The 57,671-nt window shown below is 56.9% G+C and carries 40 protein-coding genes and 1 pseudogene (2 of these 41 running past the window's edge); 17 read left to right on the plus strand and 24 right to left on the minus strand.

Annotated elements, in window-relative coordinates; all coding sequences use genetic code 11:
* The 3 genes in view from ACPOL_RS18290 to ACPOL_RS18300 are tightly spaced (at most 18 nt apart) and all read left to right on the plus strand, a layout consistent with a single transcriptional unit that may run on beyond the window.
* Nucleotides 1-80: the 3' end of an SDR family NAD(P)-dependent oxidoreductase gene (locus ACPOL_RS18290; RefSeq protein ID WP_114208334.1), read on the plus strand. The gene continues 691 nt to the left of window position 1, outside the view; 80 of the gene's 771 nt are visible here — the last part of the coding sequence; its start codon lies off the left edge, out of view; its stop codon occupies nucleotides 78-80.
* An 18-nt stretch (nucleotides 81-98) separates the two neighbouring features.
* Nucleotides 99-1,124, plus strand: a complete 1,026-nt coding sequence (locus ACPOL_RS18295) for a zinc-dependent alcohol dehydrogenase (protein ID WP_114208335.1) — start codon at nucleotides 99-101, stop codon at nucleotides 1,122-1,124.
* Nucleotides 1,121-1,885 carry an SDR family oxidoreductase gene (locus ACPOL_RS18300; RefSeq protein ID WP_114208336.1) on the plus strand — a complete coding sequence of 255 codons (765 nt, stop codon included), beginning with the start codon at nucleotides 1,121-1,123 and terminating at the stop codon, nucleotides 1,883-1,885. Before ACPOL_RS18295 ends, ACPOL_RS18300 begins: the two co-directional genes overlap by 4 nt.
* 59 nt (nucleotides 1,886-1,944) lie before the next feature.
* On the opposite strand, the gene ACPOL_RS18305 is transcribed toward ACPOL_RS18300, so the two are convergent.
* Both ACPOL_RS18305 and ACPOL_RS18310 read right to left on the minus strand, forming a co-directional pair.
* The gene (locus ACPOL_RS18305; RefSeq protein WP_150133058.1) at nucleotides 1,945-2,661 is read right to left on the minus strand and encodes a GntR family transcriptional regulator; all 717 of its coding nucleotides are present in this window, start codon (nucleotides 2,659-2,661) and stop codon (nucleotides 1,945-1,947) included.
* Between the two features lie 142 nt (nucleotides 2,662-2,803).
* Entirely contained in the window at nucleotides 2,804-4,468 is a 1,665-nt protein-coding gene (locus ACPOL_RS18310) for an alpha-L-arabinofuranosidase C-terminal domain-containing protein (protein WP_114208338.1), read from the minus strand.
* 532 nt (nucleotides 4,469-5,000) lie between these two features.
* On the opposite strand from ACPOL_RS18310, the gene ACPOL_RS18315 reads away from it, so the two are divergent.
* A complete protein-coding gene (locus ACPOL_RS18315) occupies nucleotides 5,001-5,849 on the plus strand; it encodes a maleylpyruvate isomerase N-terminal domain-containing protein (RefSeq protein ID WP_114208339.1) in 849 nt (282 codons plus the stop codon).
* 28 nt (nucleotides 5,850-5,877) lie between these two features.
* Here the strand turns inward: ACPOL_RS18315 and ACPOL_RS18320 are convergent, their stop codons facing one another.
* Together ACPOL_RS18320 and ACPOL_RS18325 are read right to left on the minus strand one after the other, a co-directional pair.
* Complete coding sequence (locus tag ACPOL_RS18320; RefSeq protein WP_114208340.1) at nucleotides 5,878-7,809, minus strand: hypothetical protein; 1,932 nt, start codon at nucleotides 7,807-7,809, stop codon at nucleotides 5,878-5,880.
* Between the two features lie 299 nt (nucleotides 7,810-8,108).
* The gene (locus tag ACPOL_RS18325) at nucleotides 8,109-9,104 is read right to left on the minus strand and encodes an aldo/keto reductase (RefSeq protein ID WP_114208341.1); all 996 of its coding nucleotides are present in this window, start codon (nucleotides 9,102-9,104) and stop codon (nucleotides 8,109-8,111) included.
* Between the two features lie 113 nt (nucleotides 9,105-9,217).
* Between ACPOL_RS18325 and ACPOL_RS18330 the strand changes: the two genes are divergently transcribed.
* Nucleotides 9,218-10,102, plus strand: a complete 885-nt coding sequence (locus ACPOL_RS18330) for a LysR family transcriptional regulator (protein WP_114208342.1) — start codon at nucleotides 9,218-9,220, stop codon at nucleotides 10,100-10,102.
* A 277-nt stretch (nucleotides 10,103-10,379) separates the two neighbouring features.
* Here the strand turns inward: ACPOL_RS18330 and katG are convergent, their stop codons facing one another.
* Nucleotides 10,380-12,656 (minus strand): catalase/peroxidase HPI, encoded by a 2,277-nt coding sequence (gene katG / locus ACPOL_RS18335; RefSeq protein ID WP_114208343.1) that lies wholly within the window; start codon nucleotides 12,654-12,656, stop codon nucleotides 10,380-10,382.
* A 126-nt stretch (nucleotides 12,657-12,782) separates the two neighbouring features.
* A complete protein-coding gene (locus ACPOL_RS18340) occupies nucleotides 12,783-13,274 on the minus strand; it encodes a Fur family transcriptional regulator (RefSeq protein ID WP_236656865.1) in 492 nt (163 codons plus the stop codon).
* A gap of 675 nt (nucleotides 13,275-13,949) precedes the next feature.
* On the opposite strand from ACPOL_RS18340, the gene ACPOL_RS18345 reads away from it, so the two are divergent.
* Together ACPOL_RS18345 and ACPOL_RS18350 are read left to right on the plus strand one after the other, a co-directional pair.
* On the plus strand, nucleotides 13,950-18,149 hold the full coding sequence (locus ACPOL_RS18345; protein WP_161557430.1) for a DUF7948 domain-containing protein: 4,200 nt from the start codon (nucleotides 13,950-13,952) through the stop codon (nucleotides 18,147-18,149).
* A 650-nt stretch (nucleotides 18,150-18,799) separates the two neighbouring features.
* The gene (locus tag ACPOL_RS18350) at nucleotides 18,800-19,396 is read left to right on the plus strand and encodes a peroxiredoxin family protein (RefSeq protein ID WP_201758879.1); all 597 of its coding nucleotides are present in this window, start codon (nucleotides 18,800-18,802) and stop codon (nucleotides 19,394-19,396) included.
* 95 nt (nucleotides 19,397-19,491) lie between these two features.
* On the opposite strand, the gene ACPOL_RS18355 is transcribed toward ACPOL_RS18350, so the two are convergent.
* Nucleotides 19,492-20,061, minus strand: coding sequence for a pyridoxamine 5'-phosphate oxidase family protein (locus ACPOL_RS18355; protein ID WP_114208346.1), 570 nt, complete (start codon nucleotides 20,059-20,061; stop codon nucleotides 19,492-19,494).
* A 770-nt stretch (nucleotides 20,062-20,831) separates the two neighbouring features.
* Nucleotides 20,832-20,954, minus strand: a pseudogene (locus tag ACPOL_RS36355) (hypothetical protein); the annotation flags it as partial.
* 389 nt (nucleotides 20,955-21,343) lie between these two features.
* On the opposite strand from ACPOL_RS36355, the gene ACPOL_RS18370 reads away from it, so the two are divergent.
* Nucleotides 21,344-22,135 carry an alpha/beta fold hydrolase gene (locus ACPOL_RS18370; protein ID WP_114208348.1) on the plus strand — a complete coding sequence of 264 codons (792 nt, stop codon included), beginning with the start codon at nucleotides 21,344-21,346 and terminating at the stop codon, nucleotides 22,133-22,135.
* Nucleotides 22,136-22,504: 369 nt separating this feature from the next.
* A complete protein-coding gene (locus ACPOL_RS18375) occupies nucleotides 22,505-23,152 on the plus strand; it encodes a sensor histidine kinase (RefSeq protein ID WP_236656866.1) in 648 nt (215 codons plus the stop codon).
* Between the two features lie 392 nt (nucleotides 23,153-23,544).
* On the opposite strand, the gene ACPOL_RS18380 is transcribed toward ACPOL_RS18375, so the two are convergent.
* From ACPOL_RS18380 to ACPOL_RS18415, 8 genes are all read right to left on the minus strand, one after another.
* A complete protein-coding gene (locus ACPOL_RS18380) occupies nucleotides 23,545-24,426 on the minus strand; it encodes a sugar phosphate isomerase/epimerase family protein (RefSeq protein WP_161557431.1) in 882 nt (293 codons plus the stop codon).
* A 114-nt stretch (nucleotides 24,427-24,540) separates the two neighbouring features.
* Complete coding sequence (locus ACPOL_RS18385; RefSeq protein ID WP_114208351.1) at nucleotides 24,541-25,623, minus strand: alpha/beta hydrolase; 1,083 nt, start codon at nucleotides 25,621-25,623, stop codon at nucleotides 24,541-24,543.
* A gap of 114 nt (nucleotides 25,624-25,737) precedes the next feature.
* Nucleotides 25,738-29,337 (minus strand): TonB-dependent receptor, encoded by a 3,600-nt coding sequence (locus tag ACPOL_RS18390; protein ID WP_414633308.1) that lies wholly within the window; start codon nucleotides 29,335-29,337, stop codon nucleotides 25,738-25,740.
* 351 nt (nucleotides 29,338-29,688) lie between these two features.
* A complete protein-coding gene (locus tag ACPOL_RS18395; RefSeq protein WP_114210903.1) occupies nucleotides 29,689-30,813 on the minus strand; it encodes a GntR family transcriptional regulator in 1,125 nt (374 codons plus the stop codon).
* 282 nt (nucleotides 30,814-31,095) lie between these two features.
* Nucleotides 31,096-32,058 carry an alpha/beta fold hydrolase gene (locus tag ACPOL_RS18400; protein WP_114208353.1) on the minus strand — a complete coding sequence of 321 codons (963 nt, stop codon included), beginning with the start codon at nucleotides 32,056-32,058 and terminating at the stop codon, nucleotides 31,096-31,098.
* Nucleotides 32,059-32,322: 264 nt separating this feature from the next.
* A complete protein-coding gene (locus tag ACPOL_RS18405; RefSeq protein WP_150133059.1) occupies nucleotides 32,323-32,508 on the minus strand; it encodes a hypothetical protein in 186 nt (61 codons plus the stop codon).
* 73 nt (nucleotides 32,509-32,581) lie between these two features.
* Complete coding sequence (locus ACPOL_RS18410) at nucleotides 32,582-33,442, minus strand: slipin family protein (RefSeq protein WP_114208355.1); 861 nt, start codon at nucleotides 33,440-33,442, stop codon at nucleotides 32,582-32,584.
* Between the two features lie 2 nt (nucleotides 33,443-33,444).
* Entirely contained in the window at nucleotides 33,445-33,867 is a 423-nt protein-coding gene (locus ACPOL_RS18415) for a GntR family transcriptional regulator (protein ID WP_114210904.1), read from the minus strand.
* 29 nt (nucleotides 33,868-33,896) lie between these two features.
* Between ACPOL_RS18415 and ACPOL_RS18420 the strand changes: the two genes are divergently transcribed.
* Complete coding sequence (locus ACPOL_RS18420; protein ID WP_114208356.1) at nucleotides 33,897-34,106, plus strand: hypothetical protein; 210 nt, start codon at nucleotides 33,897-33,899, stop codon at nucleotides 34,104-34,106.
* A gap of 655 nt (nucleotides 34,107-34,761) precedes the next feature.
* Nucleotides 34,762-38,214 carry a TonB-dependent receptor gene (locus ACPOL_RS18430; protein ID WP_114208357.1) on the plus strand — a complete coding sequence of 1,151 codons (3,453 nt, stop codon included), beginning with the start codon at nucleotides 34,762-34,764 and terminating at the stop codon, nucleotides 38,212-38,214.
* A 68-nt stretch (nucleotides 38,215-38,282) separates the two neighbouring features.
* Here ACPOL_RS18430 and ACPOL_RS18435 read toward each other — a convergent pair whose 3' ends face one another.
* The 3 genes from ACPOL_RS18435 to ACPOL_RS36360 all read right to left on the minus strand — a co-directional run bounded on the left by ACPOL_RS18435 (nucleotide 38,283) and on the right by ACPOL_RS36360 (nucleotide 41,898).
* Nucleotides 38,283-40,019 carry a CRTAC1 family protein gene (locus ACPOL_RS18435; protein WP_236656868.1) on the minus strand — a complete coding sequence of 579 codons (1,737 nt, stop codon included), beginning with the start codon at nucleotides 40,017-40,019 and terminating at the stop codon, nucleotides 38,283-38,285.
* A gap of 102 nt (nucleotides 40,020-40,121) precedes the next feature.
* Nucleotides 40,122-41,261: a tetratricopeptide repeat protein gene (locus tag ACPOL_RS18440; RefSeq protein WP_236656869.1), complete on the minus strand. Its 1,140-nt coding sequence runs from the start codon at nucleotides 41,259-41,261 to the stop codon at nucleotides 40,122-40,124.
* Nucleotides 41,262-41,553: 292 nt separating this feature from the next.
* Nucleotides 41,554-41,898 carry a winged helix-turn-helix transcriptional regulator gene (locus ACPOL_RS36360; protein WP_114208358.1) on the minus strand — a complete coding sequence of 115 codons (345 nt, stop codon included), beginning with the start codon at nucleotides 41,896-41,898 and terminating at the stop codon, nucleotides 41,554-41,556.
* Nucleotides 41,899-41,990: 92 nt separating this feature from the next.
* On the opposite strand from ACPOL_RS36360, the gene ACPOL_RS18450 reads away from it, so the two are divergent.
* Nucleotides 41,991-42,422, plus strand: coding sequence for an anthrone oxygenase family protein (locus ACPOL_RS18450; RefSeq protein ID WP_161557432.1), 432 nt, complete (start codon nucleotides 41,991-41,993; stop codon nucleotides 42,420-42,422).
* A gap of 293 nt (nucleotides 42,423-42,715) precedes the next feature.
* Here ACPOL_RS18450 and ACPOL_RS34205 read toward each other — a convergent pair whose 3' ends face one another.
* Nucleotides 42,716-44,617 (minus strand): bifunctional YncE family protein/alkaline phosphatase family protein, encoded by a 1,902-nt coding sequence (locus tag ACPOL_RS34205; protein WP_414633380.1) that lies wholly within the window; start codon nucleotides 44,615-44,617, stop codon nucleotides 42,716-42,718.
* Nucleotides 44,614-45,750: a beta-propeller fold lactonase family protein gene (locus ACPOL_RS34210; RefSeq protein WP_201758883.1), complete on the minus strand. Its 1,137-nt coding sequence runs from the start codon at nucleotides 45,748-45,750 to the stop codon at nucleotides 44,614-44,616. The genes ACPOL_RS34205 and ACPOL_RS34210 overlap by 4 nt, the downstream gene beginning before the upstream one ends.
* Nucleotides 45,751-46,209: 459 nt before the next feature.
* Here ACPOL_RS34210 and ACPOL_RS18460 point away from each other — a divergent pair, with 459 nt between their 5' ends.
* Complete coding sequence (locus ACPOL_RS18460; RefSeq protein WP_114208360.1) at nucleotides 46,210-49,848, plus strand: TonB-dependent receptor; 3,639 nt, start codon at nucleotides 46,210-46,212, stop codon at nucleotides 49,846-49,848.
* Nucleotides 49,849-50,017: 169 nt separating this feature from the next.
* Here ACPOL_RS18460 and ACPOL_RS18465 read toward each other — a convergent pair whose 3' ends face one another.
* The gene (locus tag ACPOL_RS18465; protein WP_161557433.1) at nucleotides 50,018-52,195 is read right to left on the minus strand and encodes a S53 family peptidase; all 2,178 of its coding nucleotides are present in this window, start codon (nucleotides 52,193-52,195) and stop codon (nucleotides 50,018-50,020) included.
* Between the two features lie 319 nt (nucleotides 52,196-52,514).
* Here ACPOL_RS18465 and ACPOL_RS18470 point away from each other — a divergent pair, with 319 nt between their 5' ends.
* Both ACPOL_RS18470 and ACPOL_RS18475 read left to right on the plus strand, forming a co-directional pair.
* A complete protein-coding gene (locus ACPOL_RS18470) occupies nucleotides 52,515-52,796 on the plus strand; it encodes a transposase (protein ID WP_114205957.1) in 282 nt (93 codons plus the stop codon).
* Nucleotides 52,797-52,864: 68 nt separating this feature from the next.
* Nucleotides 52,865-53,446: a DDE-type integrase/transposase/recombinase gene (locus tag ACPOL_RS18475; protein ID WP_150132899.1), complete on the plus strand. Its 582-nt coding sequence runs from the start codon at nucleotides 52,865-52,867 to the stop codon at nucleotides 53,444-53,446.
* A gap of 91 nt (nucleotides 53,447-53,537) precedes the next feature.
* Here ACPOL_RS18475 and ACPOL_RS18480 read toward each other — a convergent pair whose 3' ends face one another.
* Entirely contained in the window at nucleotides 53,538-54,815 is a 1,278-nt protein-coding gene (locus tag ACPOL_RS18480) for an IS110 family RNA-guided transposase (protein WP_114205959.1), read from the minus strand.
* A gap of 63 nt (nucleotides 54,816-54,878) precedes the next feature.
* Here ACPOL_RS18480 and ACPOL_RS36365 point away from each other — a divergent pair, with 63 nt between their 5' ends.
* Complete coding sequence (locus ACPOL_RS36365; RefSeq protein WP_114208362.1) at nucleotides 54,879-55,358, plus strand: integrase core domain-containing protein; 480 nt, start codon at nucleotides 54,879-54,881, stop codon at nucleotides 55,356-55,358.
* A gap of 84 nt (nucleotides 55,359-55,442) precedes the next feature.
* Here ACPOL_RS36365 and ACPOL_RS18490 read toward each other — a convergent pair whose 3' ends face one another.
* Nucleotides 55,443-56,066, minus strand: a complete 624-nt coding sequence (locus tag ACPOL_RS18490; protein WP_236656870.1) for an alpha/beta hydrolase family protein — start codon at nucleotides 56,064-56,066, stop codon at nucleotides 55,443-55,445.
* Nucleotides 56,067-56,379: 313 nt separating this feature from the next.
* Here ACPOL_RS18490 and ACPOL_RS18495 point away from each other — a divergent pair, with 313 nt between their 5' ends.
* A protein-coding gene (locus tag ACPOL_RS18495) for a serine/threonine protein kinase (protein ID WP_114208364.1) crosses the window boundary here: on the plus strand, nucleotides 56,380-57,671 show its beginning. Its footprint extends 1,519 nt past the window's final position; only the first 1,292 of its 2,811 coding nucleotides appear in the window; it begins with the start codon at nucleotides 56,380-56,382; its stop codon lies beyond the right edge, outside the window.

The raw sequence follows: 57,671 nt of genomic DNA on the forward strand, positions 1-57,671 counted from the left end.
ACACCTACATGGCGACCGACCTGGCGAGCTTTTTCACGGGCGCGATTTTGATGATGGACGGCGGCTACACCGCGCAGTAAGTCGCAAGGAGAATCGTGATGGAAACAATGCTGGCTGCGCGCTACATGGGCCCCGATCACATTGAAGCACGTCAGGTTTCTCTTCCAAAGATCGCTCCGGGCGAGGCCCTCATTCAGGTCGAGGCCTGCGGCTTTTGCGGGTCGGACATCAACATCGTTGCGGGCACGCACCCCCGAGCGCAGTCGCCGTTGACCATTGGACACGAACTTTCCGGTCGTATCGTCGAGATTGCCGATGTTACGACCGCCCTCGCGGTCGGTGATCATGTGACTAGTTATCCATTGATATCGTGCGGCGTTTGCCACGCCTGTACGCACGGCAACCCTCACGTCTGCAGGCAACTCCGCCTGTTCGGTTTCGATGTCGATGGCGGCATGGCAGAGTTCGTGAAGCTGCCCGTAGCTTCATTGATGAAGCTGCCAGACGACATGCCTGCATCCATCGGTGCGTTGATTGAACCGCTCGCCGTCGCTGTGCATGGGGTCCATCGTGCCCGGCTCGAAGGCGTGAGTGTGGCTGCCGTCTTGGGTGCCGGCCCCATAGGCATTCTCACCGCGCTCGTCGCCAAACACATGGGGATTCGGGACGTTTTGATAAGCGATGTGCAGCCCGCGCGTCTCAAACTTGCGACCGGTCTTGGGTTAGAGGCGTTTGCCGCCGGTGCCTCGCTTCGTGCGCAGATCATGGAGCTTTCTAACCAGAACGGAGCGGATGTAATCTACGAGTGCGCCGGACACCCCTCGTCCGCCAAGGAGATGACTGCCCTCGTACGCTCGCGTGGAACAATCGTCAACCTTGGGGTGTTCAAACGGCCGGTCGAGGTTGACCTGCAGGCCATTAACTTCAAGGAAGTCGAGATCATTGGTTCTCGCGTCTATGAGCGCAAGGATTTCCGCGCCGCAATTGACATGGCGATGTCACTGCCATTAGCGCCTATTATCAGTCGCGAGTTCTCGCTGGATCATATCTCGGAAGCATTTCGTCTCTTCCGTGACGGAGAAGTCTGCAAGGTGATGATCCTGCCGCTTGCGAGGCCGCAATGAACCCGTTCCGCATCGATGGCAAACTGGCGATGGTGACCGGGGCATCTCGCGGTATCGGGCTTGGTGCAGCAGAGGCGCTGGCAAGGTCGGGCGCACGCCTCATGCTCGTAGGTCGCAATGAAGAAGAACTAGAGCGCTCGGCCGAAGCTCTGCGGGTCCACACCGAGGCTGTGCACGTATTACCGTTCGATCTCATGCAGAGCGATGCCATTCGTCCATGGATGGAGAAGAGATTTGACGAGCTAGGAACGCCTGACATCCTCGTAAACTCAGCCGGCATGCAGCGTCGCGGGCCCGCTGTGGACCTTTCACTACAAGACTTCAACGACGTGATGACGCTCAACGCCACCGCCATCTTCGAAGTAAGCCGGACATTTGCGCGGCGTCGCAAAGCCCTGGGCGGCGGCGGAAAGGTGATCAACATCGCCTCCCTCATGACCGCCGCGGCGCGTCCGGGAACTTCGCCCTATACGGCATCCAAGGGCGCTGTTGGACAACTCACGAAAGTCTTGGCGATTGAGTGGGCAAAGGACCACATCTTCGTGAACGCGATTGCTCCCGGCTACATTGATACGGACCTGAACAAAAGCCTAATCGCCGATCCCGCTTTTGATAGCTGGGTCAAGGGCCGGTGTCCTCTGGGGCGTTGGGGAACGCCGATGGATATAGCATGGCCTATCGTTTTCCTGGCGAGCTCCGCTTCCGACTTCATCACCGGCCAGGTCATCTATGTTGACGGCGGGTGGCTTGCCACGTTTTAGTTCCGCGCGTCAACCTAAGCTTCGAACGATTAACCTAACGTGGAAAACCATGGCGAGGCTCAGGCTTCTCCCAGGAGTTCTTCTGCGTTGAGGCTGAGACCGTACTGCTGGTTCCAGTACTTGACTGTGCTCTTGACGAAGACCTTTCGCGCCCTCTGGGCATCGCGCGACTTCAGACCTTCCATGATGTTCTGGTGCTGCTTGACTGCCGCAGCTCGTTCGCTGGCTGCCTTTGGCGTGTTATCCCAGCGGCCGACGATTGAGAACACGAACAGCCGGAAAGTAATGGTTTCCAACATTTCGCCAAGATAAGGGTTGCCTGCGAGTTCCCAGATCGTGCGATGGAAGAGCACGTCGCAATCGTGGAATTGCTTCACGCTGCTCTTGTTGTCCGGACTGGACATCGCCTTAATCAGATTAGCGAGTTCTTTCTCTGTTTCGGGTGTCAAGCGCGTGGCCGCGCGGCCGATCGCAATCGCTTCCAGCGGGATGCGAACTTCGAGGATTTGCTGGTAATCCTCCGGGCTGAGTTGGGTGACGTAGGTCCCGCGTTGCGGCAGCTTGCGAAGCAGTCCTTGATGCTCGAGCTCAAGCAGTGCCTCGCGCAATGTCGGCTGGCCGATGCCAAGACGGACTGACCATTTCTGCTCGAGAACTCGATCGCCCCCTTTCAGCTCTCCGGAGATGATCGCCTCACGCAGTGCCTGGGCCGCGGCCTCGGGAGCTGTCTGTAGATGTAGTATGCTATCGGATCTTCGTGAAGGTGGAATCCTCAAGGCTGGGGCGCTCCTGCTCAATAGAGTGTCTCTAATCTATACCAGCCGCAAGAGGTCATCTCGGATAGCTTACCGCCCAGGAGACATCAAGAATGCGAATTGCACCATCTACCAACTTTCGCTTAGCTATACACTTGGTCAATCAGCCAAGCGTTACTTCGAGCTTTGTCACCGAGGCTGGTAGGATATTCACATTCAGCATCCTTCCGCTACTAACATCTACCTTCAAATCCTTTGATAGAACCGCGTTTTGATTTTCAAAGGTATTGTGCGCGTGCATGTCATTTGCAGCCAAGATCCAGCCCTTCGCCGACTTCACATTCAACCCATGTATCGATATCTGGGCCTGTGTTGGGGAAGCGAGATCGGTGTTGACAAGCGTTACTGTCACCACATTGCTCTTGCGCGAAGCCGAACCGTTAAGGCCCCAGAAGCTCGCCGGTTTGCCATCGCGGGTGTAGTGCACACGCGGAGCGGAGAACTCCGCTCGCAGGGATTGCCCGCCTTGATGCGCTGCGTACATCTCGAAGACATAAAAGTTCGGAGTCACCATGAAATGTTCCTCGTGACACAGAAAGAGCGCGTTCAAGTTGTTGACTAACTGCGCACAGGTTGCTACCGAAACCTTATCTGCATGACGGTTGAAAATATCGAGCGTCATCGCTGTTGCAAGCGCATCGCGCACTGTCACCTGTTGTCCGAACAAATGGGTAGGGTCGACCTCGCTGCCCTCGTGGTACCAAGGTCCGTATTCATCAACTACCAGCTTGACCTGGTGAAGAGGGTCGAATTCACTCATGATTGCCCACTGGTCGCTCATGATGTCTTCGACGCGCGCCGTCTCACGCATCAGCTCGTACCAGTCCGTGATGTCGAAGTCTAATGCTTTGCCATGCGCCTCGTGGAAATTGTTCTTGACTCTGCCACGGCTGAGGTCGGAAGCGTAATGATGCACCGACCAGCCGGTGAACTCGGAGTTACGATACGGATGATTGCCGGTAAAGATCTCTTCGAAGAAGCCCTGCGTCCACGTGCTGTCATCGGAATTAGGCCCCGCGGCGATCAACTGGAGGTCCACACCATACTTCGGAATCCAGTTCGTGTAGCGCCGGAACTCTGAAGCATATTGCCTGGGTTCGAAGTTACCGCCGCAGCCCCAGCTCTCATTACCTACACCCCAGTACTTCACCCCGAACGGTTTTGGGAAACCACCCTCAGCGCGTGTCTGCGCCAACGTGGTCGAGCCGGGGGGTGAGTTGCAGTACTCGACCCATTGATCAAAGTTCAGCGCCGGCAAGCTGCGGAGATTTGCCGCTAAGTAAGGCTGGGCATTGGTCAGCATGCAAAAGCGCATGAATTCATTTGTGCCGAAGGTGTTGGGCTCGAAGATCTGGGCGCCTTTTTCATTGAGGCGGGCCGCCTCCGGATCTACTTCCCAGAAACTGGTGCGCACCGGCCGCTTGCCGCGACGTCCCACTCCATCTTTCCAGTCGTAGCTGTCGGCGAAGCAGCCTCCCGGCCAGCGGAGAATCGGCACGTGGATCTGGTTCATTCGATCCACGAGTGCCTTGCGGATGCCGTATTGGTTCGGAATCTTGGAGCCTTCCCCTACCCAAACGCCGTCATAGATCACTCCGCCGATGTGCTCGGTAAAGTGTCCGTAGATTTCGGGTGCGATGGTCGCAATGGCGTCCTCCGCAAAGATCTCAATGCGCGCATCCGCGGATTGCGCCCATCCGGGGTTGCAGGAGAAAGCCATCACTGCGCCAGCCATCGCTGAACTCTTGAGAAAGTCTCTGCGCTCCATCCTACATTTTCTCCATTGATCGTATGCTGCAAGTTATGAAACGATTTCGAGCTTAGCCTGGAATTCTTCCAGCGTAACCCCCCTTGGTCCCCGGGAAGAACCTCGTGACTACGAGAAACTGAAAGATCATCATGACGGCGCAGAAGATCAGTGACGCGATCTAGAACGCGCCTGCGCGATGGGGAAGAAGTTCGCCAGGCCGGCGCACACTCAACGGCTACTTGGAGACATGAGCGACGAGCATGAGGATCTTCGGTGAAGGTTCTTGACGCTTCGTTTTATAGATTATAGATATACGGGTGTCAAGTTCCGCAGATCGTGGTAGAGGACGCCTGCGCCGAAGCGGCGAGAGCATTCGACTGAACCGCGCAGGGGGCTAGCGAAATTCAAGATATCATTCCTTGCAATGACTGGGCGAGGAGTGCGCTTCCGCGAGACCATCACAAAGAGAACTATGAGTGGTCGCCGTTTTTTAGGATCTCTAAGGAAATCGCCGGGATCTTATTGAGCCGTCGCGAGGGGATGTAACGCAATGAATTTTACTCAGAGTGTATGGCCGGAACCAATCTTGTGCGCTCCTCTCATCCGAAAGGTCGACGAACGTCTGATCGACCTGCTGAAGGGCCTGTCGCCAGAAGAGTGGGAACTTCAGACGATCTCGCCGGCTTGGAAGGTGCGCGACGTAGCGGCCCATCTCCTTGACACCGCTCTGCGGAAGCTTTCGATAGCGCGTGATTGCTACATGCCGCAATCGGTCGAATTGAAGACGCCTAGAGACCTAGTCGATCTGGTCAACCGATTGAACCACGAAGGAGTACAGATCCTTCGGAGGCTCAGTTCTCCAGTACTGATTGACTTGATGGCAATAACCTGCGGACAACTCGCTGCTTTCCACGAGGCCCTCGATCCGTTCGCCTCTGCGGCATTCGGCGTGAGCTGGGCAGGAGAAACCACCTCCCTGAACTGGTTCGACACGGCTCGCGAACTCACCGAGCGTTGGCATCATCAGCAGCAGATTAGAGAGGCGACAAACCGTCCGGGGATCATGGTGCGGGAACTCTACCATCCCGTTCTCGACTGCTTCCTCCGTGGTCTGCCCCATTGCTTCAGCATGATTGCAACCGAGTTAGGAACAACCGTCGAGGTGAAGATCACCGGCGACTCGGGCGGAACTTGGCTGTTAAGGAAAAACTCGACAGCGTGGTCACTGATGCCAGGCTTACCGTCGGAGCCCTCGGCTCGTGCCATCATCCCTGAAACCCTGGCGTGGAAGCTGTTCACAAAGGGGATCAAACAAGATGATGCTTACACGTCCATACAACTTGAAGGGGATCTTGCGTTGGCGAGACAAGTCTGCGAGCTGACGTCTATCGTCGCCTGACTTCGCCAGTCGTAATCAATTCTGCTCCCTAATAGTTATCCGGGTCCGGATGCCAGTCCGACATTCCGCGAACGTATGGTCGGCCTCCGTCTACACCATATTCTTCCCAGAAATTTGTGCTCGTTTCCACTTGCTTGTTGATGTTGAAGCCATTCCTCAAGAAGAACCACGGTTTGTAAAAGCCAAGACCATTCAAGTTGGCAGGGTCCAGCGGACGAAAGAGACCAGTCGCGTCATAAAACGACGAAGACGGTAGCTGCGAGGTGTCACTGGTCGGGCAGTCGGCAGAAGCGTTCTGGTCCTGCATCATCCAAATGTCCCACCACACATCCGTGGGATAGAGGTTGCCAAAATTGACAGAGAAGGCGACGCTTGATCCAGGCCCGTCAATCGGTGCACCGGGGATGAATGCATACGAGTCCGGATTGACGCCCTGAAGATTGGAGAGACCCTGGAAAAACCCGCATTGCGGAGAGCCAGGACGAAAGAGGTCGCCTTCGAAATTTCCCGGTGTGCCGGGATCGGTATAGCGGTAATGGGTGATGCTATAGCTCACCGGCAAGAGTTGCGAATAGAAGCTTCTCCGAATTGCGCTGTCGTAGACGGTCAGAATGGCGCCCGCGGTTTCCGGCTTCCAGACGAGCTGGTTCATTTGGATCGGAATCGCGACGGCCTGGAGGCGTCCCCAGTCGGAGACGATCCGGGAGTAGTCCTTGCCCATCGTCGTGAGAGTTGCAGCGTATTGGTTGGCCTGGGTCTGCGCCAACTCGCTCACATCGATCTGATCGTGTGCCTGTTCCTGAAGCGAGCGCCCGTTCGGGTCAAAGGTACGTTTGGCTCCCTGGTCCATGATAAGGTCGGCAAGGCCAAATTCAGCATTCACGTACCCCGTTATGATCGAAGGGCCAGGCACAAAGCCGGCCGCGATGTTGAGGAGAGGACCGGCAATCTTGAAGCCATCTTCGACGTCACTGCGCCAGTTTCCGCCGGGAACCGAAGCGCTAGTCACATACTTTATGCTTCCAAGCACTTCGCTGCTTACTTGTTGAAGCAAGAGCGAGACGTTCGCCTGCTGGTTTTGAAGAGTGCCAAGGCCATTATCCTGGTATTGCCGAACCAGCCCAACGTATTGGATTTCCGTCAAAAGCTGCGTCCTGGCTGTATCAAACTCCGACTGCCCGAATCCAAGTGGACACTGGGTATTGTCCTGGTTAGCACAGTCAGCCGGAATCTGGAGGTTCGTAATCAGCGTGAGCCATTCCGATGGAGATTGATTCAGATTGGCATAGGCTGCTCTTATGTCACTGCAGCCGGACACGCAGTTCAGCAGTTGCTGGCTGATCCAGGCATAAGCCGTCTTCAAAGCGTTCGAGTCGGTTGGTCCGGTGAGCGGCCACGCGATCGGGAGCATGGTGGGGGCGGAGGTAAGGGCAAGTGTGGTGTTCGAAAGAAGCCCTCCGCTCGTGGTGCTCACGTTGGCGCGGTAGTATCCGTCGTTGCCTTCTTCGAGCGTCCCTTCCATGTTCCCGGCGGTGGGCGAAATCATCGTCTCGCGGTTGATATGCAGACTGGCCTCGACTGCAAGCGGATTGGGCACTGCACTATCATTCATCCACCATTGCCCTACCAGGTTAGAGTCGTCTTCCGGCACTACATCGGGAGTAAATTGGTCGTAGATGTTGTTGGCGTATCCTGGATAGTTGAGCGATGTGAACAGAGAGTAGGTGCCGCCTATGTCCTGGATCGATTGGGCGACGCGGTCCCACACGTCCTGCATAGTAGCCGGATGACTGCCTGGATCAAAGGGATCGGGCATGTTATGGTCGAGCGATCCGATGCTGCCGACAAAGATGATGTACCGGCGTGAATTGAACTTTTGGATGTCGGTGATCAGCTGGTGGAGGGGATAGAGCGTCGTGCCGTCCGGGCTCGTACAGCTTGGCTGAGCCTGTGATGGCAATGTGCATCAAGCCGTGTTGGTTCGTACTGAGCAGGAGTTAGAGGAATAATTGGTGGGTAAGAGAGATGCATTTACGCCCCTCTCGAGAGGAGAGGGACGAACTTCCAAAAGCAGGTATGGGAATTGCTGTTCGACATCCCGTTCGGAGAGACACCCACTGACAGCCAACTTGCGATCAGGTGGGAAGCCGAGGGCCTCGAGATAGTAACTCATCGCGGATTCTGAAATGGTGTTAGTAAGTCTCGCGCTGGTTTCCACCAATGAGACCCCACAGCGAAGAACAGTTCACTTAGTTCGCGTTAGCGATCGATAAGCTTCGCATGGACTGCGGGATAGCGTTCGCCTTCGACCTTGATTGCGGAGGAGGCTGCTTCGAGAGCCTGCACATCGTTCGTAGTGAGCTCGATGGATGCGCCGCCGAGATTCTCTTCGAGCCGGGAGAGCTTGGTTGTGCCGGGAATTGGGACTATCCACGGCTTCTTGGCAAGCAGCCATGCGAGAGCGATCTGTGCAGGTGTGGCGTTCTTCTGCTTCGCAAACCCGGTGACTACGTCGACGAGTGCCTGATTGGCCTTGCGGTTTTCCTCGCTGAAGCGCGGAACAATCGCACGAAAGTCGGTGCTGTCGAACTTGGTGGAGGCATCGATCTTGCCGGTGAGAAAGCCTTTACCCAAAGGGCTGAAGGGAACGAAGCCTATGCCGAGCTCTTCGAGCGTAGGCATGACGGACACTTCGGGTTCGCGCCAGAAAAGGGAATATTCGCTTTGTAAAGCGGTCACAGGCTGCACGGTATGCGCGCGGCGGATGGTCTTCGCGCCCGCTTCCGAAAGGCCGAAGTGTTTCACCTTGCCTGCTTCAATGAGGTCCTTGACGGCGCCGGCGGTGTCTTCAATCGGTGTGTTGGGGTCGACTCGATGCTGGTAAAGAAGGTCGATGGTGTCGGTCTGCAGGCGTTTAAGGGAGCCTTCGACGACCTGCCTGATGTGGTCGGGACGGCTGTTGGTCGCAGTCCATTTACCCTCATTCTTGGGATCAGCTTCAAAGCCAAACTTGGTGGCAATTACAACGTCTTTGCGGAAGGGGGCAAGGGCTTCGCCGACGACTTCTTCGTTGACGAACGGGCCGTAGACTTCGGCGGTGTCGAAGAAGGTGACGCCGCGCTCCAAGGCGGCGCGGATGAGCTTGATCGCTTCGGACTTTTCCGTGGCGGGGCCGAGGCCGAAGCTGAGGCCCATGCAACCGAGGCCAAGTGCTGAGACTTCAAGGCCGCTTTTTCCTAAGGTGCGCTTCTGCATTGTTTCTCCTGGTCGTGTCGTTCTCTGTTTGAACATATACAAGTTTAAAGAGATACATTCTATGAGACTAGAGGCTATCTGATTTAAAGAGCTATGAGTAAAATGCATGAATCATGAAGAATGATTTGGGAGAGCTCTCAGCGTTCGCGATCGTGGCGGAAGAACGTAACTTTACGCGCGCCGCCGCACGGTTGGGCATTTCACAATCCGCTCTTAGCCACTCCATTCGCGGCCTTGAGAAGCGGTTAGGACTTCAACTGCTGGCGCGAACAACGCGTAGTGTCGCTCCCACCGCTGCTGGCTCGACGCTACTCTTGGAATTGGCCCCTGCGTTGGAGAGGATTGAGCAAGCACTCGCGGAGACACGGAAGCAAAAAGATACCCCATCGGGTCGAATTCGGCTCATCATCCCAAGAACAGCAACCAAAGCGGTAATCGTACCCAAGCTGGCACAATTTGCTCGGAGTTACCCAGAGATCGTGCTGGAGGTTACATCTTCGAACGACCCAGTCGATCTGGTTGCAGGAGAATACGACGCAGGTGTACAGCTCGGCGAATTCATTCAAAAAGATATGATTGCGGTCCGAGTAACCAGAGAATTGCGTCTCGCCGTAGTCGGATCTCCCGAATATTTCAAACTGAACAGCATCCCGAAACATCCACAAGACTTAAAAGATCATTCGTGCATTGGATTTCGCTTCAGCAAGGGCCTGTACCGATGGGAGTTCGAAAAGGGGCGCAAGTCATTAACCGTAAGTCCGCAGGGGCCCGCATCGTTTGATGATCCAGACCTTGTTATCCAGGCAGTATTAGAGGGCGTAGGAATCGGAACAGCCATGGAAGACAGTCTCAAGGGTCTGATGGCAGAAGGACGCTTGGTTCAAGTCCTGAAAGATTGGTGCCCATCTTTCCCGGGCTATTTTCTCTACTATCCCAGCCGGCGAAATCAGCCTGCCGCGCTAGGTGCGCTTATTGACTCACTTAGACTCGATTCGTAGCAGGAATCATTGATTCTCGCCGCTGGGCCGGAAGTCGATGATAACGACACGTGAATTGGTTCATGCGTCGCCTATCATAATTTTGGTCGGCTGTAGATCGATCAACAGCAATAGGGGTGATCAACCTGGCCAACCTCACCTCAGTCGACCAATTGCTAAGCTGCGACAGGAAGATATGTTCCCGCTTTGCTCCTGCAAGTTTGGTGGTACGGTTACAGCCCCGGCCTAGTCCAGAGAGCTTAGGCTAGGCCGGGCTGCGGTTTTGAAAAACGTGGAGTTACACCACGGACGGCAAGCGATCATATCGATCCAGGTTCATCACCTTGTTCCAGGCGGCAACGAAATCCTTGACGAACTTCTCGTGTGAATCGGCACAGGCGTAGACCTCCGCCGTACCGCGTAGTTGGGAGTTGGCGCCGAAGATGAGGTCGGCGCGGGTGGCCTTCCACTTTACCTCGCCGGTCTTACGATCGCGGCCCTCGAAGGTGTCCTTTGAATCGGTGGTCGGCTTCCACGCGTATCTCATGTCCAGCAGGTTCACGAAGAAGTCGTTGGTCAGTGTCTCTGGACGTTCGGTGAAAACGCCAAAGTCCGTACCCCCGACGTTGGTCTTGAGCATGCGAAGACCGCCGATCAGTACGGTCAGCTCTGGCGCGGTCAAGCGCAGCAACTGAGCCTTGTCGAGGAGGGCGACCTCGGCGGGTTCCGGGCTCTTGTAGCCGTAGGAGCGGAAGCCGTCGATCTTGGGCTCGAGCGGCTGGAAGGACTCAACGTCCGTTTGTTCCTGCGAGGCGTCGGTGCGGCCGGCGAGGAAGGGAACTGTGATTTCGATGCCACCATCCTTGGCCGCCTTCTCGACACCCGCAGCACCCGCGAGGACGATCAGGTCGGCGAGCGAGATTTTCTTTCCGCCGGTGGCCGACGAGTTGAACTCGCTCTGAATAGTCTCGAGCGTCTTCAGCACACGAGCCAGTTGGGCCGGCTGGTTGGCCTCCCAATCTTTTTGCGGGGCTAGGCGAATGCGGGCGCCGTTTGCGCCGCCACGTTTGTCGGAGGCGCGGAACGAGGCGGCCGAGGCCCACGCGGTCGAGACGAGCTCGGAGACCGAAAGGCCAGAGGCGAGTACCTTTGCCTTGAGTGCGGCGACATCCTGATCATCGACCAGCGGGTGGTCGACCTTGGGAACAGGGTCCTGCCAGATAAGCTCCTCGGCCGGAACCTCGGGTCCAAGATAACGGTCGCGCGGACCCATGTCGCGGTGGGTCAGTTTGAACCACGCGCGGGCAAAGGCGTCGGCGAACTTCTCTGGATGCTCGTAGAAGTCACGCGAAATCTTTGCGTAGGCAGGATCCGCGAGCAACGCTACGTCGCTGGTCAGCATGGCCGGCTGCTTCTTCTTGTTAGGGTCGTGGGCATCGGGGATGGTGTTCGCGCCCGCGTCCCCCTTGGGTTTCCACTGATTCGCGCCGCCGGGGCTCTGGGTAAGTTCCCACTCAAATTTGAAGAGGTGGTCGAAGTATTCATTCGACCATTGCGTAGGCTTGGTGGTCCAGGTGACTTCGAGGCCGCTGGTGATCGCGTCCCCGGCGATGCCGGTCTTGTAGGCGCTGGTCCAGCCTAGACCCTGGTTTTCAATCGGAGCTCCTTCGGGCTCGTGCGCCAGGTGAGTACCCGGGCCGGCGCCGTGGGTCTTGCCGAAGGTGTGGCCGCCCGCGATCAGCGCGACGGTCTCTTCGTCGTTCATGGCCATGCGCCCGAAGGTGACACGAATGTCTTTGGCCGACCCTGCGGGATCCGGCTTGCCCTCGGGGCCTTCAGGGTTCACATAGATGAGTCCCATGGTGGTTGCGGCGAGCGGGTTGGCGAGCTCGCGTTCGCCGGAGTACCGCTTGTCGGTGCCCATCCAGGTAGCTTCGGCGCCGAAGTCGACATCGTGATCGGGCTCCCACGTGTCTGGGCGGCCGCCAGCGAAGCCGAAGGTCTTAAAGCCCATCGTCTCGAGCGCGACGTTGCCGGCCAGGATCATCAGGTCGGCCCAGGAAATTTTCTTGCCGTACTTCTGCTTCACGGGCCAGAGCAGCCTGCGGGCGCGGTCGAGATTGACATTGTCAGGCCAACTGTTGAGAGGAGCGAAGCGCTGCTGACCGCGTCCGCCGCCGCCACGGCCATCATAAGTACGGTAGGTGCCGGCAGAGTGCCAGGCCATCCGTATAAACAACGGACCGTAGTGGCCGAAGTCGGCGGGCCACCAATCCTGCGAGTCGGTCATGACGAAGGCCAGATCTTTCTTGAGCCCTTCGTAGTCGAGCGTCTTAAACTCCGTGGCATAGTCGAACTCTGCGCCCATGGGGTCGGAGAGTTCGGAGTGCGCATGGAGCAACTCCAACCGGAGGTGATTTGGCCACCAGTCACGATTGGTGCGCGGTCCGCTTGGCTTGCTTACCGGGCTGGCTGCGATCGCTCCGTGGTCGACCGGGCATTTTGCTTCGGATGCTACTTGCGCGTTCACTTCGGATTTCGCTTGGGACGTAAATTCGGTTCCTGTGCTCGCCATCGAGTCTCTCCTTACGGTGTTGGGTGTTCAATGTTTGGATCTTTACGGCAGGCTGTTCACACTTGCCTGCCCACGGTGTGGTCGTAGGATTGAACTGCTCTTGCAGAAACTGCGATCGCCGGTTGCTCATCGAGCGAGCGCCGCCGCCCGCGCTCGCTGAGGCGCACGGTGCTTCGCCGCGCATTTTATGCAAAGTCCGCGTAAAATCACTTCGCAATCGCGAACTATCCGCTTACCAAGCGAGCCCGCGGCCGGCCGGGGTACGTCGTACCACTCAATGTCCTCAACATTTCCGCAGCCATCGCAGATGAAGTGATGATGCAGCAGGCCCTTGGCATCGAACCGCGCGGCGCGGCCCTCAACCGCCACTTCACGCACCAAGCCCGCCTGCACCAAGTCACGCAAGTTGTTATATGTAGTGGCCTTTGAAGAGCGGGGGTCGGTCCTATTCACGGCTTTGAAGATCTCGACGGCGGTGGGGTGCCTGTTCTGTTCCATCAAGAAGGCCATCACGGCATAGCGCTGCGGAGTGCAGCGCAGCCCACTGCTTTCCAGTGACCGTTTGATCGTCTCGGCATCCACTGCGCTTAGACTAACTCTAACTTGATACTCTGGCAAGACTGGGGATCTCGGGCCACTCTTGAAAGGCGAGATGCGAGATCATCTCCCAAAAGTAACGCTTTCATCGAGGCTATTACGGGCCAACCATTGCTTGATGAATACGCCGGAAGATCACCGCAATTAATGCGGACGAGCCAGACGCTTGGCACAATGCACGTTGCAGTCCCCGTCGCAGACTCCTGCCAGCGGTAGCAAGTCACAGCAACTTCAGAGCCGCTAGGAGGTCAGGATACAAACTGCCGGCTCGGGAATCACCGCGGCCGCCAAGTGCCACCAACAGACCGTCCAAACTGCTTTGTTTCCGTGACAAGTGATTTCATGTGCGACGGCCCTGAGGTTGGGCATCGCTGCAGACACCGATAATATCCTGCGCGCCTCTTTCGGCGCTCCACCGTCAAGCATCCGGTGTATCGGGCCTGATCAGAACTCGGGAAAGCCATTAAGACCATTTTCCTAGGCCGTCACCTGAATTCGATGGAGACTGACCCGGCGCTCTGGAACATGAGTGTGCTTCTCAAACTTAGGTTGACTTTGGCGCCGAACCGCTGCATCTTTAGTGTGCTTCGTCCACGGCGTTCGCGAGCGGTTCCACTGGAACGAGACGTTCAGCCCCCAACCAGGAAGGCAAGCTCCTATCTGGAGCTGCCTGCTTCCTACCCCCAGGAGCATTCCATGAGGAGCATCCCCTTTAAAGCTTTGATTCTCATTGCAGTCGACGTGCTGGCATTCGGCCAGGTTGCCGCTTCTGCCCAGACTGCCTCTTCTTCCGCCCTAAACTCTCAACCCACAACCAATTCCAAGTTGGCCGCCGTCAATCCGGCGGTGAAGGCGAACTTCGCCAAGCTGCCGCTCAGTTTCGAGGCCAATCAGGGCCAGACCGACGGACAGGTCAAATTCCTTTCCCGCGGACAAGGCTATTCACTCTTCCTTACCGACCGCGAAGCCGTTCTTGCGTTGCACAAAAATGAGGCGCAACCGGTTCATGGGCGCGGCGGCAAACCAGCATTTCCAGCGCAGGCCGGCAAGATCGATGTCGTCCGGATGGAGCTTGACGGCGCTTCGCAAGGAGTGCGCGTCGCTGGCGAAGAGCCGCTGCCCGGCAAGTCGAACTATTTCATCGGCAGCGACCCGTCGAAGTGGCACACCAATGTCCCAACCTACTCCAAAGTCAAGTACAACAACGTGTATCCCGGGATCGACCTGGTTTACTACGGCAGCCAGCAGCAGTTGGAGTATGACTTCGTCGTCGCGCGCAATGCTGATCCGAAGCAGGCGCGGCTGCGCTTCACTGGCGCCAGCAAGCTGAAGCTGAACCACGACGGCGACCTCGAGATCGTCGCCAGGGACGGCGAGATCGCCTTCCACAAGCCGGTCGCTTATCAGATGAAGGACGGCCAGCGCCAGCCGGTTGAAGGCCGCTTCCAACTGTTGACGAAGAATACGGTCGGCTTCGCCGTCAAAGATTACGATCATAGTCGCGAGCTGGTAATTGACCCGGTCTTGGGGTATTCGACCTACTTGAGCGGGAGCGGCTCGACGGGATATACCGAAGGGTTGGCCATCGCCGTTGATAACTCGGGGCAGGCGGTGGTGACCGGATTTACGAACTCAACCACTTTCCCAGTCACCAGCGGCGCCTACCAGCCGACGTTGGAGGAATTCGCCCAAGATGCCTTCGTGACCAAACTGAATTCGACCGGAACGGCGTTGATCTACTCCACCTTTCTCGGCGGCAGCAGTGGCGCCACAGGGAGCGCGATTGCATTGGACAGTGCTGGAGACGCTTACGTGGGGGGAAGCGCCTTTTCCGGCTACCCGACCACCCCCGGCGCGTTTCAGACCACCTACCACTGCGTTCCCAGCGCTTATTGCTCAATCGGCTTCGTTACCGAACTGAACCCGCAGGGCTCAGCCCTCGTGTTTTCGACGTACTTAGGTGGAAGCGGGCGCAACGGGGGATACGGCGACGCCGTTTTAGGTCTTGCACTCGACGTCAACAAGAACATTTATGCGACGGGATATACTGCCTCGCTCGATTTTCCGGTCACCTCTGGCGCCTTCCAGACGACCAACAAGGCCCCGACTGATCATCCCTACAATGCATTCCTGAGCAAGCTGAACGCGGGTGGCGCGCATCTGGTCTACTCTACATATCTCGGAGGAAGCGGCTACACTGGAGAGTATAGAGTGAGCGGCGACCGGGGCCTGTCCGTAGGGGTAGATGGCTCAGGTTTCGCCTATGTCGGCGGCCTCACGATTTCCCCCGATTTCCCAACGACCTCGGGGACCCTTCAAACCGTGTACTACGGCGGCGACTTCGGGACTGGATTTGTGAGTAAGTTCAACGCCGACGGCTCTTCGTTGCTCTACTCGACTTACATCAGCGGGACAAGGTACCCGACGCGAACAGACGCCGGCGATGTCGTGAACGCTATCGCCGTGGACAGTTCCGGCGACGCATATATCACCGGCAGCACAGTCTCCCTCAACTTCCCGGTCACCGCCAACGCCTTTCAAAAGGTCAAAAATTCGTTCGGCGCAAGCATTAGCTTTGTCTCCAAAATCAATCCAAAGGGAACCGGTTTCGTCTACTCGACCTACTTAGGCTCTCTCTATAACGTGGGGGATATCGACGACCAAGGCAATGGCATTGCGGTCGACGCGAACGGAGAAGCTACTGTGACCGGCGCTACCTTCGATGAGTACTTCCCGGTGACACCAGATGCCTTTCAACCGCAGAACCACAGCTATTCTAATTCGTTCGCCGCGAATGCTTTTCTAACTCGGCTCAATAGAGACGGATCGGCCTTGATCTATTCTACCTATCTAGGCGGCCATTATGAGGCCTCTGGATCGGCTGTAGCCCTCGACTCAGCAGACAACGCCTATCTGACGGGCATCACATCTGGCGGTGCCTTCCCGGTGTCAGTCGGCGCTTTTCAGCCAAAGTACTCTGGCAACCATGACTATTACAACGCGTTCGTCAGCGAAATTTACTTTGGGACGCTCCCTGCCCCGGTTGCTACCACAACGACGCTCTCCACCAGCGCGAACACCGTCCAGAAAGGCGTTCCAGTAACTTTAACTGCCCATGTCACGCTTGCCGACGGAACTGCGGTAACCCGCGGCGGCGTGAACCTCTTCTTGAATGGAAATGGACAATATTTCGACACAGTAGATCTGGACAGCGCGGGGAATGCCATCTTCACGACCTCTACCATTTCGCCGGGAACGTATAAAATTTCCGCAGAGTATGTTAACAACAGCAACGAATTGCCTAACTATGGACCCAGCGCGAGCCCGTCCCTGTCTCTAACTGTTTTGAGCCAGGTGGCGCCGCCGGTGTTCACTCCAGCGGGCGGCAACGGCAACAATCCAGTCGAACAAGTCTCGCTGAGCTCTGCGACCGTTGGCGCATCGATCCACTACACCATCAATGGTGGCACACCCACCCCCTCCTCCATGCTCTTTAATTCCTACAATCCGATCACCGTCGTCGGAACCATAAAGATCCAGGCGATCGCGGTCTATAACGGAACCTCCAGCGCGGTGGCGTCTGCTACTTACACCTCTCCAACTTACCCCACTACACCCATCATCAACTTCAGCCAGGGCTTCCCGCTTACTGCTGGAGTTGTGACGACGAATGGCAGCGCCTCGCTTTTCGAGGGCTACCTGAATCTGACTACGGATGGCTATGACCAGGCGGGCAGCTCTTTCTATGCAACTCCGGTCAATGTGCAATCGTTCACCACCGACTTCAGCTTCCACATATTGGAAGGTGGCATATCGGGAGCCGGCGGCGCGGACGGTTTCACATTCACGATTCAAAATGCAGGACCGAACGCTCTTGGCGGCGATGGCGCGGGGCTGGGCTTTGTGACCATCCAGAAGAGCCTCGCCATCAAGTTCGACATCTACAACAATGTGGGCGAGGGGCCGGACTCGACCGGACTCTACATCTGGGGACGCACCCCGACCGTCCCAGCCATCAACCTCTCAGGAACTGGGATCAATCTGGCAAGCAACGACATCTACGACGCCCACCTGACCTATGACGGCGCAATCTTGAACATGACGATCACCAACCTCTATACACGGGCTTCGTTCTCCTACGCCTGGGAGATCAATATTCCGTCCACGGTCGGGGGCCCGACTGCCTACGTCGGCTTTACCGGCAGCACCGGAGGGGAAACTTCGTTCAGCAGCCTTGACAGTTGGACCTACGAGTCCGGCTCTCCGGCGGCTCCTAACTTCGCCACCGGCTTTGAAGACGGCAATGGTGTATATCTCAACGGAACCGCTGTTCCCTCCGGATCCGCGGTCCAACTGACTACCGGCCTTAAGAACCAGGCAGGCAGCCTCTTTTTTCCAAATGCGCTCAACATTCAGTCTTTCACCTCGAAATTTGGCTTCCAAATCACCGATCCATCGGCCGACGGTTTGACTTTCACCATCCAGGGAGTAGGACCAACGGCGCTTGGCGGCACTGGAGGCGGGCTGGGCTACAACACCATCCCGAAGAGCGTGGCGCTCAAGTTCGACCTCTTCAACAATGCGGGAGAAGGCGTGAACTCAACTGGTATTTATACCGGAGGGACTACGCCAACACTTCCTTCCGTCGACCTCACGGGGACCGGAATCGACCTGCACAGCGGTGATCCGATCACCGTCGATCTTAGCTACAACGGCACCGTGCTCACGATGACAATCACCGATCAGATCACCAAAGCGCACTATACGCATCCATTCACCGTCGACATACCGGCAGCGGTCGGCGGCACAACTGCCTTTGTCGGATTTACCGGAGCGACCGGTGGTGAGACGTCCAAGCAGGGCATCCTTACCTGGACATTTACGCCGGGGAGTTAGACCAGCAACTCATATCAACACATTCGGCCTCTATCCTCGCAGTAAGCTCTCGCAGACAGAGGCCGGTGTCCTTGAAATACGCCTTGGAAGAAATAACCCCTGGTGTTGCAGTTGCATCTTGTGAGCACAACCAGTTCGTGATATCGCTAATTCTGATAGCTACTATCAGAAGAAACGGCGTTACCTGCCGCACAAGTCGTGTTTAGATAAACGGGGTCTGGATCATCGGCAGCTAGGACATGCTGGCGGCCGTGTGCGTCTCAGATCGCCGGCTCAACGGGCCGTCCAAGGGATGAGATTAGCGCAGGACGATGTAAGCAACTGTGTGCAAATCGAATGTAACAAAGGCACTGACTATTCAAGAAAGGTTATATCCAAATGGCTAGGTTTGCATTACTTGTTGAGTTGAAGGCTAAACCAGCCCGAGCTGTTTTCAATACGCCATAATGTACCAGTGCTGGCCTTGATGCTGTGCTTGCGCTAGCCCGAGTGCGGCTCAGCCAAACTCGAAAGCAGGCGGCCATCGGAGCTACAATTCAACTGCTTGTGGACAAGGATAATGAGATTGCCATATAGGCGTTTGACCGTTCACAAACCGGGGCCGAGCTGCATCGTGGTCCGCAACTAAAGGAAGGGGAATCTTCAAGAAAATGCGAAGCGACATGATACCTGGAGCTCGTTTTCCTGATTACGAGCTCACCGATCACACCGCGACACGTCGCAAATTGTCCGAACTTCAAGGCCTTGACCCTATGATCGTTGTGCTGAGTCGGGGAGGCTTCTGCCCAAAGGATCGACGCCAGAATGAGGGACTGATCGAGCTATACCGTGAGATGGAAGTTGGCTATTGCCGGCTTGTCACCATCAGCACGGATAGCCTCACGGAGACGAACGAATACCGCAGCGGAGTCGGCGCACACTGGCCCTTCTTGTCCGACGCGGGCCGTGTGGTTCAAAAGGACCTCGACATCGCCGAATATACAGACCCGCTCCACAATCCAATGATCCCTCACGTTATTGTTCTTGAGCCGGAGCTAATCATCCACAAGATCTACGGAGGGTACTGGTTTTTTGGAAGGCCCACCATGGAGGACTTGCGTCAGGATTTGCGCGCTGTCACGAAGAAATGTAGGGCAGACTGGGACATCACGACGCCCGAGATGAAGCGCGCGTGGCAGGAAGGCCGGAAGGAGCTCTTCTATCCATACGGTAAGACCTACGCCCAAACGATCCATGAGCAGGATTGATCCGCCTGCATCGGAATGCGAGAAAGCGCTTCCGTCCGAGACGGATTCACGAGTTTGTGACAGGACAAGTTCCGTTTCCACCATTGCCGGAGTGTTCATCCGTTCCTCGGTTCGAGTAGGTCCCTGATCTCTTCCTCGGTAAAGCGAGGCGTAATGTGCTGCGGGCAATTCCAATCGAAGGCCTCGACATGAATCACGAAGGCACGTTCGGGTAAGGCATTGGGTTCGGAGGTTCTGAGTTTTGCAATCAGCTCCTGCGCGGCGTCACCACCTTCCAAGATGGTTGTCCGCCCGAGAATTTTCAGACGCTGTTGTCCTACGTAATCCATCAGGAACAGGGCGACACGGTCGTCGTGCTGTAAGTTCCCAACACTGATGTATTGCCGATTGCCTCTCAGGTCAGCAAAGCCGAGCGTTTGGTCATCCAAGACGCGTAGGAACCCCTTAGGGCCACCGCGAAACTGGATGTACGGCCATCCGGTTTCGCTCACGGACGCCATGTAGAAGCCGTCGCGAGCTTCAATGAACTCTCGCTCGTCCTCACCTAACTGGCTACCCGGCTCGCCGCTTTCTTCTATCCGCTGGTATTGCCGGCGACTGCCGTGGAGTTCTTGCTGCCTCTTGACGAGAGGCGTAAAGGCGAGCTTCGCAAATTGCCGTCCCATGTCTTGTCTCCACTAGCCGCTCGCGCCACTACCGAAGATACCGCAAGCCGGATCGCAATCACATCACGCACACTCCTTGTACTTTACACCGGGCGGCGCTGACCGACATAGACATCCCCGAGCGAACTCATAATCGTGACCGCATCAAGCAGCACCAAGGTGGCAAACGAAAGCGAATCGAACGATTGCTTGAAGCGCATGTAGAACAACACCGGGTAGAAATGGTGGCCTCCTTCGTCGCCGCCATCTCAGCGGCTAGCTCCCAGAGCACTGACGTGCCGTGACTCCATTCGCCGCCTGGGGCCAAGCCTGCAACCAACACTGCCGCATCTCTGGTTTCGCAGGTGGCGAGGTAGACTTTGAGGGCAAACGTGTTCCTCTGTTGCAGCTGACTGTAAATCTGCATCAGGTACGTCAGCGTCAGCGACGTGACAGAAACTCCTACGATGGAGTTGAACAAGTAAATCAGGCGGTATCGCGAAATAGCTGGGAGAAGTCCGCCGAACCCACAATCGAGATGCTGCTTCCACCTGCATAGAGCGCAGCCACGAAGTCAGTAGGAGTTTTCCCGCTGCTTGAACGGATCGCGCTACCCAACACTGGATGGAACAAAAGGGCATTGCTCAGAGTGAGGCCTGCCATCCACATGAAAATCAGAGACAGAAGAATAACGGGACCACCGAACGATGCGATGCGCTCGCAATAATGCGGGAAGCTTCGGGCCACCACACGAAACGAACACCAGACTGTTCGCGCAAGCTGCGGACTTATCAGGCCGCTTTCCATCCTGGCATAAAGCACGGTAAGGAATACGTCCTTAACTGAAAATAGTGGCAAAGAAAACTGATGCTTACGCCCGCACGCTCGGCGATTGCATCGGTGGTCCAACCCTCAAAACCGCGCCTCTACAAAATGCTATCAGCAGCTGCGTCGAAAACAGCATTCACCGTCTCGGTAGTGCGCGACTGAGTGGGCGGTGGTTCTAGACGCTTGCGCATTGATCAACAAGTTGCTCTTTGTCTTTCGGCATCAGGCACCTGCATCAAGGGCGTTCTATTTTTCTGATGACGCCTGACCTATGCCGCAGAGAAGCGTCAGTTCTTGATGGTTTTCGCCTATCTTGATCGCTTTCGCCTATTCGCTTCCGCACATCCGCAACTACGCTCAAAGTCAACAGGATGGCGAATGTGAGGACGGCCACGAGATAGTGGCTCTGATCGCGTCAGCTCGGTCAACACAGCGTCAGGCCATGTGCTGATCTTCCCAACAAAAGGAGAAAACAATGAACGCATTCAAGTTTATTCGGAACGTCGTGGCGACGTGCGCAACATTAATCGCGATCGCCGGTCCCGCCCTCAACGCGTCGGCGCAGACAGCCCCCGCAACAGGAGTTAAGACCGTACTCCTCGTCCACGGAGCATGGGCGGACGGTTCGAGCTGGTCGAAGCTCATTCCATTGCTGGAGGCGAAAGGCCTGCATGTTGTTGCTGTCCAGATCCCGCTCACATCATTCGCAGACGACGTTTCAGCAACCCAGCGTGCCATCGCTCTCGAGGATGGGCCTTTATTGCTCGTCGGTCACTCGTACGGCGGGGCTGTCATCACCGAAGCTGGGAACGATCCTAAGGTGGCAGGACTCGTCTATGTGTCGGCAGTAGCTCCAGATCAGGGAGAGTCGGCTTTTGGTCTCATTACAAGCGTTCCAACACCTGTCGGCTCAGAGCTACGCCCAGACAAGAGTGGCTTCCTCAAACTGACTCCGAAGGGGATTGCTGAGGATTTCGCACAAGATCTTTCCGCCAAGGAGATTGCCGTTCTGACCGCAACACAGGTGCCAACAAGCGTTGCTGCAATGAAGGGAGAAGTTACGACTCCCGCCTGGAAGTCGAAACCGTCGTGGTACATCATCGCCGCAAATGACAGGACAATTTCGCCCGCTCTAGAAGCAGCTCAGGCGAATAAAATCGGTGCGACAGCAACCACTGTCCCCTCCAGCCACGTCATTATGCTGGCTCAACCGTCGAAAGTCGCGGCTGTGATTCTTGATGCGGCATCAAAAGCCAGTTCCAAGTAGAGTCACTGCAATTCTTTTTCGTCCTCGAGGAATGGATACGATCGCTCTGTCACACCTTGCAAGCAAGTCACGACAGAGCGCTTGTCCTGACCTTCCCAGGAAAAAGCATTCTCGATCAGTCTGTGGGAACAGCGAGTCCCGCATTGCTTCCAGTGAGCAGAGGCGAGAGATTGGACGTGCCCGGGCTCCGCTCTGCCTCTTTCGCACGCACGATTCAGCATTTGTTAACCGGCTCGGAGTTGTGGAGTTGACTCGGTAACAGGTTGAAGGAGTTAGTTTATGGCGCAGGAAGCTGTGTTTCTTGGTCGGTCGCTGACATCCGGATCCTTTCCAGACGCGCAAACGGAGCCTCATTCCGTGATGAGCAGGATGATTGCGTTCATTTCCCACGATCTTCGCCAGCCTTTGACCGCGATTCTTGCGAATGCGGAACTTCTCACCCGGCCTAATATCAGCGAGATGGAAAGAATGGACTTCTATCAGGAGATCCGTTGGGACGTCGACCGGATCAATGAGCTCGTTTCCTCACTGCTAGAGTGTTCCAAAGGCCGCGACTCCCTGCGGCTGGCCGTTGGAAATATCGTTAAGACGGTCGAGCACGCGATCCGGATGACATGTGCAAGACAGGAGTTCCATCGGATCGTCATCAAGCATCATCACAAAGGCCGGGCCGTGGGCTGGTTTGATTGCAGCCGTCTGGAACGGGCGGTCGTCAACCTGGTCTTGAATGCTTGTGAGGCCGTGGACCCAGGCTCCGGACAAATTGTCATAGCCACGACGGGGAGGAAGGATACTGTGGAAATTGACGTCTCAGATGACGGCCCAGGGATCCCCGCGATGGTTCAGGCCTCAGTGTTTCGACCCTTTGTAACTTACGGAAAGGCTCAGGGGAACGGATTGGGACTTGCGATCGCGAAGAAGATTGTCGAGGATCATGGCGGGATGATTCGCCTCGACGAGAGGTGCGAGACAGGAACGTCATTTAAGATCACGATTCCGTTCGCAAGTCCGAGGTAGCGATGGGGACCATGTCTCCAAGAACGCCGTTTGAAGGTTAGCATGGGTACTGCAATGTGCATCTCAATATACAACAACTATGGGAGAAGGTGCTTCTGAAGGATCGCAAGCGATTCACCGGAAGCGATACGGGTGTGGTTCTGAACACCTGAGCTGGCTCTTCATAGGCACGGTGTTCCTTTCAGCGCAGATTGCATCCCCTTTGGTTCGCCAGTCGATTAGTCCCAGGAAAAGCATTGTTGCTCAATGTTCTGGCCTTCGTGGAATACTCGATGCGCTTCGAGGAGGGCGACGGTCCAGGTTGAGATCAGGAGTGATGCGGCAAGGATAGCGAAAGAGTCTGGCACGGTCCGAGCCATGGCGGGTCGCGTCCTTCGGGGGCACTCGATTCTTCAGCGCTCCCCAACGACAGTGGATGGCAACCAAGCCTCCGTACCTGGCGAAATCTCCTTCAGGAACCGGAGACTCTCTGTAACAAAGGCCTCGGGCGACACATCTGGACACGCCCATAGATATCCCGGAGCATTCTTCTCCGGCGGGCTGTAGCCGAAGCCTTCGATCATCACGAATCCGTCGAACTTGATTTCTTCAAGCGTATTGACGATCTCGAGGAACGGAACATGTCCTCGACCGAGCGGTCCACGATCGTTCTCGCTCGCATGGATGTGCTTCAAGTGGCGGCCCAGGCTCCGAATTGCCCCTGCAATATCACGTTCCTCGATATTGGCGTGGAACGTATCGATCGTGACGCCGATTCGAGGATTGACGATCAGCTCGCAGAGACGGCTTGCCTCCGCGGCCGTCCTCAAGAAGAATGTCTCCGATCGGTTCACCGGCTCGATCGACAGCGTCACGTCGTTCGCAGCTAAGCTGTCGCCCAAAGACTGGAATACTTCCGTGGCCCATGACCATTCGTCCTCAGTCGGCCGATGCTCCGGAAGGTAGCCGATGGGCGCGAACAACGGGCCGCCGAGCAGGTGCGCTCCCATCGCGGCGGTCGCTTCGATGCATTGCTGAAGATGGCGGAGGGCCCCGAGCCTCGCTTCACGCTCCGGGCTGATCGGGTTATATTGCTTCGGCAAAAGAGCGCAGACTGTGCACGTCAGCCCGTTGCGTTCGCATGCGTTTCGAACACCGCCAACCGGCAGCGTTCCGGGATCGAACATGGGAACTTCCACGCCCTGAAGACCCAACTCCCTGAGTCCCGGCAGCAGTTCAAGGTGCGGGGCCCCAAAATCCGAGGTCCATGCGAAGGCGCTTACGCCTATCTTCATCCGACTCCTCCAGAACGAACGCTTGCCACATCGACGGCGAGCCAGAACACTAAACCGCATGGCGCGGAGCCGGCGCTCTCTTGCCATCCGCAAACGCCTACCGTTTGGATTGGACTACTTTGTCCCAAGATTCCGGTCGAAGAAGCTGATCATCACGTTGAAGGCGTCCTGCGACTCCGGAACATCGGCGTTATAAAAGAACCCGTGAAACAGCCCGTCCCACACATGAAGCTCCGCCTTGACGCCCCTCTTGGTGAGCTCCGCATCCGTGTGGATCGTGCCGCTCATCGCGAAGTCCCGGGTCCCCGTAATCAGCAGAGTCGGGGGGAACTTCGCCAGGATCTCGGGTGAATTCATTGGCGAGACGAGTGGATCCTTCATGTCTGTCCCGCCGAAATACCCAAGCTGAGATTGAGCGGGAGGGTGCGCGGGGGGCATTCTCCCCTCTCCGAAGGGAAACGCTATATAGGTAGCATCTCCGCCGAACGCGCCGGCGGAGGCGCAGTAGATGCCAACCGCTCCCGGCGTCGGCAGTCCATGGGTTTGAAACCAAGCCAGAGACATCGCCGTCAACATGCCGCCGGCAGAGCATCCATATATGCCGATGTCTTGCGGCTTGTAAGTCTTCAGCAACTCGCGGTAGACGCTTGCCACATCTTCGCTGGCGGCCGGGAACTTGTTGTCCGGTCCCTCGCGGTAATCCACGGTAACAACTTTGATCTTCATGAGCGCGGAGATCGGCATTGACTCGAGTTCGGCGCAGCCGGGCCAGCAGCCGGAAAATCCGCCGCCGTGCAGGTTGATCAAGACTCGCGCCTTGTTCTTGTCCGATATTCCCGCTCGCGGCGAGTAAGTGTAGGTATGCACACCTCCCAGAGAAACGTCCTTGCGTTCGAGGGCGAACAGCGCCTCGTCGCGCTCCAGGTAGCGTTTCATGAAACGAGGCACACCCTGATCCTGCTTCACAAGCTCGGGGTCCTGCATCTCTCTCATGTGATCCGTGACGTAGGTTTTGGCGTCGGGGCTCAGGAAGCTGGAAAGCGGCACGGCGTAGCTGGGAATCTGCACCGTGCCGTCCGAGTTGACGACGACGTTCGGGGCCGGCTGCGCCGCGTCCTGCGCGTAAAGCTTTGTCGAAGTCGCGATCAAGCCACAGAGCAGAATGACGACGAGAGCGAGCTTGGTTCGAAGGGGCATTGAACTTTTTCACCTTTCTCTATGGGGGGCAGCGTCGCTCGACGGCCTCCGCATTGGATCGTCGGCCGCTTTGCGTCTCCGCAGGCCGAGCAGCCTATGATCGCTGGACTGTTCTTAATAGGTGAACCGCAAAGCGAGCTGGACGGTGCGGGGAAGGTTGCTTTGATGGTTCACAACGCCGAAACTGGGCCCCAGGCCGACGCCGGGCTCGGCGAATTGAGGATGATTAAACAGGTCGAATATTTCGGCGCTGAACTTCAGCTTCGCCCTCTCGGTCAAGTCGAAGGATTTGTTCGCCGAGAAATCGAAGTTCACTAGTTTATCGGCCCTCAAGCCGGTGTCAACTCTGGATTCATTGCCATATTCAAAAGGACCCGGCTCCGAGAAGCAGCTGGTGTTGAACCACTCCAAAGCTTTGGCCGACCGATTGCCGGATACGCTCTTGCTGCATCCAGGAGCATAGTTCGGCCGAATGATGCCGCTCCCTAAACCAAAGCCCGGAGTGCCACCTCCAAAGTCTTGCGCCAGCGTATTCGGATTCGCGGTCAGCGCGATGGGAACGCCGCTCCTGAGAGTTGTGATCCCGTTGACGCGCCAACCGCCGACGAGCGCGTTCGCCACCGAGTTGATGTTGGCGAGGTACATCTGGCCGTGCCCAAAGGGCAGATCGAGCCCGTAGTTCGCGACGAAGTTCTGCCGAATGTCTTGCTGGCTCACCGATTTCTCAGCTTTAAGGTTGTACCGATCCTGGACGAGCCCGGTGCCTCCCTGGCCGTCGAGGAAGGAGCTTGTGTTGTCGGTGTCGCTAATCAGCTTCGCCCATGTGTATGCGGCCTGAACGATGCCGGCATGGCCGAAACGCTTGGTGAAGTACATTTGGAGCGCGTTGTAATTGGAGCCCGCGATGCGCGCGTCCTGCTGCAGAACGCCCAGCGGATATTGAGGATAGGGCATCAGGAGCCTACCCTTCAGGATAGTAGGACCCCCGGCGGCGGAACCGGCCGGCAGCGCGCCATAGAACGGGTTCGCGACCGGAGTCAGCAGATCATCCCCCATTGACAGATATTGATCGGGAATTTGGTTCAGCTGCAGCCCGGAGCCGGTGTACGGGGACGCGATAATCAGGTGTGTTCCTTTGGATCCGGCGTAGGCCAGACTCGCCGTGGCGCTCCCTCCGATCGTGCGCTCGACCGCAAGATTCCATTGTTGAGAATAACCAAGCGGCTGGTCCGGCACGCGCGCCCATACCCCGCTTCCCAGAAGGTTGTCAACGCCTTGTTGAGAATGGCCGAGGGCCGGCGTGATTCCGGTTGGGAACGGATCTGCGATCGTGGCGCCGACCGGTTGCCCTACACTGTTCACGTTGTTCGTCGCCGACCGGGTCAGCGAGCTTAGTTGGGGACCGTCCTGATCTAAAACAGCCGGGAAGTAGGAGATGCCGTAGCCCGCCCGGATCACGCTCTCAGGGTCGAAGCGCCACGCGAAGCCGACGCGCGGGGAGAAGGTCTTCCAATGGAGCGATTCTTCCCTTCGAGAAGGATACAGCGGCGAAGCCACCAACGCGGCCGTCCCCTTGAGCTGCACCGTGTTGCCGAGCGGGTCGACGTACGAGCTGACCCCGCCGACGCTCAGAGGTGCGTTGGGAAGAAAAACCGCGTCAATGTTGTTCTCTTCCGAGAATGCGCCGGGCTGCTCCCAGCGAAGGCCGGCCGTGACTGTCAACTTAGGCGTGGCTTGATAGGTGTCCTCCACGAAGAAGCCGTAGTTGTGCAGGAAGGCATAGGTGGGGCTTGTCACCGTCACGTTTGTCTGCGACGGAATGCCAAGCAGAAACGAGGCGAGAGCGTTGCCTGTTCCGGCTATGCTCGGATCAGCGGTGAAACCAGGGAGCGAGGTCAAATTGACTCCTCCGCTGCCTGGATACGCTTCCCACAGGACCTGGCGCCAATTGCCGCCGGACTTGATGCTGTGTTTTCCTACGATCTTAGTGAAGCTTCCGTTGACCGCCCAGATGTTGTTGTTCCAGTGCAATTGGGAGAGGTTCGGTCCTACGCTATACCCCTGAATCGCGAGCGCGGGAAGAGAGAAGGTGCCAAGTCCGGATTGACCGGGAATCGCCCCCCATTCGCCGCCGATGGTCGCCATGTCGAAGCCGTTGCTCAACGGATCCTGAAAGTTATAGTTCTCCAGATACGAAAGGCGCAGTTCGGCGATCGATGTGGGGGAAAACACGTGATTGTCTCCCAGTACGCCTTCCTGGGTGTAGTTGCCGGTAGGCCCCGCGCCGGTTTTGTTTCCGAAAGGATCGACCGCTTCATTGTGCGGGTTCCAGAACGTGTAGCGCGCGAAGGCTGTGTCCTTGCCCAGGCTGGCGTCGACACGCGCGTTGTATTGCGTCTGAACTCCGATCGCGGGCACCGACACAAATGTGTTGTTGACGTAGGGGGTCTGCTTCACTATGGATTCATTCGGCGTCTCGAGCTGAAGAATCTTCAGCGCCACGGGATCGATCCTGCCGACGATGCTGTTGCCGGGGAACGGCTGTCCAGTCGTCGGATCATAGATAACCTGCGGGTCCGAAGAAAAATCTCCGCTCAATTCAGCTGTCGTGGGCATGACGTAGCTGGCCGGAGTGGCTGAACTCAACGATTCGTGCTCCCAACTGAAGAAAAAGAATAGCTTGTTCCTCAACAGAGGGCCGCCCAGGTTGGCCCCGTACTGATTCTGATGGAGCGGCACCTTGCCGAGGCCCGCATTATTGGAGAACCAGTCATTCGCATCAAGCGCGGTGTTGCGAAAATACTCGTAGGCGGTTCCATGAAATTGATTCGTGCCGCTCTTGGTCGAGATTTCGACGACGCCGCCTCCGTATCCGCCAAACTCCGCGCTGACGTTGTTCGTTGAAACCCTGAACTCCTGGACGGCGTCTTGCGTCGGAACTAGCGTGTTGACATTGTTCTCGGAGATGTTGGAGCCAACGCCGTCGATGAAGAAGAGGCTTTGCCCGCTGAACGCGCCTCCAATCTGATAGTTTCCGTAGGAGATCGCCTGCGTGTTTGCGCTGACCTGACCGGTTCCGCCGTTCGCTACGGTGCTACCCGAAGTTCCACCACCCGGCACTACTCCCGGTACGAAATCGAGAAGGTTGTTGACATTGCGGCCATTGAGAGGCGCCTCTTGTACCTGCCTGCCCTCGATCACTCCGCCCAACGATGCGTTATCGGTCTGGAGGGAGGCTGTGGCGCCCGTAACGGTGATGGACTCAGTCACCGCTCCCACCTCCAAAGCGAAATCGGCGCGGGCGATTCCGCCGATCTGGACGTCCACCTGATCGGTCGTCGAAGCTTTGAATCCCGAGTGCGACACGGTCACGCTGTATGATCCCGGATTCAGGTTGATGAACGTGTAAGTGCCTGCAGAGCTGGTCGCCGTTCTCTGCTGGGCGTTCGTACCCTTGTTTGTCAATTGCACCTCGGCGCCTCCAACGACTGCGCCACCGGAATCTGTTACAGCGCCAACGACGCTTCCATAGCTTGTTTGAGCTCTTACAAGAGTTGGAGTTATAGCGCCGGTAATCGCAAGAAGCATAATCCAGAGATGACTCGATACCGATTTGCGAGAACTGGAAGTCCCTGGTCGTACCGTCTTCTGAAGCCCCCGTGAACAAGCAGTCTTGCACATACCGCTTCCTCGAAGTCTTGACTCGTGGCTCATGCTCTACCTCCGCGACACACCTTGATTCCTCGATATCTGGTCAGCGATGGTGGCAAGCGATCGAAATCGAAGGAGAGTCAAGTGCGCTTTCGCCCCCGAAGGGAAGTTCTAAGCGTCTCGATCAATAGTTGTCAATTATTTATGCAGGGTATTCAATAAAAGTTGCATAGACAACTTGGCGCGCTTTTGACGACATCCGGCAACGAACGCGGTTCCGAAAGAATGCTGTTTGGGGTGAAGTTTTGAATTCAATTTGCATCTGATGAGGTCATGTTAAGCCGCAGTACTACGGTCGCGGTCTAGTTGAACCAGCGCAATACTCGGAGAGAGAAAACAATTTCGCCTACGCTCTCATCTGCCTGGACGCGACCGTCCGTTTAGCTGCTCCTCGGGTTCGGCTCCGCAGGATTGTCGAACAACCATCTGGCACCCGAGCAGAACATCCCTCGCGGGAAGATCGGGGTTAGCGATTCTATCGAGCATCACCGAGAGAGCGGTTCTGCCGATATCTCTGCAAGGTTGGTGCTGTGTGGTAAGCGGCACGGGAAGCAGACCCGCATACTTCACATCGTCTATCCCAACAATCCTGATATCTTCAGGAATTCGTTCCCCTATCGACAAGAGCGTTCGCATCAGTTTGCCTGCGGTAAAGTCATTGGCGCAGAGAAACGCATCGGGACGGTCCTTCTTCAAGATTGCTTTTATGAATTTCGGGTCTGATGCATCGCCAAGGTTCACAGCATACCGAATCGCGCCTTGCGTGTAGGCCTGAATCGCTTCGCGGAATCCCGCAATGCGGGCATCAACGGTGGGCGCCGAATTAGGTCTCGCAATGAATCCAATGCGCTTTGCGCCAACCGTAATCAGATGTTCTGTGGCCTGATATGCGGTTCGTCGATTGTCGATGCCAACCAGGTCGTATTTACTTCGATCCGGATAGGGCTCAAGGCACCTGTCGAGAAGCACGACGGGAATCCGAGCCTTGTCCAAAGCTTCAACAACTCTGTGATTCGCCCGGACACGTCCGCTCGAAAACTCCACCGGAGCAAAGAATATCCCTGAGACTTTTTGAGAGATGTAATGCTGGCAAAGTTGTTCTGCCACCGCTTCCTTCTCGCTCTCCTTCGATGCGGAGTTGCCCCAAAGCAGCGAATGCCGAAAGGCGTTTTGAGACTCCATCATTCCCTTGCAGATCACCTCGAAGATCTCCGTCTGTCCAAGTTCAGGAATCAGCAATCCAAAAACATGACTCTTCGAGGTGGAACTTTGGGCAACGAACGTCCCCGATCCCACGCGGCGCACAACGAGTCCCATAGTCTGCAGCTCATGCATCGCTCTGAAGACGGTCATCCTCGAGGCCCCATACCGCCTGACTAGTTCGGTCTCGCTCGGCAGTCGCTGTCCAGGCTCGTATCGACCCGAGCTGATATCTTCCTGGACCTTTTCGAGAATGTCCTTGTACTTATGCTTTGGCATCGCGGTCATTTCCCCTCGATCTCTACTCGAGCGTTGGTGCATCGAGTGCGTCTCCCAGCGAACCACGACTACCGATGATAGTACCCTATACAACTTCGAGCGTTCTAAGGCGTTTGGTGGATCACACGGGCTTCTAAAGAGTCTTCTTTCGAGACAGGGAGATCGGAGAGCTCAACGCTGAAGAACTTCGTTTTAGATTTGCACGGCGAATCTTCTGTGCTTATGCGCAAAGGTGCATAGCCTTCGCCGCGTCAGCTTCCTCCAGAGCGTCGATGACCTCGATCAAGGAAGTGTATCGAGGAAGTCATTCATCTCGCGGGCGACTTGAGCTTCGTTGCTCAGATACACATAGTGATCTGCGTTTGGGATCATGACTATGCGTGCACTTGGCACGCCTTGGCGAAAGTTATCGGCCCACCGCGCGCAGCGTGATTTATCGTCCGCCATCAAAGCGCTCTTTCCAGGACTGTCTGGCAGGCGGTCCCAGTTGTGCGGGCAGGCGTAGATGGCGAGCGCGGGAACAGGAATGCTGGTGTACTTTTGCATGCCAAAGTTGAGCGCCGCACCGATCGGCGAACGAGGCGGTAGTGGCGGCATTTTAGCTACTTCCACGTTGTCATGATGAAGAACGGTTTCAAGCCTTGCAACCGCAGCCTCAAGTTCCAGCAGCTTCTTCTTTTCATCCACCCCGCCGCCTTCGATCTCGTCGATGCGTCTTTTGATGTCGTTCATCTCGACTGCAAGGAGCGGATGCTCTGGATCATCGAGGGCGAAGTTGGTCGCGGCATCGAGATAGATAAGCCCGGAAACCTTTTCGGGGAAGCGACTGGCGACCGAACTAAGCTCCTCCCCTGCCATCGAGTGTCCGACCAGCACAGGACGGTTTATCTCAAGCGACTTCAGCACTGCAAGCACGTCGTCGCCGAGGCGATCCGCTGAATAGTTTCCATTGACTGGTGCAGGACTGCCGGACGCGCCAAATCCTCTCCGCGTGATGCCGTAGACGTGATGCTGCTTGGTAAACCGTGGGGCGAAGCCGTCAAAGCGATGTGCTGTATCCCCGGCGCCGGCGAGAAAGATGAGTGGTTTGCCAGACCCTCCCCAATCGAGCACCTCGAGTTTGACGTCTTTTTCGACGGAGACAAATTGCACGGTATGTGGAGAGTGGTTGGCTGGATTCTGCGCGTACAATTCGCTTGCGGATAGCACAACAAGAGTGACAAGAGACAGCGTTATCTTCTTCATGTGGGACCTCGCTCCATCTATCGCTGTTTGGTCATTACGTGGCGGCGAGGGAATCGCCCCGATCGCTATACGCACAACTTCATCCGGGGTCACGACCACACGCTATCGACGGCACAGGCAAGTGCATGGCCGAGTTCAAGAAGGCACTCCCGTTTGCCGCAAAGAATCTATAGTCGCTGAAGCTGCCGTGGAACAAGCCTGCGGATTTAGTAAGGCGTCGTAACTGTCTGACGGACAAAGAATGAGTTGCGCCTCTTTGTTCCTTTAAGAACTCGTTGTACTGCGCCAGCGGAAAGGGCATTCGGTATGGTCCACTTCAAGAAGAAGCACGGGCTGGCTGAACCCTTTCTTGTCGGGAAACTCCGGAAAGGCCACCGCGGGAGGCAGCGAGCCGTCCAGGCTTACACAGGCCCGGATGCGCGCATCCAGCTGCCAGACTCTGGGCTGCATTCGCTCCCCCTGAAGCATTGGGTAGCTTAACATTCGACGCTCATCGCGGTTCTCAATTCTTCTCCCCTGACTCTCACTGTTGTTTTGCGAGAGTCGTCGCAGCGAGTGTGCCGCCGAGGCCCATAGTTTCGATGGCGGAGGAGGGGACGATGACCATGGCGCCCTTTTCGCGGATGGCTTCGTAGAGCATGTTCATGCCACGTAGGTGCAGTGCGCCAGGGTTGTCGTTGTAGACTCGGCTGGCCTGGGCGAACTGCTCCGAGACTTGGACTTCCGCTTCGCCGAGGATGACGCGGGCCTGGCGTTCGCGCTCGGCCTGGGCTTGCTGCGACATGGCGTCTTCGAGTGCCTGCGGAATGCGCACGTCTCGAATCTCGACGGACTGCACCGTGATGCCCCAGGGAGTGGTCTTTTCGTCAAGGACTTTCTGGAGTTCGAGGCCAAGGGACTCGCGGTCGGTGATCATTTGCGCGAGCTGGTGGCGTCCGATGGATTCACGGAGTGCGGTCTGCGAGCCTAAGGTGATGGCCTGGGTGAAGTCTTCGACTTCGAGGATGGATTTTTCGGCGTTCCAGACCAGCCAGAAAATGATGGCGTCGACATTCACCGGAACCGTGTCGCGGGTCAGAGTGGATTCGGCGCTAACGGTGGTGACGCGGACTCGTTGGTCGACGTAGCGGCTCAATGTTTCGACGATCGGGATAATAAGAAAGAGTCCGGGGCCGCGCAATCCGCGGTATCGGCCAAAGCGGAGGAGGGCAGCCTTCTCCCATTGGTCTACGACCTTGATTGCGAAGAGGAAGTAAATGCCAATAACGCCGCCTATCACAATGACAAGCGGACGATTTGTGAACCGCTCAACCGTGATCCCACCCAGGATGCAACACAGGAGTACGGTAAGAGCAACGCTATTGAAGTGATTACGCTTTAACATTGTTATCTCCTCTTGCTATCAATTTCGAATGAGAGCTCGCCTAGGGCCTTCACTAGTTGCTCCACGGTGAAACCTGCTGATCCAGCCCGGGAAACGAATTCCCTAACCAGTTGCCCGAGTTGCCGCTCGCGCTCGCCTTTGGCGTATTCGATTTTCTTGTCCGCGATGAACGTGCCAGAGCCTTGCTGTGTATCTACCGTGCCGCGAATCTCCATCTCGCGGTAAGCGCGCGAAACGGTATTGGGATTGATAACCAGATCGACGGCCACCTGTCGCACGGTGGGGAGTTGGTCTCCGACTGTCAGTATCCCTGCGGATATCGCCGCCTGAACCTGATCAATGATCTGTCTGTAAACGGGAACGCCGCTATGGGAGTCCAGACGGAAGGCGAATGAGGCTGCCTCGACTTTTGCTGCCTTTCTCACGTCAAAATAATGTACTAGTAAACTAGTACATGTCAAGTCGAGGAATTTGGAGGAAACTCGACATCGGCGGCGTCTACACCGAGCTCATCCACTTCTCTGGGGTGAACACGATCGTCGACTACGCGCCCGCGATCTTTCCAGCGACGTCGAAGGTCTTGGTGCTTATCAGCAAAATCTGTTTGGCTCCAAAGAATGCGGTGGAAACGCTGCTAAAGGTCATCAAAGTCGGCAAAAAGTAAGATCAACGCCCCGGTCAGCAAGGTCCTGTTGCTTTCCCGGAGTTCGCATTGTGGCGATGACCGGACTAGTCTTTGTTCGAGCAAAATCTCGATGATGCGACGACAGAGTTGACCGGAGGCGCCGCTTACGAGGATGGCGAACTGGGTCATTGACTCGTCTCTCCTGAGACGAGGGTTGCGAGCTCAGCAGGTTACTAGACATCCGAAGCAATCTGGTCCACACGCCCTCTGCTGCGGTCGGTCTCGAAGGTCCGGCAAGCCGGGCAAAGTGGCACTGGGGGATGGGTCGGTCTGGTCGGTCGTCGAACGGTGTGCCAAGGAGATCGGCATCCGAAATTTCGGGGCCCATGACCTGCGCCGCACCTGCGCCAAGTTGTGCCGGAAGTCGGGCGGCGCTCTCGGGCAGATCAAATTCCTGCTCGGTCACTCGTCGATTCAGACATCGAACCCTACCTGGGATCCGAGCAGGAATTTGGGGTGGCGGTAAATGACACCCGGAGTTTATGAGCTCTCGGACGGTAAAGCCTTTTACATAAAGGATTCGTTTGACAATGGCTAATTGAGGTGATTAGCATCCAGAACGAATTTCGCAGTTGCAAAAGTAAGTGAAATAAGAAAACGTTTTCCACTTGCGGTATCAATTTAGGGAGGGGTTATGGCGCTCAGATTTTCGATTCCACTCAGGCTCCTTTTCCTTGGCCTCATCTTCGGACTAGCTTCCGGCGTATGGGCCCAGGAAAACGCGGTGATTACGGGTACGGTCACCGACTCGACCGGCGCGGTTGTTCCGAGTATCACCATTACGCTTACCAATCCGGCGACCGGCCAGGTCAGGACGGACAACTCCAGCAGCTCCGGAACCTATAATTTCCCAAATCTTGGCGTCGGTACCTACAACCTGACAGCCGGAGGGACGGGATTTCAGAAGTACAGCCGGACCGGCATCGTTGTGAACGTCGCTCAGACGCTTCGGGAAGACGTCCTGCTGACCGTCGGCAGTGAGGGCCAGACCGTCACCGTTCACGCCGACGCGCTCCAGACCCAGACCGAAACCAGCGATATTAGCACCCTGATCAGCGGCCAGCAGGTCACACAACTCGCCACGAATGGCCGCAACGTGACCGCTCTTGCCGCCCTCGGCCTTGGCGTCGCAAACAACCTGCCAGCTTTTGCCGGAGTTAACGCTCTGACTTCCGCCAATGGAATCAGCTTTAACGGCACGCGCGTCAGCCATAACGTCTACATGCTGGATGGCGGCGAACTCAATGACCGCGGCTGCGGCGGCTGCTTCAGCTCGCTGCCCGCGATCGACGCTCTCTCTGAATTTCAGACCCTTGACAGCAACTACCCCCCTGACTACGGGGTCGGCTCGGGTGGCGTCGTCCTGATGGTCATTAAGTCCGGCTCTCACGACTTCCACGGCAGCGCTTACTACTTCAATCGCAACGAGGACTACGACGCGAACAACTACTTCACCAAGGCAGCCGGTCAGGGACGCCCGAAATTTCGTCTCAATGAACCTGGCTTCAACATCGGCGGCCCGGTATGGATTCCCCACGTGTACAACAGCAACCGGAACCGGACTTTCTTTTTTGTAAACGAAGAGTGGCGCAGACTCATCCAGGGTAGCTCGCCCACTACGGCGAATACGATAGCGGCCAGCAATTTTCCGACTCTAGGGCAGCCACTGAACTACACCATTCCCTCGAATGGCGTAGCCCCCATCGTTCCTGCTACCTCGAATGCGCCCCTCTATCCAGCGAACTGGGTGGTGGGGCAGCCGATCCCCACTAACCCGGATGGGACGATCACGATTCCGGCTAATCTCATCGATCAGAACGCGGTACGTGAGCTTAACCAGAACACCTTTCCGCATCCAAACTTTGGGACCAATCAGTACGTCTCCTCGGTCGCGCAGCCGACGACGGTTCGCGAAGATGTTGTTCGTATCGACCACACCATCAACAGCAAGCTCGCGTTGATGGGCCATTACCTCCACGATCAGACCAGCCAGGCATACTATCCGCCGCTTTGGAGCGATGGTAGCTATCCCACCGTCGGTTCCACGCTGCTTAACCCATCCTGGGCCGCGACGGTTAAGCTGACCCAGACCCTCTCGCCCAACCTGCTCAACGAAACTGCGTTCCTCTATAGCGGTAACACCATCCACCTTGACCCAGTTGCCGGCGCGGGTTCTTCTTATACCCAGCCCACCGGCTGGGACCAGACCACGTTCTTTACCGGAAACAATGACGGGAACCGTCTGCCTGAGATCGATCTTGGCGCACCCTATAGCACCAATTGGACCTCGTCATACTTCCCCTGGAAGAACTCCTACGAGGGCTACAATACCCGCGACGATCTCTCCTGGACGCGCGGCAAGCACCAGATGAAATTCGGTTTTGCTTGGCTGCATGACCCGAAGAACCAGCAGCTGCAGGCCAACACCCAGGGCACTGCTGTTTTCAACAACAACACCTACACCAAAGACTCCTACGTAAACTTTGTGCTCGGTGACACCGCCAGCTTTACCCAGTTAAATTTTTTAGCCGGCAAGCACTGGGTCAACAACAACTACAGCTTCTATGTGAACGATAACTTTCATGTTTCGTCAGAGCTCACGTTGAACGTGGGTATCCGCTTCGACGGCATGCCTCACGCCTTTGAGCGGTTCAATCAGTTTGCGAATTTTTATCCCGCCAGCTTCAACGCGACAACCGCCAGCACTGCGCTTGTTAACGATGGAAGCGGAACTCTCAACCCGGCCGCCTTAACGCCTTTCGCCGGCGGTTCGTTCTATCTGAACGGCATTCGCGAGGCCGGGGTTAACGGCTTCCCACGCGGCGTCGTCAAGAACAGTTACAACAGCTGGCAGCCGAGGATCGGCTTTGCCTTCAATCCTGGCGGCGATGGCAAGATGGTGATCCGCGGCGGATTTGGGATGTTCTTCGAGCGCGTCCAGGGCAACGATGTATACAACGCTGCATTAAACCCGCCCTTTGCATATCAGCCGTCTGCCAACAACGTCTATTTCTCCAACCCCAACATCAGCACGGCGACCGGGACCGTCCCAGCCGTGTTGCCGTCGTTCCCCTCGACTCTCACCAGCCTCTCGTATAACTATCCCAACCCTGGAACGGCAGAGTTCAGCTTCGGCGTTCAACGCCAGCTTGCCCCCTCCATTGTTGCCGTAGTGCAATACGTAGGAACAACAGGCTGGCACCAGAGCGACGATCGGCACATTAACACTTTGCCTCTGTTCGATCCGGCGAATGGCTCGTACGACAATCGCCAGGCCGTTGCCGGGGGTGCCAATGCCAACCTGTATAGGCAGTTTCTCGGTTTCAGCGACGTCAACCAGGAAGAGACCGAGACCAACGCCAACTACAACGGGCTCCAGGCCGGCCTTCGGATCGAAAACAAGCACGGTGTCACTGTGACCTTTGCTTACACATACTCGCACGAGACCGATCAGGTGAGCAGCGATCTGGGCGGCATTTCGAATCCCTTCAACACCGCTTACGACCGCGGGTCGGGAACACTCGACCAGCGTCACATCTTCAACGCCAGTTACATCTACGCACTGCCGTTCTTCCTGCATAGCAGCAACATGCTCGAGCGTACCGCGCTCGGCGGCTGGGAGGTTTCGGGCATCACTTCCATCCACAGCGGAGCGCCACAGTACATCACCTACACGGGCCCCGATACCCTGGGTCTGGGCGGAGGCACCACCAATCGACCTGACCTTGTGGCGAAGGTCCACTATCCAAAAACGAGACTAGCCTGGTTCTCGACCAACTCCTTCGCCGCTCCCATCGCTCCCTGGGTCAGTGGTGCTGGAGGAGCGAACGCCGGGTTCGGCTCAGCCGGAAAAGATGCGGTACGGCTGCCCGGCCTGCAAAACTGGAACCTCTCTCTCTTCAAAACGGTCCCGCTCTCTTCCAAAGAGGGTGGTCCGGGGCTCGAACTGCGGTTTGAGTCCTTCAACGTCTTCAACCACACTCAATTCAACGCTATCGATGCCAACACTAATGACTCCAACTTCGGTCAAGTGACTTCGGCCTATGATCCTCGCACACTTCAACTGGGCGCGAAGATCCACTTCTAAGCGGAAGCTACAAAGCAAGGACGCCGTGGTCTACAAACCACGGCGCCCTTTGCTTCATTCCTAACCGTTTAGTCCAGCTCAGACTTCTTCATTCTGGGCAGGTCTGATTTTGCCAAGCCTTTGCCTTCTGTAATCGTCACCAGCCCTCCAGCTTTGACTCCGGCGAACTTCTCCACCAATCCATTCGTCCAATGGACTTCAAGATCAGCGTGGGTATTCGTTCCCAATCCAAAATGCAATCGCCGGTCATTGACCGAATAGAAGCTTGATTGCGCCATCACCGCCTGCGCCTGGGCTTTGCCGCCATATCGTGCTATCACCGTTGACCCGATGGCGCTGCGATTCGACTTGGTGCCGACCAGGAAGACCTTCAGCCATTTCCCATCGCCGCTGAGATCGTTTTGTAACAGGGATGGAGGTTCGTTTAAATTAATGACAACCATGTCGACATCTCCGTCATTGTCGAAGTCGCCAAACGCGCAGCCGCGGCTGCAGTGAAGGGCCGCGATTCCGGGGCCGGCCTCCTCGATTAATTCCTCGAACTTGCCATTACCCAGATTGCGGAATATGAAGCGCGGAGACTTCAGAGGATACTCGGGAAACGCCGCCTCGACCTCCGGATAGACGGAGCCGGTGACAACCGCGAGATCTGGCCAGCCATTGTTGTCGAAGTCGGCAAAACCTGTTCCCCAACTGATATAGCGCGCCTCCACTGCGATTCCAGCGGTGGTCGTTACATCGGTAAAGTTGCCTTTTCCCTCATTGCGGTAGAGGACGCTCGTGTCGTCGGAAAAATGGGTCTTGAAGATGTCGAGCTTGCCATCGAGGTTATAGTCGCCAACCGCAACGCCCATGCCAGCTTGTTCTGCGCCGTCTTCGCTCAGCGCGATGCCCCGCTCCGCACCTTCCTCCACAAATGCCACTCCGTGGTTGTTACGAAAAAAGAGGCTCGGTGTCGAGTCTGACGCCACATAGATATCTGACCAGTTGTCATTAACAAAGTCTGCGGCGACCGCCGTCATCGAGTAGGTGCGCTGGGCTTTGGCGATTCCGGTCTCCTCCGAGACGTCGCGGAAGGTCCCGTCGCCCTGGTTGCGATAGAGATAGTTGCGCGGCATGGGCAGCCCGCGCGGCCCGCAATTCACTGCAACACCTTTGAAATTGCAGTAAGGGTTGGCGCCTGGCCTGGGAATCCTGTCCAGATGCAGGTCGACATAGTTGGCCACGAAAAGATCGAGATGGCCGTCTCGATCGTAGTCGACAAACGTGCATCCGGAACCCCAACGTGTGTTGCCTTCATAGAGCAGGCCCGCCTGCCTGGTGACATCGGTGAAGGTGCCGTCGCCATTGTTCCGGTAAAGAAGATTCTGGCCGTAGTAGGTGATAAAGATGTCTTCGAAGCCGTCGTTGTTATAGTCGCCGACGGTCACGCTACTTGCCCATCCCGTCTTGAGCAGGCCTGCTTTCTCGGTCACGTCGGCAAATGTGCCGTCCCGGTTGTTTTTGTAGAGACGGTTTGTTGAGCCGGGGACGGGCGCTTCCATACGGGTGCCGCAAAGCACAAAGATATCGAGCCATCCATCGTTGTCATAATCCAGAAAGGCGACGCCGCAACCGACAGTTTCAAAGATGTAGTTCTTGTGTTGGAGTCCGCCGTAGATGGTAGGACTTACAAGCCCGGCCCGCGCGGCCACGTCGGTAAAGTGGGCAAGGAAGGGAAGTCCCGATGGCTTGCCCCTCGGCAACGGTTTGACGTTGCGAGGGCTGACGCCCTGGCCCAGAGCGAGTGTCGTGGCCGAAATCATCCACAAAAAATCCCGGCGCGAAATGTGGGTCGGTTGTCCGCTCATCTCCGGGGGCGAAGGCCATCGGTTCATACCTGAATCATAATGTGTTTCCCGCAAACTCTAATTCGGTGGAAGCCCTCCGCCGGAGACCTTTTCAATCAGCGAGTCTTCTTTTTCACTATGCAGCTGCTTTGTCCTGGCAAACTCCTGTGCGGCTTTATCTTTCTCTCCAATCGCCGAATAAAGCCGCGCCAGGCGATAGTGGGCGTCGGGCTGTGCAGGGTCCAGAGCGATCGCATGTTTGAGTGCCGCGACCGCTTCCTGATTTCTACTTTGATCGGCGTAGATACTGCCGAGGTCGAGGTAAACGAGGCGGCTTTCGTCCTGCAATTCGACGGCTTTCTTTAACAGCGGCTCAGCGGCCGCATTGTCATTGGAATGCAGCGCAATGTCGCCCAGATATAAGTACGACTGCGCATAACCGGGGTTGTTCTTGATCTCCAGCTCGAATTCCTGTTTTGCCTTATCGGGATCCCGCTGCTTGTAGTAGAGATAGCCAAGTTCGAAATGAAGCACGGGCTCTCGCGGCGACAGGCGCGCGGCCTCTTCGAGCTCCTGGATGGCTTCGGGGGTTTTGTCCGTCGCATCCAAGGCCTGAGCAAAGAGCATATGGGCCTGGACCGCATCCGGATTTGCGGCCAGGATGCTCTTGAACTCATCCATCGCACAGTCATATTGCTTGGCCCACAGGCAATTCTGCGCGAGTGTGTTCCGCAGCTCCAGGTTCGAAGGGTCGCTGGCGATCGCCTTCTGCAGATACGGAGTCGCTTTGGCGTAACTATGAAGCCCGTAGTGGCTCATTCCTAACAACAAGACGGCACGCTGGTCCTCCGGCCTGGCTTTGGTGACCGCCTCGAACGCGGGAACCGCGGCGGCAAAATGGCCCTGCTTGAACTCGGCGAGTCCCAGGTTCAGAGAGACATCAGTCTGGTGTGGGTCCAAGGCCAATGACTTGCGGTATTCGGCAGTCGCGGAGGCTAGCTGGCCCTCTTGCGCAAGGGTGAATCCAAGCGCGTTGTGGACGGAAACGTTCTTCGGATATTTCACTTCCAGCTGACGCCATATCAGTTCTGCGTCATGGAATTTTCCGTTACGCATCAGCTCGGAAGCTTGTGCGGCTAGATCGTTCTGGCTACGCAAGAGAACGGCGCTTTCCGATACCACCAGGAGCATCAGAGTCAGGGATTTGAGACGCCTCATGAAGGGAACGACGCCTCGGGTATGGCCGGCCCCCGACGGACTCTCGGCCCATCGGATTCCCAGCCTGCGCAGCGGACTCTCATTAGATGACATCACGTCCAGTATCACTTCTTCAGAATTAGTTTGATTTCGAATAATATTGATGGCCATGATCTGGTACGGCAGCCTTCTTCTCGACCTGCACTCACGGTTGCCTATTGATCCGCCTCGATTCGGCCCGCAGTCTGTCGGTACGCAAATGCAGCTCGGCTACGATCAACTCACCGGATGACTGCTACTTTGCGCCTTCCTCTCAGCGAGGTTCAGGGGAAAGACCTCGTTTCAGATGCTCTCTGCCCCACGAGCAGAGAACATCCAACACCGGGACCAACGTCCGCCCGTACGGCGTGAGAGAGTACCGCACTCGCAGGGGCAAGCCTTGCTCCTGATGACGTTCCAGAATCCCAGCCTCTGTCATGTCCCGCAGATGACGAAGAAGCATCCGCTCTGTAATCTCAGGAATACTCTTCCGCAACTCGTTCGTCCTCATCGGTCCGCCCAATAGTCGCCAGAGGATTGTACCCTTCCATCGCCCGTCGATGACGCTCATCGTCACATCGATCGGGCATGGTGAAATCTCTTTCTTTGAGACGCCCATAGATGACTCCAACTGACAATTTTGTCAGTGCTGCTTTGTGCATCAGTGCTCCATTTAAGGGCGTCTCTAACGAAGAGTCAACAGGAGCCCCGATGCACTTGTTCAACATCGCTACCCTCTTCGTCGTTCTTACTCTGTTCGGCGTCGAGTTTTCTGTATCTGCATTCGTGAACCCTGCCGCGCGGCGGCTCGAACCCGAGTCGCAATTGAAAATGCTGAGCCGTTTGGCTCTCGTACTTGGAAAAGTTATGCCGGTGTGGTACCCGATCTCCGCACTGCTCACCGGCATTCAGACCTGGCTCCGCTGGAACACGCCGGGGCGCGCAATCCTGCTTACAGCGGACGCAATCTGGGTTCTTATTTCGGTGGCATCGGTCTTTGTGCTGGTCCCACTCGCCAGTCGTTTGGCGGAAGGTACCGCTGACTGGCAGCGGATAAATCGGGTTTGGGAGAGGAGACATCGAGTGCGCATAGCAGCTCTGGCCGTCACGGCTCTCCTGCTGACATATGAAGTAGTCCGCTAAGGATGCTCGATTCAAATTCGGTGCTGATAAACGCGCGTCGTGTCAGTAGTAGCTGCCATCCAGTGGCGAATCTAATGCACTCACGGGCACAGGTTGCCCCAATGAACTATCTCGGTAGTTCCTATCGCGCTGCTGAGTATCTGGAAGGAAGTTATCGCAGCTAGCTTCAACTCACTTATCGCTTTCGACTTCGCCTGTAGCTTCACTCTCACCAAACGGTGAAACGCAAAATGCGATGTAGAAGAGCGGGTTTTCTCTCCGACATCGCATTTTTATTGTTGCTATGAAGTGGTTTACTGACCGCCGGAGGTGCTGCCGGAGGCCTGCTTTACCTGTACTTTGCTGTTCTGCCACTGTTTGATCAGCTGTGCACGATTGTTCCGTAGATCCTGACGGCTTCGTACTGTGGGATAAGGGACTTCCTCTCCCATCGTGCCTTCCCACAGGATTCGATTGAAAGCATCGGCATCAACGCGGTCAGCATCCGTGAAGTCGAAGCCCTTCGTCTTTGCTGCCCACCAGGCTGCATCATGCAGCTGCGGTATGGCTGGAGTTATTTTAGCTACTGGGTTCTGGCACGCCGGAACCAGATTCGGATCGACCGGCGAGACGCACAGGTCACCAGGAATGATTGCTGAGTAAGGAGTAAAGTCTGGTTTGCGCGTGAATACATTTGCCATTGGAGCTGCATCCGCATCGCGGAAGTTGAGGTGGTGAATGCCCATGACATCTTCAATCGTGCGGAGCATATTTACGGTGTTGTAGTTGGTCGAGATGGTTACGCCACGCTTGCTGTATGGAGAGATGATATAGGCGAAAGAGCGGTGAGAGTCGACGTGATCGGAACCGTTCTGTGCATCATCTTCCAGGATAAAAATGGCCGTATCCTGCCAGTACTTTGAGTGGCTGATGATGTCCGCGATGCGGCCTATCGCATAGTCGTTGTCCGAGATCTGCAGGGCCGGAGTTCCTAATCCGGCGATGGCCGTTGAAAAGCTGCCATTGTGATCATGAGGAAGCCGCAGTAGAGTTAGGTTCGGAAGTCCACTGACGGCCATGTCGCGCTGCCATTCGTTGACAAGGTAGGTATCGGCATTGTTCTGGTCAAAACCGCGGTAGTACTGGTCGGTCAAACCGATGAGTGCTGGTTGTTCGGCGACGGCCTGCTTAATTTGCGAAGTAAAGGGTGTCGGCGAAATCGGAATGTATGTAGGCACATTCGGGTCAGCCTTGGTAGGATCTCCGCCACTGCTGATGTAGTAAGCCTGGTCGAGATAGAAGCCGTAGTTGCGAACAGTTTTCTGCGCGCGCAGGGCCGAGTCCCACAGATAGCCGCCGATTTTATCGGCATCCAGGTCGTCGTTTGCGCCCTCGGGGCTGTCTACGTTTTTCGCTCCGGGAAGTATATTCGAACTTCCAGTGGGATCCAGCAACGTTAGCAGTCGCTCGTTGAACGGCGTGGGATTTTTTGCGAACTCCGGCAGGCCAACTCCGATGAAGCGGTTCGTGCCCTCCGAGTCACTAGTTACGCCTGAGCCGCCATTTCCATAGTTAACAGGAACCGTCTTCTCGTTGTACTCGGTGGAGTGACCATAGGTCGACCAATCCCAGCCCGTGCCGCTTACTTCTGCGGTCGCGTAGAAGTTATCCAGTAGACCGAAGGTCAGAGCCAGGCTGTGATGATTAGGGGAGATTGGCTGAGGCCACTGGTTCAGAGTCGGATCACCATTGCCGCGATCCAGGTCGCCTAGAACCTGATCGTAGGTCTTGTTCTCCTTGATGATGTAGATCACGTGATGGATCTTGTTCTGTAGAAAAGCCATGGTCGGATCTTCAGCGCGGTTAGAGAGTCCGTTGTTTTTGTCCACTCGGTCAGAAAGCTCTTGCAGCTCGCCGCGGCTGGGTACCGGGATTATATTCAGCTGCGCTTTTTCGAGCGGATAGGAACGCTGTGTAAGGAAATCCGGATTCGGACCCGCGTTTCCTGGGTTCGGTCCAGAGTTGCTCTTGAATGTCGAGACGTAGAGCATAGAACCGTTCGGGCTAACGGAGACCGAGGTCGGATACCAGCCGGTGGGAATGCGGCCTTCGACTCTGCCGGACGGAAGATCCACAACGGCAACCGAGTTCTCGGTCGCGAGCGTGACGTAAAGTTTGCTCCCGTCAGGACTGATGGCCGCGGAGTTAGCGTTCAGCCCTTGAACCTGTCGTGAGGACGAGAAAGGTGCAACGTCCGGACGACCTGCTGTATGTCTGTATCAATGACGGAGACGGTATCGCTATTCGCATTCACCACGTACAACATCCGTTGGTCTCTGGAGAGCACCATACGGTTGGGTTGGCTTCCCACTTGAATGGAGGAGAAGTTGCCAGTCTTCACATCGACCACCATCACCTGGTCGTCGCGCTGCGAGGTGACATACGCTGTCCTTGCCTCGCCTTTGTCACCGCAAAGAATCTTGGCGTCGTAGGGGAACTCGCCCTGAGCAACCGTATCCCCGGGATTGAAGAAGTGAACCTCGCGCAAAACTGCTCTGGTGGCGGTATCGACGATAGACAATGAGTCGTTTTCAAAGTTCGCAGCGACCAGGGTCTTGCCATCGCGGCTCACTGCTATACCGGCAACAACCGCGCCCCGCACCAGGGCGGAGCTGACGGCCGCAGCCCTGGTCCCTTTCAACAAGCTGCCGTCGTAATGGGGAGTAGGCGAGGTCTGATCCGAATTATGGCCAAGGAGAATAAACGGGGTGTCGGGCACGTACTGCCCTCCACTCGCCTTATAGCCATAGACGCGGTCATCGTCTCCGCCGGAGATGTAGAACCGCGAGCCATCGGGCGCCCAGGTAAGGCCGCTGTAGGTGTCTGGAATGCTGATCTGCTGAATCTTTGTCGCAGCCCCGTGCTGCCCGAGCTGATAAACAAAAACCCATTCGTCATTGGTGGTGGTACCCACACTTGCGCCGGTGATCGGATCAAGGATCGGGAAGGTAATCGGCGTGCCATTCGGCTCGTCGTTGCTCTTATTCCATCCACTGGTAAGGACCAGCAGAGTCTTGCCATCTGGGCTCAGCGCCGTGTTCACTGCTTCGGAGGCATCGGCATTCCCGTCGGCGCGCAACCCGGTAGCAAGCACCTGAATCGTTGAGCCTGGAGCAGCCGTAGGAGTGATGAACTGACCGGTCGGCAATAGGGAACTGTGCTCGTAGTTGCCTACCGGCAGCGTTGTCGTGGCCTCATTCCTGTCTTCGTCTTCGGATAGAGCTGTGGCTACAAGCGGCATCAAGCAGAGCACCGCCAGGGAGGTGATAGATAGGATTATTCGTTTCATTGCTGCTTTTGTAACGGGATCGGGCGGCCCACTTGTCACGAGCCTATGAAGATGCTGTCAAAAGACCTTCGAGGGGCTGCTCCGGTGCGACGGTTCCGCGCTCGAAGGATTAGGCCACTCGATGGATCAGTCCACTCCATGGATCAGTCCACTCGAAGGATCAGGTCGGAAGATGGAAGCTTTCTCGACGCGCAGGAGCAAAGCCGCGATTGTACGGCCCTCGCGTATAGGAGAGATGCCGCTCAACGGCGGCTCAGTGGGTCGACCTCCAAGGCGGGAATCCTGAGGCTGACAGTGTTCAAAGTGAGACCCGCCGGACGAGACGGCTAAAACTTGCGTTGACTTTCAATCTGTCAATTCTTACAGTCTAGTAATCCAGCTTTTACAGCCTAATAATCCAGCGCATTTCAGTCGACACAAAAGCCACCTCAGCCTGCTTCGTCGAAAAGGGGTTTGACTATGAAACGCACGATGGTTGCCGCGAAGTGTCCCGGATCGGTGGAAGGCTCAACCGAGACCAAAGCCCATAAGGTACTGATCATCTCGGTTGTCGCCCTTATCGCGCTCATCACTCCGTCTCTCATGCGCGGTCAGGCGACCGGAAGCTTCTCCGGAAATGTCGTCGACAAATCTGGATCGGGGGTCCCTGGAGCCTCCGTCAGCGCCATATCTCAGGGGACCGGCCAGGCTCGCGACACCAAGACCGACACCGCAGGACACTATCTGATCCCTTTACTCCCGGTCGGCACATACACCGTGCGCGTTGATGCGGCGGGATTTCAAAGTGGCGAATCCAAAGATCTGCGTCTTCAGGTTGACGAAGCCCGCGAGCTCGATTTTTCTGTTTCGCCGCAGACTGTAGTCACCACGGTGGCGGTTTCCGGTGAGGCGGTGGCCGTTGAGACTGCTAATCCCTCTCTCGGCCAGGTCATCACTTCGCAGCAGGTGGCGCAGCTTCCCTTGAATGGGCGCGACTTTGTCCAACTCGCCACCCTTACCGCGGGCGCGACTGCGGAGAGCAACCCGAACAGCTTTTTCACCTCCGGCGCCGACAGCGAAGTGGCCGCTCGCGGATCGTTTTCCTTGTCGGTCGGGGGCTCGCGACCTAACAGCACCGACTGGCTGCTCGACGGCGTCGACAACAACGAGCTAACCGCCGGCGGTATCGGAATTTTCTCTTCGATCGACGATATTCAGGAATTCAAGGTGTTGACCTACACCTACTCGGCTGAATTCGGCACCCGTGCCGGTCCCACTGTCCTCGTCACCACGAAGTCCGGCACCAATGACTTTCACGGCACTCTCTTCGAATTCTTCCGCAACGCCGACCTCGATGCTAAGAGCTACTTTGCCACCCTCCCCGAGAAGTTCAACCTCAACCAGTTCGGCGGCGCAGTCGGTGGCCCAATCCGCAAGAACAAGACCTTCTTCTTCGTCGATGGCGAACAAAAATATCAGCTTCACGGCATCGCCTTCGAGGGACTCGTACCGTCGCTTGCCATGCGCACCGGCGACTTCACCAACGACCCCTTTGGCAACGCGGTCACCGGGCAGGTCGTCAACAACGCGGGTGCCTCAGTTACCGTTCCTGGCATCGTCAATCCAAATCTGATTGGTGCTTCCGCGGATCCGTCCGTCTACCCGAATGTCTACTACCAGTGCGATGGAGCAGGGAACCCCCTCCCCTCGAACCCTGACGGGAGCCAGGCCCAGGGAACTCCCTGCAGCAAGATTCCCGCGGGGCAATTCAACAACATCGGCCAGGCGATGATCAATCTTTACCCTGCTCCCAACGCCAACAACGCCACCTCCGGCTACAACTTCGTCAACGAACCGGTTCGCGAACTCGACGAGACGAAATTCGATGGACGCGTCGACCAGACCTTCTCCGAAAAAGACACGCTCTTCGGCCGTTTTAGCTATGACCAGGCGTTCTCGTATGTTCCCGGCGGCTCGACTCCGCCTGCCTTCGCCTCTGCTAATGCCTTCGGCACCAATCAGCGCATTCGCAATCACGCGCGCAACGCCGCCATCGGTGAAACCCACGTCTTCTCTGCGACCATGGTCAACCAGGCCACCTTCGGCTACAACCGCATCTTCGACTACATCGCCTCGCAAGGAACCGGGAGCTGTGACTCTGCCAACCTTGGCATTCCCGGCGCCAATCTCGGCTGCTCTGGCGGCAACTGCGTTCCCGGCGCCTACAGCTGCGGACTGGTTTCCACTCAGTTTACAAGCGGCTACTGGGCGCTTGGCGACCGCGGCTACGCTCCCTTTCAGGGCGGAACCAACGTCTTTTCCTTCCGTGACTCTCTCGATATCACCCGGAGCAAGCACGACATCCGGACTGGCATCGATTTTCGCCGCAACCAGATGAACGTCGGTACGGAGGCCTTCCAGGACGGATTCTGGCTCATCGGCAACGGCGGCAACTTCAGCGGCCTTACTCTCACCAACTCCGGCGGTGTCCAAAGCGCCAGCATTGGCGGCAATCCAGAGGCAGATTTTCTCCTCGGCATCACCGGTGGGGGCATTCATGATCAGACCTTCGACGGAGCCGTCACCGGCCGCCGCTGGTCCATCTGGCGTCCATTCGTCGAGGACAACTGGAGAGTGACTCCGAACCTCACCCTGAATCTTGGAATCGCCTGGGATCTGACCACGCCGGTCAGCGAAGCTCACGGGCGTCTGGCCAACTATGTTCCAGCGACCGGCAACGTGCTCGTTGCCAACCAGAATGGCGTCAGCTCCTCGGCTGGTGTCAACATGGATCTGACTGCGCTCGAGCCCCGCGTCGGCGCAACCTGGAAATTCTTCGGCAGCGACAAAACCGTCCTCCGCGTCGGCTATGCCTTCTTCCACGACTCCGCCTGGAGCCAGGGAGCGAACGGACTCTGGCAGAACCCGCCCTTCCTTGCTGAGTCCGACAACTTCACCGGTGCAGGCTGCGCCTTTGCCACCTCCTACTGCGCCGCGACACTCGGGGGAACGCCCTCCGGCATCAGCCTCTCCAGTGGCTTTCAAATATTCAACGCGCCGCCCACTCCCGCCACCTTCCAAGGGTCCTTCTATACTCAGCCCACCAACTTCAAACTTGGCCGCGTCCAGCAGTTCAACATGAACATCGAGCAGCAGGCCCCCGGCAATGTAGTCCTCACCATGGGCTATGCCGGCTCCCGTGGCACCCACGTCCTGGTCATCGGCAACAACCTCAACACAGACAGCCCGTCCGCCTGCGGCACCGTCCCCGGTTATACCCTCGGTTGCGCTGCAGGCGGCGCGCCCTATGTGCCCTATACCATCGGCAACGCCATTTTTCTCTTCGGCGATGTAGGCCAGACCGACTATGACTCGCTGCAAGTCAAGGCCGAGACCAGGACTCCCAAATATGGCCTCTACGGACTGCTTGCCTATACCTGGTCTCATACCTTTGACAACGGCTTATCCGATGGCCTCGGTTCGCTCCAGAGCGCTCCCTACTTCCCGCTTCCCAACTGGTCGAAGCTGGATTATGGCTTATCGCAGATCAATCTCAATAACAGTTTCATCGGCAGCGTCATCTACGATCTGCCCTTCGGCCGCGGAAAACACTTCGGCAGCAATTGGAATAACCTCACCAACAGCATCCTGGGCGGCTTTCAAGTGACCGCCATCGAAAGCATCCATTCTGGCTTTCCCGTCCCCTTGATCGACAGCAACAATCAGTCTGGCACCTTTTTTCAGAACGGCGGCAATGGGAACAACTTTGAGCGCCCTAATGAGGTCTACGGCTGCGACCCCTCTTTCGCATCGCACGGCAAGCTGCAGTGGATCAACTCCGCCTGCTTCCCGGCGGCCACTCCAGGCCAGTTGGGAAATGCAGGACGCGTCCCGGCGGTCGGACCCGATTTCGTCAACACCGATTTCTCGGTCATTAAGCAATTTGCGCTGCCCCGCGAAGGCATGGGCTTGAACTTCCGCGCGGAGATCTTCAACCTCTTCAACCACGCCCAGTTCGGTATGCCGGTCAACGACATCAACGCCTCCGGGTTCGGCGCCGTCAACTCCACAGTCAACAACCCCCGCCTCGTGCAACTGGCGCTAAAACTGACCTTCTAAAGATGTCCGTGAGCCACAGTTTATGAGTCGCCGCATAGCTCCTTAGAAGAAAAACTTCGAGGCTGACTTGACCAGATGGGGGTCGGTGCGGGTGGGAGTTGCATGACGCTGCGACAAAAGGAAAGGCGGGCATGTACCAGATGCCCGCCTCAGTGACCAATGCAGCAAGTTACTCGAAGGCTTTATTCCAGTTAGACACCAGGTTATTTACATTCAACGTCCCAATGCCGGTCGCAAAATCCCAGCCGGTTTTGCTGTTATAAGCCTTTTCGTACGCAGTGCTGCTCACTGAGAGCACACCGAACCTCCCCGACGGCCGATAGCAGTTGTAGAGCGCGAAACTGGTGATGCCGGCTCCTATACAGTCCACATCCATATCACCCTCGGTCACATCGTTGAAGGTGCAGGAAGCGTCAATGGCATTGCCGAGAGTTGAATTGCACGAGCTTTTTCCCGTGCCTCCAAACTCCTGCTTCGCTAGCGCATAATAAACGTAATTGGGATTGCCCTGCGGAGTACCCGTCGACTGGTTAACCAGCGCCTGGATGCCCGCGACAATGGGCGACGCAAACGATGTTCCGCCCGCGCTCGACCAGGTTGAGGGATCGCCCGTGCAGGGTGCTCCGCCGGTTCCTTGCGCAGGCTGGCTATAGCAGAACACGTAGTAGTGTCCCCACGCGCCATTCGCTGCAAACAACGAAACATCCGGAATGTCCCGAACACCATCCTTTGGGTTGCCCAACATCCCGGTCTGATAACTAGGTTTCGAATAACCTCGGCATGTTCCGCTATCTGCAGGCGAGGGCATGATCCGACTGGCATCCCCGTAGCCGCAATTACTAGGTCCGCCGCTGCCGCTCGCCGTTGTCAGGAATAGCTCGCCCTCCGTCGAGTTGCAAAAACCATCGTTTCCGTAAGGGACGTTGTAGCCAACCGCATTCGCGATCAGCGTGCTCGCACACGAACTGTTCCATGGGATCTCTGGAATATAAGATTTGGCCGACCCGAAAGTAGAGTTGTCATTCTTCTTCCAGTACTGGGCGTTCGTTCCGGCGAAGCTGTCGCCGAAGTCAGTTCCACCCACGGCAACGTTATAAGCAGTAGAAGCGTAGCCGCTCACCGCGATACCAGCCAGGGCAAACTCTGCGCCCGCATCGCAGGAAGCCGCTCCTTCATCTCCCGCAGCGACAAACACCGAAACACCCTCAGAGGCCGCCTGCTGGTACGCTTCGTTGAACGTCGCATTACCAGCGGCCCCCAGCCCAGCCTCACAATCGCCATAGCTGATGCTCACAATCGCTGGAGGCAGCGGTTCGTTGATCAGCGACTGCAGCGCCAGCAATCCGCCAAATGTCGTCTGCGTATTCGCACACGACGCCAGCACGATCTTCGCGTTGGGAGCAGCCGCGGTCGCGTACTCCGCATCCAGAATCGCTTCGCCGTCGTCGCCGAGCACGTCGCCAGGATCTGTACAGCCGCCCGGATGCACTTGCTTGAAGCTGGCGTGGGTGTACTTCGTTAAACCGAACGTGCTGCGAAACACCTCCCAGTCGCCAGTTGAATAGACATTGGTGTCTTCGATCACCACCACGGTCTGTCCCTCTCCGGTGATCCCGTTCTTGTAGACGGGCTCGAAGTTATAAACAGTATGCAGATCGTCCGGCACAACAATCTGCGTATCGCTGTTCACCGTCAGATCCGGCTTCACCCCGTTCGCCGCAGCAGTCTGTGGAACGACCGCTTTAGAGGCGCCATCGATCCGCGCCCGGGTGATGCCCTTGTTAGCCGCTTTGGGACGAAAGTCGCTCAATGAAGTAATCCCCACCACCACCCCGGCCAGAGCCGCCGGAATTTGCGGATCCTGCATGTTTGAGATGTGCTTGATGCCGCCGGCATTCAACGTGTGAATCTCGGTATGAAACGCGGACTTGACCTGGTCCGCCGTTCCCGAAAAATCGATGACCATCCCACTCTTGGCGACATTGTTCACCTGAAGTCCATGCCCACGGAGCCATTCCGTCACAGCAGCAATATCCGCCGGGTTCGGCCCGTACTGCTGACCGAACTCGTCAGCGGTGAGCCATTCATGAAAATCCGGACTGCCCGGCTTGTACTGCGCGTTGATCTTCTCAGTTAAAGCCGCTTGCCGATCCGCTGGCCGCTTCAGCTGCAACAGCATGTGCTCGAGCACCAGGTCACCGCTCACCGCCCCTCGATCGTTCTGGGCGTTCGCCTCGGGTCGAAGATTGCCGCGCAACGTTAGCAGCTTGCTCTCAAGCACGGGTGAAGTTACAAGCACCTGAGCCGAAGTCGCGCTCTGGGCGAGGGCCGGCGCAATTGCTGTCATCGTTGTTGCGAGAAAGAAGAGTGAAGGAACCGTACATCTCCGCGGATGGATCCAATTCATGAAAGTTCAGCCTCAGTATGAGAATTTGGGTGGAAAGCTGCTTGGGACGTGGAACCATGTAAAGGCGATATCTGAGTGGGTAATGTTGGCGATGGTAACTTCAGTACCCAGAAAAGATCAAGCTGTAGATTACTGCAGTACGCGGGCGCGTACGGTTCTATCCACATTGTCGATCGATTGGCCTTGTTTCTGACCTGCCCCCAAAAAACTGTACCAGTGGTAGCTGGAGTTCTCTCGTAATGTAGACGGGAGATTTTGTATGAAGAAGAGCCGTTACACGGAAGAGCAGATCATCGGGATCTTGAAGCAGCATGAGGCAGGAGTGAAGACGGCGGAGTTGTGCCGGGAGCACGGGATCAGCGCGGCGACGTTCTATGGCTGGAAGTCGAAGTACGGCGGCATGGACGTGAGCGAAGCGCAACGTCTGAAGGCTCTTGAAGACGAGAACCGCCGTCTGAAGCTGCTGGTGGCGGAGTTGAGTCTTCACGGCGAGGCGCTGAAGGGCGTGATCCGAAAAAACGGCTGGAGCTTGCCGGCCTGAGAGAAGCGGTGGCGTACGCTCAGGCCGAGCATGGCTTGAGCGAGCGCACGGCCTGCAAGCTGCTAGGCATGAAGAGGTCAAGCTACCGGTACGAGCCGCGGCCGGACCGCAACGCGGCGTTGCGCGAGGCGTTGGTGAAGCTGGCCCGGCAGAAGCCGCGCTATGGCTACCGGCGGCTGCACGCGGTGTTGAGCCGGTGCGGCCACGAGGTGAACGTGAAGCGGGTCTATCGACTGTATGTGGAAGAGCGACTGATGGTGCGGCGCAAGAGGCGCAAGCGTCTGGTGCGCGATCGCGCGGCCGAGCCGCGGCTGACGGGAGCGAACCAGGAGTGGGCGATGGACTTCATCGTCGATGGGTTGACGACGGGGCGGATGGTGCGCATCCTGAGCGTGGTCGACGTGTACACGCGCGAGTGCCTGGCGCTGGAGGCCGACACCAGCCTCGGCTCAGGGCGCGTGACGCGGGTGCTGGAGCGGCTGATCGAAGAGCGTGGCCGGCCAGAAAATGTGCGCTCGGACAACGTACTAACACAGGAAGGAAAAGCTGGAGAGAAGAGAAGGTCCCTTAGCATCCCGTATGGGATGTGCTTGACGACGACTGTACCTCCAAGTGGCTTCCACGAGCAAGGGCTGAGCGTTCGACCATAGCGACACGAGATCTGCCGAAGAGCGCAGTCTCCACTGTACTCAAAATGAAGTCTCAACCAAGTGAAAGGCCGAATCATTATCTACGAGGTCCTTACGGCCTCGACGGCCCAGGTGAAGCGGCTCTTCCACTTGGTGCCGCTGCCTCATAGAAGCAGCGGAAGTCGGTACCGGTCTTGATGATCCCATGAGCCACGCGAGCCATCTTGGCGGCGACGGCGACATACGCCATACGCTTGCGGTCGGCACTGGCAGGATCACGCCGGAGATATCGTTCGAACTTGTCTCGGAAGCTGTTCTCTCGCAGCCTCACAGCCACAGTGGCGGCCATCCAGAAGGCGCAGCGAAGCCGTGCGTTGCCGTATTTCGACAGCTTGGTCGCTCCTCGAAACTGGCCCGACTGCTGAGTCGAGAGATCGAGGCCACAGAACTTGAGGAACTGACGATGGTGATTGAAGCGGCGCAGGTCGCCGGCTTCGGCCAGGATCGTGAGCGCCAGGATAGGGCCGATGCCTGGCATCTGCTGGAGACGCCTGAAGTCGACGTTTTCCTTCAGGTGAAGCGCAGCTCGTTGTTCCAGTTGATCGCGGAGCTGGCAGAGTCGGATCATCTCGCCGAGTACGACGCGGAACATCGCAACGGCCTCTGAGTCCTCAGCAACGGGGATCCCGATGGAGGACTGGGCCGTGCGGTAAATATCCTCTAGCAGCCGCTGTTTACTTACCTTGCGTCCGACGACCGTCCACGCTTGCTGAACGAAGTCTTCCATCGAGAGGCGTGCAATCAGGGCAGGCGTGGGGAAGACCTGAAGGAACGCGAGAAGCCACTCAGAACGCGTGGCATGATAATACCGCTCTATCTCCGGAAAGTAGAGCGGCAGGTAATGGGTCAAGAGCCGATGCTGGGTCCGGGTCTTCTCAAGAGAGATCTGCGCATAGGTGAGCGACAGCTCCTGAAAGTCATGGATCTGGTTCACGAGCGGGTCATGGTAGTGCTGAGTCACGCCGGTCTTGAGCAGATGGAGCAGGACCTGGGCGTCCTTCGGATCGTTCTTGTCCCAGGAGTTATGCATGGCTTCGCGGGTTCGCGCCACAGCGAGGGACGCGATCAGCTCCAGATGGAAACCCTCGGCCTGCAGAAAGTGCGCCAGCGGCCTATGGTAGTTCCCAGTGGCCTCGAAGACGATGCGCACCGGGTGCTTCAAGCCATGAAGAAAGTCGGCAAACAGTCGGAACTCGACTGCGGTGTTGGGCAGGATCAGGCGCTTGCGGCTCTTCCATCCCGGAGCTTCGATCAGGACATCGTGACGGAGCTTGGCAATATCGATCGCTACCAGAACGGTGGACGGTTGAGTAGGCTGGACAAGGGACATGGTTGGTTCTCTCCTAAAAGTGAAAGTAGGCATACGTTCAGCTTAGGAGACCTACGGCCAGCCATGGCCCAGGAAGTCGGATCTCGGTCGCTACGCTCCCCAAACCTGACTTCCTGCCTTCCTCAACCTCTTCCTTCCAAGTGCTTCGTGTGGTGCTACGGGCCGGAGTTTACCTCGCGGCGCATGCTGGCCTGGTCAGAGGACTGGAAGATCGGGCTGGTGCATATCCAGCCAGGCCGCCCGATGCAAAACGGCCACGTCGAGAGCTTCCACGGACGGTTGCGCGACGAGTGCCTCAACGCAAGCTGGTTCCGGACCTTGAACGATGTGCGCAACACTCTGGCGAGTTGGCGCCAGGAGTATAACTGGGAACGTCCGCACAGTTCGCTGGGCTACCAAACGCCGGAGCAGTTCCGGCAGAGAGCAGGCTATGCAAATGTGGAAGGCCAACCACGCCTCCCACATTTACACAGCCACCACGGCGGCTACGGAGTTTTTCCAAAGCCAAACCTAAACCGAGAATCTCCAGTTATGACTGGTTGAGAAAAACGGGGCAGGTCATTTCCTGCTTTACGGTTCTATCTACAGTGTCGGTTGATTGGCCTTGTTTCCTGCATCGAGGGCTGCTCAATCGATATCCTCGCTTATGAATGACCGGAACGCCTGGACCACCAGCTCTGAGACTTGGTTTTCGCTCCGCTTCGTTATGAGTTCATGTCCCGCTCCCGAAACTGGAAGGAGCCTGGTTCGAGCTTTCACGAGCGTCAACGCCTCGGTCATCTCGGCGATCGAGCCAAAGATGTCCTGTGTACCGTGAACGAACATCCCAGGTTTTTGCAGATCTCCGAAATGCCCGACTCGCAATTCACTCGGCCTTTGCGGCGGATGAAGCGGGTAGGAGAGTAGCAGAAGTCCATCAGCGAGACCGGGCTCGGCCGCGACCAGCATCGACGCCTGCCTCCCTCCGTAGGAGTGACCGCCGAGCAAGACGCGGCCGGATGTCTGCCTGCGTCCGGACGCGATGGCTGCTCGAAGCCCCGCCTGGTCACGCTCCGCACTGCCGCGAGACGGTGGTCCGTGTGGCCGCGATTGCCGGAATGGCAGATCACAGCGAAGCACGATGAACCCCGAAGCGCAAAATGCGCTGGCGAGTGACACGAGAAGTGGAGAATTGCAGTTGGCTCCAGCGCCATGGGTCAGTATCAGACAATCTCCACCCGAACCGGCCGGGAGGTGCAGATATCCTCGCACCGGTATCTCATTCGGTGGCGTATCCAGGAATTCTCGATAGGCGTTGAATTCTCGAGAGTTGTTGATAGCAGCTCCTGCATTCTCGCGGTTGGTGCGCGTCGGCTGAATTATGGACGATCATACTCGTCCAGCTGGAGCGTTCTGCCCGGGCGAGTGGGGGTGGATCGTTGGGTTGACCCGGAAAACGTGGGGAAACGATCTATGGCCGCCTTGGAATAAAGGAGAATGCGGGGGTGTTCCTCCAATGAAAGACCACGTACGCTAAGCTCGACTTCTTTGGAGAGTAACTTAGGTAACCAGGACGGATGCCCCCATGGCGACGGACAGACCAGCAATAGCTTTGGAGCAAATCGGGAGGTACCGCGTCACCGGCGAGCTTGGGCGGGGCGGCATGGGAATTGTCTATCGCGGCGAAGACCACCTGATCGGCAGAGAAGTCGCAATCAAGACGCTGACCGAGGTGACCCCGGAGCTCCGCGAGCGCTTTTACCTTGAGGCCAGGTCGGGAATCCTTAGTCATCCGAATATCGTGACCGTCTATGAGCTGGGCGAGCATGACGGCAACCCCTTCATCGCTATGGAGTTTATCCAGGGTGAGTCTCTGGAGAAGAAGTTGCGCCTGCGGAAGCGCTTGTCCTTGCTGGAGTCGCTTTCGATCGTGGAGCAGCTTTGTGCCGGGCTCGGTTACGCTCATGGCCATGGCGTCGTGCATCGGGATGTGAAGCCCGCGAACGTGCTGGTACAGCCCGATGGACGAGTGACCATCGTCGATTTCGGGATCGCCCGGCTTGCGGACCAGACCCGGCAACTGACGAAGACGGATGCTTTGCTGGGGACATTTCATTACATCGCGCCGGAGCGCCTAAAAGGGGAGGCAAGTGACGGGCGAGCCGATGTGTGGTCGGTCGGGGTCATGCTGTACGAGATGCTGACCGGCGAGTTGCCATTCAAGGGTAAGGATGTTTCTTCTCTCTATCGGGTCATTTACGAGCCCTACGTTCCCATCGGGGATTACGTGCAGGACCTCCCCGAGGGGCTGAGCAACGTGCTCGACAAAGCCCTCGCCAAAGATATTGAGGATCGGTATTCGACCGCAGAGGAGATGGCCTTTGACCTGCAGGTGATTGCCGATGCGCTGAAGCACGACCGAGTGGGCACATTGTTGGAGACCGCGCGCCGGCTGGCCGAAGAGCTCCAGTTTGCAAGCGCACGGACGGTGCTCTTGCAGGCACAGCGTATCGACCCGGGAAATATCGACACCAAGGCGCTGATGAACGATGTGCAGGATCGGCTGAACCATCTGCAGCGTGGCGAGCAGTTGCGGCAAATTCTGGAACAGGCGCAGACCGCTCTCGGGGAGCGGCAATGGGAAGATGCGATCACATTCTTTCAACAGGCGCAGAAGCTGGATACGGAAAACGCGTTTGGCTTGGAAGAGCGGCTGCAAGAAGCGCAGGAACGAAAGCTGCAGCAACTAAAGATTGCCAGACTGTGGGAGCAGGCAAGCGAAGCGCGAAGTCAGGGAGATCTCACCAAGGCCCAGGATTATCTCAGCCAGGCACTACGGATCGATGAGCGCAGCACCGACCTGCGCAACGCATATTC

Source organism: Acidisarcina polymorpha, assembly GCF_003330725.1.
GTDB lineage: Bacteria > Acidobacteriota > Terriglobia > Terriglobales > Acidobacteriaceae > Acidisarcina > Acidisarcina polymorpha.

Coding starts and splice junctions, on each gene's coding strand:
- ACPOL_RS18395 (WP_114210903.1), bottom strand. CDS start 30,813: ATGCCAAAGCATAAGTACAAGGACATTCTCGAAAAGGTCCAGGAAGAT.
- ACPOL_RS18350 (WP_201758879.1), top strand. CDS start 18,800: ATGCGAAGCGACATGATACCTGGAGCTCGTTTTCCTGATTACGAGCTC.
- ACPOL_RS18295 (WP_114208335.1), top strand. CDS start 99: ATGGAAACAATGCTGGCTGCGCGCTACATGGGCCCCGATCACATTGAA.
- ACPOL_RS18310 (WP_114208338.1), bottom strand. CDS start 4,468: ATGGAGCGCAGAGACTTTCTCAAGAGTTCAGCGATGGCTGGCGCAGTG.
- ACPOL_RS18400 (WP_114208353.1), bottom strand. CDS start 32,058: ATGAAGAAGATAACGCTGTCTCTTGTCACTCTTGTTGTGCTATCCGCA.
- ACPOL_RS18375 (WP_236656866.1), top strand. CDS start 22,505: ATGATTGCGTTCATTTCCCACGATCTTCGCCAGCCTTTGACCGCGATT.
- ACPOL_RS18315 (WP_114208339.1), top strand. CDS start 5,001: ATGAATTTTACTCAGAGTGTATGGCCGGAACCAATCTTGTGCGCTCCT.
- ACPOL_RS36365 (WP_114208362.1), top strand. CDS start 54,879: ATGGCCCAGGAAGTCGGATCTCGGTCGCTACGCTCCCCAAACCTGACT.
- ACPOL_RS18435 (WP_236656868.1), bottom strand. CDS start 40,019: ATGATTTCGGCCACGACACTCGCTCTGGGCCAGGGCGTCAGCCCTCGC.
- ACPOL_RS18355 (WP_114208346.1), bottom strand. CDS start 20,061: ATGGGACGGCAATTTGCGAAGCTCGCCTTTACGCCTCTCGTCAAGAGG.
- ACPOL_RS18450 (WP_161557432.1), top strand. CDS start 41,991: ATGCACTTGTTCAACATCGCTACCCTCTTCGTCGTTCTTACTCTGTTC.
- ACPOL_RS18430 (WP_114208357.1), top strand. CDS start 34,762: ATGGCGCTCAGATTTTCGATTCCACTCAGGCTCCTTTTCCTTGGCCTC.
- ACPOL_RS18330 (WP_114208342.1), top strand. CDS start 9,218: ATGAAGAATGATTTGGGAGAGCTCTCAGCGTTCGCGATCGTGGCGGAA.
- ACPOL_RS18475 (WP_150132899.1), top strand. CDS start 52,865: ATGAAGAGGTCAAGCTACCGGTACGAGCCGCGGCCGGACCGCAACGCG.
- ACPOL_RS18465 (WP_161557433.1), bottom strand. CDS start 52,195: ATGACAGCAATTGCGCCGGCCCTCGCCCAGAGCGCGACTTCGGCTCAG.
- ACPOL_RS34210 (WP_201758883.1), bottom strand. CDS start 45,750: ATGAAACGAATAATCCTATCTATCACCTCCCTGGCGGTGCTCTGCTTG.
- katG (WP_114208343.1), bottom strand. CDS start 12,656: ATGGCGAGCACAGGAACCGAATTTACGTCCCAAGCGAAATCCGAAGTG.
- ACPOL_RS18370 (WP_114208348.1), top strand. CDS start 21,344: ATGAACGCATTCAAGTTTATTCGGAACGTCGTGGCGACGTGCGCAACA.
- ACPOL_RS18440 (WP_236656869.1), bottom strand. CDS start 41,261: ATGAGGCGTCTCAAATCCCTGACTCTGATGCTCCTGGTGGTATCGGAA.
- ACPOL_RS18470 (WP_114205957.1), top strand. CDS start 52,515: ATGAAGAAGAGCCGTTACACGGAAGAGCAGATCATCGGGATCTTGAAG.
- ACPOL_RS18390 (WP_414633308.1), bottom strand. CDS start 29,337: ATGAGCCACGAGTCAAGACTTCGAGGAAGCGGTATGTGCAAGACTGCT.
- ACPOL_RS18480 (WP_114205959.1), bottom strand. CDS start 54,815: ATGTCCCTTGTCCAGCCTACTCAACCGTCCACCGTTCTGGTAGCGATC.
- ACPOL_RS18345 (WP_161557430.1), top strand. CDS start 13,950: ATGAGGAGCATCCCCTTTAAAGCTTTGATTCTCATTGCAGTCGACGTG.
- ACPOL_RS36360 (WP_114208358.1), bottom strand. CDS start 41,898: ATGGGCGTCTCAAAGAAAGAGATTTCACCATGCCCGATCGATGTGACG.
- ACPOL_RS18405 (WP_150133059.1), bottom strand. CDS start 32,508: ATGCAGCCCAGAGTCTGGCAGCTGGATGCGCGCATCCGGGCCTGTGTA.
- ACPOL_RS18420 (WP_114208356.1), top strand. CDS start 33,897: ATGTCAAGTCGAGGAATTTGGAGGAAACTCGACATCGGCGGCGTCTAC.
- ACPOL_RS18380 (WP_161557431.1), bottom strand. CDS start 24,426: ATGAAGATAGGCGTAAGCGCCTTCGCATGGACCTCGGATTTTGGGGCC.
- ACPOL_RS18410 (WP_114208355.1), bottom strand. CDS start 33,442: ATGTTAAAGCGTAATCACTTCAATAGCGTTGCTCTTACCGTACTCCTG.
- ACPOL_RS18325 (WP_114208341.1), bottom strand. CDS start 9,104: ATGCAGAAGCGCACCTTAGGAAAAAGCGGCCTTGAAGTCTCAGCACTT.
- ACPOL_RS18385 (WP_114208351.1), bottom strand. CDS start 25,623: ATGCCCCTTCGAACCAAGCTCGCTCTCGTCGTCATTCTGCTCTGTGGC.
- ACPOL_RS18300 (WP_114208336.1), top strand. CDS start 1,121: ATGAACCCGTTCCGCATCGATGGCAAACTGGCGATGGTGACCGGGGCA.
- ACPOL_RS18460 (WP_114208360.1), top strand. CDS start 46,210: ATGAAACGCACGATGGTTGCCGCGAAGTGTCCCGGATCGGTGGAAGGC.